The following is a 57,047-nucleotide window of genomic DNA, read 5'->3' as shown; positions in this document are numbered from 1 at the left end:
TTTCATAAGCCTAAAAAAGTTACTCATTTTGGACTTAGAGCTTGGGAAACTACTTCAAGAGAGAAGTAAGCCATGACTGGCTTTCGGGAGATTCGTAAGACTCCCAAGCTTTCCACATTAACTTAACTCCCATAATACATGAGAATCATTGGTTTAGATATTGGTCGAGCATCGGCGATCGCCTGTTGCCTCGATAGTTTTCCTGTGAACATCCAACAGCTTTACAAAAAGCTGAGACGGGACAAAGAATTCTATAAATTAACGACAGATGCCACGGGCTTAAAGAAGTTTCTCGAACTCAAACCTGAAGCTATCGTTTTAGAACCTTCGGGACATTGGTACTCTCACTTTTGGGTGAGTGTCGCTAACAAGAATGGCATCAAGATTCATTGGGTCGGTCATTCTGATCTAGACAAACAACGGGGTAGTTATGGATTCACCAACAAGCGGGATGAAGAAGATGCGCTTTGTCTAGCTGCTACTTACTTTGACGAGCGTTTTATTGATGAACAGGGGAACAAGAGATTTCTCAATTATTACTATGGTCAAAATTCCATTATCACAAGGGTTCGTGAGGTTTTCCTAGAAAAAGAGCAGCTCGCGAAACTGAGGACTGGTTTAGTGACACAGCTCAGACAGCGATTAGCCTATGAATTTCCTGAAATAGTTAAGCATCGTATGAAAATATCTGACCTTCGGGGATTTACTCCCATCGTTGGCTGGCTTGCTGGTTCTCATCAAGCTAACCGCTATGAATCTCAATACAAACAATCAGTAGTTCACGGTCTGGGAATTGAGATTTCTGACTACACGCGATCTCATTGTAAAGCTATTGTTGAAATCGAACTAAGAATAACTCAATGCTATGATTACCTTGAAAAAGCCTTAAACTTACCAGAGTTTGAGTCATACCTACGAGTTTTCGATAAATTTGGCTTTGGATTGGATAATAAAGCTTTGCTTCTTTATCAATGTTATCCCTTTGAGAAATTTCTAGTTAACGACAAAGCTTGGATTGAGTACGAGGAATCCAAGGGGAAGCTACAAAAACGAGATCGCAGTCTACGAAAATTTCAGGCTTTCATGGGAATGAGTTTTAGTTACAAACAGTCTGGAGACAAGAAAAGCCGTAGCTTTCACGGTTCAAAAATAACTCGTTCACATCTCTATGTTTGGGCTACTTGTATGGTTACGCCGTCGAAATATGGAGCCAAAATCAAAGGAGAAATTGGCAAGCAATTATGCGATCGCTATCAGGAATTATCCAAGAATAATAAGGGTAAAGACTCTCTGGTTAGAATACTTTTTAAAACTACTCGCATGTTGTTTTATGAATTACTCAATGAACTAAAAAGGGAATGATAATGTTTATGCGTTTGCGTTTAGGGAAACTACTTTGTCGATGGGTAGTTTCTTTTTTTTCGGGTATTGTATTGCCTGTTACTACTCAAGTAGAGAGATTAGAGAGAAAATTTATCTTGGTTCATTCGCCATACTTCTCGGACAAATAAATTCAAATCGCAGCAGGTCGATTCTCGGCTTGCAAGAGAATTCAATTGATTTAGTTGCGTGAAAAGAGGCAGGATCTCAGTATCAAAACAGGGTCGAAACAGACAAAGAGGCAAAATTAAATCTGAGCTAGAACGAAGATCCCAAACAAGATCCTCTTGTTGAACCATTAAGATCGGTCTCACCCAGCAAGTTTGACGCTGTTCAATAGTCTGAATCACTTCTCCGTAAAGACACTTATCCTGAAATCCTAAACAAACGATCTGATTAGGCTTAAAAGTAACATCACTAATCACAGGGAAAATTTTGCTCACCTTATTTTTATTTGGCAAATTCAATATCTAGTTTTTTATCCAACAGAATAATACCGTATTTACGAAAAAACTGAGCTCAATTTAAGCATATCAAGAGAAACTTGACGACGATCTTAAAAAAGCCCAGCTTATCATTTGGATCAATGCTTCAAACTAAGTACACAATTACATTAGATAACCAAGATCTATTAGCTTATTCATTATTTTGGCGACACTTTCGTCCAATTCTTCTAGATCGGTACGGCATTCTATTTCAGGATTAGTTGGAGGTTCATAGGGGTCGCTAATCCCAGTAAACTGTCCAATTTCGCCTGCTCTGACTTTTTTGTACAGTCCTTTGACATCGCGTTTTTCACAAACCTCGATCGGTGCATTCACAAAAACTTCGACAAAAGAGCCAATTTGCTCTCTCATTTCTTCTCTGATTGCACGATAGGGAGAAATTACGGGAACTAATACTACAACGTTATTTCGAGCTAATAACTTAGCCACAAAACCAATACGACGAATATTGGTATCGCGATCCTCTTTAGAAAATCCTAATCCTTTAGTTAGATTCTCCCGAATCTCATCGCCATCCAAGACTTCTATAGCATAACCTTTATCTTTGAGTTCTTTGGTTAGGGCATCGGCGATCGTACTTTTCCCTGCACCACTAAATCCTGTAAACCAAACTGCTACTCCACGCTGCTTCATATGATTACCTTTTAATGAAATTTACACCTCTCATGTATTTTAATAGTTTTGCATTCAAATTTAATGAAGTAAGATGGGCTTATAATCTTTAATCCATCTCGCTTTGAGGTGAATTTTAGATGATTTTTTTTCAAGTATCTAGTCCCATTACGCGGAAGTCAAATTCGCATGTTCTCTATTTTCTAATCTACTATGAGAGATCCCAACGCAACAGAAACGCGAATCAACAAAGAATTTATCAAAAATAATAGAAAAAGTATCAAAAAATATGCTCTCAAGAGCCAGAAAAAATTTGGCCATGGGATCATTGTGATCAACTCAACCCTAGTCCAGAATAAATTCTTGACAGAAGGAGATTTAATAGTTGCCAGTATTAACGAAGATAATAATTCTAAAAATGAGGAAAACACTTTGATTCATCCAGTATCTTATATTGCAAAAAATAGTTTTTGGTTTAAGATATTACGAATTAAAATCAAAAAAAAATACAAAATCGATATTAAAACTGATTATGATTTGACCCAAAAGTTTTTACTCGTATTCGTAAAAGATTCTTCTTTAGAGTCTTTTTCTATATACTCTATAAGAATAGATAAAAGTAATTCCTGATTGGTTAAACTCTGCTACTCTCTGTAAATATTATTTAACTTTATATAAGAAAAATTGAGAGTCTAGAAGATAGAGGCTAGTAGCCTGAGAAATGGCAAATAATCAAGTTAGAAAAATTTTTAGTAAACTTCGGTGTTTATACTAATGTTTCGAGAATTAATTAGTAGTAGCATAAGTATATTGTAGAAGAGAAGAAAGCAATTCTTATTCTTCCTATAAATAATTTTTATCAGATTCCTCTTGCTCCATTAGCCCTGCTCCCTCCCAACGGTGAGTGGGGTGTTTTGTTTGAGCTATTATCAACAATTAGATAAATATTGATAGACAACCAAATTTTTTGTTCTCCCTGAGAAAAATTTTCCAGAAGTCGATTGATTTTTCAGCCACTGAGCAAAATTGCCACAATATTTTTCAGAAATGGGCTATACTCTACTATTGATTAAATTGAGCTAGGTTGAGGAGGAAAAAATTCCTGAACAACTAAATCTAACAGTGAGTTTAAGAGGGACTCGCGAAGTTAGAGAAAATTATCAAATTTTCCGTCTTACTGGGCTACTAGATGCCTTTTCTGAGCCTGCATTTCGTAAAGTTATCGGTGATTGCATTGACAATGGCCCGAAAAACTTAATTTTAGTGCTTGCTCAAATTGATTTTATCGATAGTTCGGGTTTAGGGGCTTTAGTTCAACTTGTAAAAAAAGCTCAGAATGCGGGTGGAAGCTTACAAATTGTTACCAACCCTCGGGTCACTCAGACTGTAAAATTGGTACGTCTAGAGAAATTCTTGTCTCTTCAGCCGACCGTGGAAATAGCACTGGAGAAACTGAAGAAGAAATAGCATATTTGCTCGGATGTGAATTTGCCAAACCCAAACCAAGATCAGATAGAATCGATTGACACTCCCCTTGGAGTGGATGTTACAGCCCTGGCTTCTTCGATAACTGTAGTTGGTGATAGCCAACTCAAACGGTTATCGCCTGTGGCTTTAGCTTATATTGGTGATGCAGTGTATGAGCTAATTGTTCGTGCAAAACTGCTGCTTCCGCCAAAGCGAATTGCAGACTATCATAGTCAAGTTGTTGCTCAGGTTCGAGCAGAAGCCCAGGCTACTCATCTTCAAGATTTAGAACCATATCTAACTCCTGCGGAAAAGGAAATACTCCGTCGAGGACGCAATGCGGTTACGAATAAACCTCGTCGTCTTTCGATGAAGATTTACCAGCAAGCAAGTAGTTTTGAAACTTTGATTGGTTATCTATATCTTGAGGATTCGCAACGCTTACAAGATTTATTTACAAAGCTTAATTTATAAAAAACTTGATGGCAGATCTGAAATCTCGAAGAAGTAAATCACGGAAAACATCACCGCAAATAGAGGATAATGCTCGTGATTTTCTAGAAAATCAGTCTCCTGATCTTATTTATGGTCGCCATACAGTGCTCACGATTCTGAACAATGATCGCCAAATCAATAAAATATGGATTACTACTAAGTTACGACAAGACGGTAGATTTTATAAGTTATTAAAGGAAGCTAAATCCAACGGGACAATAATAGATGAAGTGTCAACGCAACGCCTGGACTCTCTAGTCAAAGGTGCCAATCATCAAGGAGTTGCAGCTCAGGTCGCCCCCTATCATTATTGGGAATTAAAGGACTTGATTAGCCAGGCTAAGCAAAATAGCCAGTCACCGCTAATTGCGATCGCCGATGGGATTGAAGATCCTCAGAATTTGGGGGCGATCATTCGTACTGCTGAGGCGATGGGAGTTCAAGGGTTAGTCATACCCCAAAGAAGGGCAGCAGGCATAACTTCTACGGTAATGAAAGTTTCAGCTGGTGCTTTGGAGCATTTACCCATTGCCAGAGTAGTCAATCTATCCCAAGCGATTGAAAAGTTAAAGGAGGCAGAATTTTGGATTTATGGCGCGACTGGGGAAAGTGGTAAATTTTTACACACAATTGATTTTTCCGGTGCGGTAGGATTAGTCATCGGCGCAGAAGGGAAAGGTTTGAGTACGCTAACCAGACGTTGTTGTGACGAATTAGTAGCAATCCCCTTGGTTGGCAAAACTCCTAGCTTAAATGCTTCTGTAGCTGCTGCGATCGCAATCTACGAAGTTTGCCGTCAAAAATGGTCAGATTCTAAATAATTTTTAAAACATTTTATTTAATCAAAAACAAATTAAATCTAGTCTATAATCAATAGTTTGAATGCAGTCAAATTGTTGTTTCATTTAGCGAAGTGCCTTCGGGTGGAGATTCGCCAGCGCAAGTAAAAATCCCCAGGATAGCTCATCACAATGAAAGCAATTGTCCTAAATTCTTATCTAGCTTTAGAGCTAGTTTATTTGACCATGAAAGAAATTTTACTGAGTATCTCCCTTGCTTTGGGTCTAGCTTATTGGGTTAAGATTGACACTGAGCGGCCTTGTTGTACCTATTATTTTGGGCCTTTTCTGAAAATCAAAGAAGCTGAAGCTGCTACAAATGGCTACATAGAAGATCTTAAGGAAGAAGGGGCATTAGGAATCACCGTTACGATAGATCATTTCAAGCCCCAGGAGTTAACGATTTGTGACGATTTAATAGAAATGTTTGACCCTAAAGTCTTACCGATTTTTGGTTCTTGAACAAGAGCAATAGAAAATAGTAATTTCTATCCATTAACCAATACTCCTCGCTTAGGGAAATAGATATGTAGGGAGCTAGGGAAGTCTAACTACTATTATTTTCCCCAAACCCCTAAAACCCCAAATCCTAACTCGTTAAATTTTTAAATTCAATCTTTAAACGAGAAGTATTGACCCATCACCCAATTTCCTATTGGTTTAAATTAGGACAGAACAACTCTGGTTTCTGTCTAACTTTTGGCAGACTGAGAACTGTTAGCAGCATCAGAGTTCGGCTACAGGAAACGGCAGTAAACATGCTTACTAGTACTCCAATAGCTAAAGTCAGGGCAAAACCCTTAACTAATCCTGAACCGAGCCAAAATAAAGCTCCGCAGGCAATAAGCGTAGTGACATTACTATCTAGAATACTAGAAAAAGCTCGGTAAAATCCCGACTCGACAGAACGATATAAAGTTTTGCCACTGCGCAATTCTTCTCTAGTTCGCTCAAAAATTAAGACATTGGCATCTACCGCCATCCCAATACTTAAAATAAACCCAGCAATTCCTGGAAGAGTTAGGGTCACTCCAGCAATGGAATAACAAGCTAGAGTCAATATCGTGTAGATTACTAAACTAACATCAGCAATCAAACCTGGTAAACGATAGTAAACTCCCATAAATACCAGTACCAAAAATAATCCTGCCAGACCAGCAATTTTACTGCGATTGATGCTATCTTGTCCCAAAGTCGCACCAACAGTTCGATTTTCCACAATTTCTACCGGAAAAGGTAAAGAACCACCGCGAATTTGAATTGCCAAATCATTAGCACCTTCGAGATCAAAATTTCCTGTAATAACAGCTCTGCCACCGGTGATTCCCAAATCGGCAAATTGCACCCCTACCGTTGGTGCGCTGATTAATTCGTCGTCTAAAAATATACCCAAACTGCGTCCGGTTCCCGCCAGATTTTTGGTAAGTTCAGCGAATTTTTGACCTCCATCTTCATCAAAGTTGATCGCAACTTCCCAAGCATTACCTGTTTGATTGGGTTGAGCTCGGGCATCTTGAAGATTGGCACCAGTTAAGTCTATCGGATCGAAGAAACTAAGGATTGCTGTATTAGATCCTGCCAAGGATTCTTTAAGCTGGGCAATTTCTTCTACATTCGCAGCTGTGGCTTCTGCTTGAGTCAAAGTGGTTAACTGCAATTGCAACAGTTGCCGATTTTGTTGCTCGGCGGCGAAATCACCTTCTGTTCCCTGTCTTTGCTGACGAAATTCTAGTTTTGCTGTTCCTTGTAACCTTCTTTCCGCGGTTTCTGGTTCACTTTCCCCTGGTAATTGGACAACTATTTTGTCATTGCCGACAGTTTGCACTGTGGTCTCAGAAACCCCGAATTCATTAACCCGATTTTCGATTACTCTTTTGACTGCTGCTAGATCATCGGCAGCAATTTCTGTAATTTCTTCTGTGGGTTTCACTTGAATTGTTAACTGAGAACCTCCAATTAAATCTAATCCCTGTTGAGGAGGAATCGTGGTTAAAATTGCGATCGCGCCTACTAATAATCCTAAAATCAGGACAATATATGCTCTTTGTTTCTGCATCGACAGCTCTCTAAATACTATTTATTCATACATTTTTTACTAACTTATAGCTTATAGCTAATCGCGGAGTGATTTTAAAGACAAATAACAATCGATATGCGAAAATTAATGAAATTTGCTTTTTTAATTAGTCTTTAACTGTTAACTTACTGACCCTCATGATCTCACTTGATAGGATGAGAAAGGTGAGGGTAACTATTTATTGATAACTGATTTCGAGCTTTATGATTGTTAAAAATCAAAATAATCTGTTTTCTTTTTCGATCTTAAAAGAATTAATTGTAAAAAATAAATCTCACTGGTTGCTGTCCTTGTTACTCTGGGTCTGTTTGATTCTTCCTGCGCAAGCCGTAGACCTTCGAATAGCCATTAGAAAAAATACCCAGAACATCAAGGTTGGCAGCTCTACTTCTGCGATTATTAAAGATCAAGCAGGACGGACAATTGGCGAACTAAGTCCTATGTCAGCTATTTCTGCCCAGTCCAGTAGCGGTCAAGTGAGTTTGGAAAAACTTCAGGCGGGTGCTCTTACTATTGAACCAACAGGGGATGGTTATGTTTGGATTGGCGATCGCTGGTACCGAGGGAAGGTTCAATTAGTCAATAACGGCAATCAAATCACCGCCATTAACCATGTTGATTTAGAGGATTATCTATATAGTGTTGTTGGGGCAGAAGCAGTTTCTAGTTGGCCGATTGAAGCTTTAAAAGCCCAGGCTGTGGCAGCTCGCTCCTATGCTCTTTATAAACTAAAGACGGGAAAAAATGGGCTCTACGATTTAGACACAACTCAACGTACTCAAGTATATAAAGGTCTGGATACAGAATATCTAACTACTCATGAAGCAGTAAATAGTACCGCAGGGCAAATCATGACCTATCAGGGGAATGTGATTCTGGCCGCTTTTCACTCATCTTCTGGTGGTCATACCGAAAATGTCGAGGATATCTGGACTTCACCCTTGCCCTATTTGCGAGGTGTGGTTGATTATGATCATCAATCTCCTGTTTTTGAATGGAATAAAACTTTTTCTGTTGGACAATTAGGTAATCTAATCACAGGTGTGGGACAAGTTCAAACCATGATCCCCCAAAAGACTACCCCCCAGGGAAGAGTTGTGACCATGAAAGTCGTTGGCGATCGCGGAACCCAACAAATTAGTGGCAAAAAATTACGCAAAATATTGGATTTACGCAGTACTCTATTTCGAGTTAGTACCAAAGGCAGTCAAGTACAAGTTTATGGTCGGGGTTTTGGCCATGGCCTGGGCTTAAGCCAATGGGGTGCTTATTATCTAGCGAAACAAGGTATTAATTATCATCAAATACTAGTTCATTACTATCAAAATACAACCTTGTCCCGATTGAATTAGAGCGCTACGCGCTAGGGAATAGGCAATCGGGAACAGGCAACAGTAAAGATAAAGCCTTAAAAAAAGGCAATTCAACCGTACCTACAATAACGTTGCTGCCCGTTCGGATAACAAAGAACGTTCCCCTTTATAAAGAGTAATATGACCTGCTAATGGCTCGTTTTTAAATCGTTCGGCAACAAAAGTCAGACCGTTACTTGCTGCGTCGACATAGGGGTTATCGATCTGTTCTGGATCACCAGTCAGCACAATTTTCGTCCCTTCTCCAGCACGAGTAAGAATGGTCTTGACTTCATGAGGGGTCAAGTTTTGGGCTTCGTCAACAATTAAAAACTGCCGAGGAATAGTTCGCCCTCGAATATAAGTTAGAGGCTCAATTTGCAGTAGACCCTGTTCCAATAGTTCTTCATGTCCTCGTCGCCAATGGGCAGGTTTTCCTTTAGGATCTTGAGTTCCTAAAATTAAGTCTAAATTGTCGTAGATCGGTTGCATCCAAGGAGTTAATTTTTCCTCAACATCTCCTGGTAAATAGCCAATATCTTTTCCCATAGCAATTATGGGGCGAGAAATTAGTAATCGACTATAAGTTTTTTCGTCCGCTACTTTTTGCAAGCCTGCTGCGATCGCAAGTAGAGTTTTTCCTGTCCCAGCTTGACCAATGAGAGTAACCAACTGAATTGAGTCTGTCAGTAATAAATTTAAGGCAAATTGTTGTTCACGGTTGCGAGGATGAATGCGCGAAATCCCTGAATGAGGTATTTTTGCTAAGGGTACTAGGCGATCGCCATTACCTTCTACCATTGCTAAAGCAGTATGAGAAGGACGAGATGAATCAATTAAGGTGACTGCTTGATTGACCAATAAAGGAGTGTCCAGAGGCAAAAAACCCTGGTGAAAGAATTGATTAATCTCATCAGTGCTAACGACTATCTCAGAAATATCATTGTAGATTTGTTCTATATTGACTTTATCCGTTTCATAGTCTTCCGCTTTAAGACCCAAGACATCAGCTTTGATCCTGAGATTTGTATCTTTGCTCACTACAATAACAGGGCATTGGCATTCCTGCTGTGATTCTAAGGCCACGGCCAAAACAACATTATCAGCTAAATGTCCTCCCAACTCTTGGGGAATGGTTTTTAATGTCTTACTATTGCTGATTTTGACAGACAAGGTACCACCACTATTGAGGAGAATCCCTTCGGTAAGATTTCCCAACTGGCGTGATTGATCGATAATACGGGACACTTCTCTAGCGCTTCTGCCAATACTATCTGGCTTTTTTTTAAATTGGTCTAATTCCTCGATTACAGCCATTGGTAAAATAATATCGTTATCCTCAAAACGAAAAATTGCTTGGGAATCATGGAGCAAGACATTAGTGTCGAGGACAAAAATTTTTTTCATGGCTGAGAGGACAATTAGGTTAATCCCCTACTATAGCAATCGGAGATCATTTTCCAAATACTCCAGAGGCTAGAATTTAATCCCTAAATTTAATCAGAATTTTTTGTCACTAAATTTAAAAGCATCTCCGCATCATGGGCTTCTAAAATTAGAGATCGCAGTTTCTCAGTTAAAAATCCTTCTGTAACCAATTTATCGAACAATTCTAAGAGGGATTTATAATAATTATCAACATTAAGAATCCCGATGGGTTTATCATGTAAACCTAATTGGGCCCAAGTCGTAATTTCTGCTAATTCTTCTAGGGTTCCATAACCACCTGGCAAGGCAATAAAAGCATCAGATAATTTTGCCATTAAAGCTTTGCGCTCATGCATCGATTTAACAATATGAAGTTTTGTAAGATTTTGGTGGGCTACTTCATAGCTAAGAAAAAAATCTGGGATGACACCTATTACCTCACCCCCATTTTCGAGAACTGTATCAGCTACAACTTTCATTAATCCAATATCTGCACCGCCATAGACTAAATTGAAGCCGTTTGTTGCGATCGCCTTTCCCATAGCTTGAGCTGCTAGTCGATAGATATCGCGGTTACCCATTTTAGAGCCGCAAAATACACAAATATATTTCATTACTGGTTTTGTTTAGGATCTAGTTTGTAACTGGTAAATATTTGACAAATTATTTTGAATGTCTTGCCATTGTTGGGGAAAATCTGACTCCTTGTAAACTACTAAAGCTTTTTGCAAACAGTCAAGAGCTTGCTGCAAATTGTCCTGATGCTTTTGGTTTGATTTCCCACTTAGATCTTCGGTACAAGCTAGATTATAATATGCTCCTGCTAAGTTATTTTGTAACATTGCCCAATTATAGGGAGATTTTTCTAAAGTTTGGACGGACAGAGCTTTTCGATAATAGGTGATCGCCTTAGTTAAATTATCTCTTTTCTCTCCTTTTATTCTAAGCTTAAAAGCATTTCCCAAATTGTTATTTACCATTGACCAAGGATAGGCAAAATTGACACAATTATAAATCGTTAAACTTTGCCGAAAATGTTCAACTGCCAGTTCAATATTGCTAGATTTACTCCCTACTTCCAATCTAAAATATGCTTCTCCTAAATTATTATGATTTGCTGCCCAATCTTCAGGAAAATCATCTGCCTTATGGACAGATAAGGCCCTTCTGTAATGAGTAATTGCCGCTATCAGCTTATGATCTTGTCCTGGTTGCAGATTATAAGCATGAAGCATTCCTAAATCTCTTTGGATTATTCCCCAACGGTAAGGATATTGATCTTTCGTCAAGACTTCTAGGGCCATACGGTAATGAAAAATAGCCTGTTTAAAATTTTTTGTAGGATCATCAAAAGCGCGATCACGATACATATTTCCCAAATAGCTCTGTAACATAGCCCAATTTTGGGGATATTTGACTGGAGTATAAACCTCTAATGTTACCTGATATATTATTAAAGCAATTTCAATGGCATCTACTCGATTATTGCTTAATTTTTTTAAAATTAGTTCAGCAAATATTATCATATCTCTTGCAATAAAAAAAACTTTTTGAGACTCAACCTTCCTGAAAGCATTGGGAGCCCAATATTGAATAAATTTAGCTAATTTTAAATTGATTTTATCTTGATTTTTAAAGAGAAAGTTTGTAATTTCGTTCGAGGATTTACGAGATGATATTTTCTGCAAAATTGTCATCAAGAATTGAAAATACTCATTATTCCGCTCTGGAGGAAAGTTCTTATTTGCCAAGAGAATTAATAATTAACCGAATACTTATACAAGTTTACTACATCTTGCAGTCCTAAATTGAATTAGGAAAAATAGCAGTCAATTCCAAATCTAACTCTAAAAAACCAGGAATAGCAATTTTTTCATTAGGCAACACAATATTTTTGGTCCGATAATCAAATATTCCCTGACCATCAGAAAAAGGATAAGTATAAACCTCTAAATGATTAACTACTAAGTTAAAGATCCAATAATCCCTTATTCCTGCCTCGGCATACAAGGATAATTTGGTTTCGCGATCGTAATTAAGAGTAGAATCGGAAATCTCAATGACTAAGATAATTTCTTCAGCGGTAGGATGAGCAGTTAGATAATCATCAGATTTTTTCTTAGCAATTACAATATCCGGTTCGGGCTCACTATTTGACAAGAGCATAATTGGCTCTTGTACTCTGATTTCAGCTTGTTGGCCAATAAGTTCATAAAGTTGTTTCCAGAGGCGGGAATTGCAAACCGAATGGGGCGTTCTCTTGGGTGCCATTTCAATGATTTCTCCCCTAATAAGCTCTATTTTGGCATTTTCCGTGAAAAATCCCCAATCGGCGAGTTGGTGATATTCCTCAATTGTGAATTTTCTGCGTGTAGCAATAACCATAAGACCAAGAGGAAAAAACTTTAATATTGCAGTACTATTCTATTCTGATAAGATGTAGAACTACTAATTACTATTTAAGAAAATCGAGATCGCACCTTGGAGGATAAGATACTTTGTCTGGTGGAATTAATGTCGCTATCTTAGGCGCAACAGGAGCAGTCGGGCAAGAACTGCTAGCATTGCTGGAAAGTCGTAATTTTCCGCTCAAAAATTTGAAATTGTTGGCCTCTCCTCGTTCTGCGGGCAGCAAGATCCCATTCTGCGGTCAAGAATTAACAGTAGAAGCTGTTAGTGATGAATCTTTCGCCGGAATTGATATTGTCTTGGCCTCGGCTGGGGGTTCGACCTCTAAGAAATATGCTGCTGCCGCCGTCTCAGCAGGTGCAGTTGTCATAGATAATTCTAGTGCTTTCCGCATGGATGAGGATGTACCTTTGATTGTTCCTGAAATTAACCCCGAAGCCATAGCAGAACACCAAGGAATTATTGCCAATCCCAATTGCACCACGATTTTAATGGGAGTCGCTATTTATCCTCTCCATCAGGTACAACCCATTAAGCGAATAGTTGTCTCAACTTATCAATCAGCCTCTGGCGCTGGAGCTCGGGCCATGGCAGAAGTGGAAACTCAAGCTCAGGACATCCTTAACGGGGAAACTCCCAAGCCAGAAGTTCTACCTTATCCTTTGGCCTTTAACCTTTTTCCTCACAATTCACCTTTAGGCTCTAATGGGTATTGCCAAGAAGAGATGAAAATGGTCAACGAAACCAGGAAAATTTTTGCAGATCCCCAATTGCGAGTCACAGCAACCTGTGTACGGGTTCCTGTATTAAGAGCCCATTCTGAAGCAATTAACCTAGAATTTGACCAACCTTTTCCCATCGAAAAAGCCCAAGAACTTATGAAAGGAGCTGAGGGGGTCAAATTAGTCGAGGATTGGGAGCAGAACTACTTCCCGATGCCAATAGATGCGACGGGAGAAGATGATGTGTTAGTCGGTCGCATTCGTCAGGATATTTCCCATGCCAATGGTTTAGAACTATGGCTTTGTGGCGATCAGATCCGCAAAGGAGCAGCTTTGAACGCGGTTCAGATTGCCGAATTACTGTTAGAAAAAGATTTGCTGAAAGTAACTGAAGTTACCGCAGCAATTTAGAATAAACTTCAAGAGATAGCTCATGAGCAACGAACCTTTTGGTAAAGTATTAGCAGCAATGGTCACCCCTTTTGCTGCTGATGGGAGTGTTGACTATGCAGTAGCTGAAAAATTAGCTGTGCATTTGTTGGAAAATGGGAATGATGGCCTAGTTATCTGTGGTACCACAGGGGAATCTCCGAGTTTGACTTGGGAAGAAGAGTTTAAATTATTTCAAGTAGTCAAACAAGCTATTGGCAATCAGGGCAAAATCATTGCGGGAACGGGTTCTAACTCCACTCAAGAAGCGATCTCCGCAACGCAGAAAGCTTCTATGCTGGGCCTGGATGGTTCTTTACAAGTCGTCCCTTATTATAATAAGCCGCCTCAAGAAGGTCTTTATCAACATTTTAAAGCGATCGCACAAGCTTGTCCCGATTTGCCAATTATGCTTTACAATGTCCCAGGCAGAACTAGTCGTAATCTGGAAGCTTCCACAGTTGCAAGACTGTCAGAAATTGATAATATTATTGCCATTAAAGAAGCCAGTGGCGATCTAGAGCAGGTTTGTCAAATCCGCCGTTCAACTTCATCGTCATTTGCCATCTATTCAGGAGAGGATTCCCTCACTTTGCCCATGTTGACCGTAGGAGCGGTGGGGGTTGTTAGCGTGGCATCCCATATAGTGGGGAAACAAATACAGCAAATGATCCAAGCTTTTAATGAGGGAAACAATCAATTGGCAACGAAAATTCAATTACAATTGTTTTCTTTGTTTAAAATTTTATTTGCCACTACTAATCCGATTCCTATTAAGGCAGCCCTTAATTTACAAGGTTGGCAAGTCGGAAGTTTGCGTTCTCCTCTTTGTGCGTTACAATTAGATTTATTGGAAAAACTGAAAGTAGAACTTAAAGAACAGAATTTACTTTAATTGTTTTGTCATCCATAAGTGACGGCATTTGTTAAATTGTTTTGGTTGTCAGATGACTGAGAAAATAAGACTTTTGCGAAATCATAATTTAAGTTGAGAATGCGAAATTTATTAAATTGACTATAATTGCTGAAAACATCAAATTACACTATACAAAAGATAGTTTTGTTGGCTGCAAAGAAATAATTTGAGATAAAAAGCTTATGTGTAACAAACCATCAAACTCACGGGAGGAGTGCTATTGAGTCAAGATAAAACCGCCTTGGACTATATTGAGACCAGTTGTGTTTTTCGGAAGAAAACATGATTGTCTCTAGGAAATTATATAAGATATATTGATTTGACGGCTCGAGTTTAGGGACAGCTATTTCGTCGTGGATACTGAACAATGTTTTAACAAAAATCAACTGTTGAGTGGGCGGGATTGCCGATGAAAAAAATAGACTAATAGTCTAATCGGAAATCAAATGAAGCAGTATATCAACAATACTTAAAGCACCAGTTTTTAAGAAGCAAGAGACCGGGAAAAAACTTATTTCTATTCACTATTCTGCCGACTTATAAAACTCACTATTTAAGCAAATAAAATAAGCAACTATTCACAATTACCTTCTTAGTAAATGAAAGCAAAACCTCAAATCAACACCAAACCAATGACTCAAAAAACAAATAATAACGCGATTAAAATCATTCCCCTTGGTGGACTCCATGAAATCGGCAAAAACACCTGTGTCTTCGAATATGGGGACGAAATTATTCTTCTCGATGCAGGCTTAGCATTTCCCACAGACGAGATGCATGGCATCAATATTGTTTTGCCTGATATGACCTATTTGAGAGAGAATAGTCACCGTATTAAGGGCATGATTGTGACTCATGGTCATGAAGATCATATTGGCGGCATCGCTTATCACCTCAAGCAATTTGATATTCCAGTAATTTATGGCCCAAGATTAGCCATGACCTTATTGCGAGATAAATTGGAAGAAGCCGGAGTTAGCGATCGCACAACCCTCAAAAGCGTAACCCCCCGAGAAATAGTTCGCTTAGGTCAACATTTTGCTGCTGAATTTATTCGCAATACCCATTCGATCGCCGATAGCTTTAGTGTGGCGATTCATACGCCATTAGGTGTGATTATCCATACCGGGGACTTTAAAATTGACCATACTCCTGTAGATGGAGAGCATTACGACCTCCAAAAATTAGCCGAGCACGGCGAAAAAGGCGTATTATGCCTCCTCAGTGACTCCACAAATGCTGAAGTGCCAGGGCATACTCCCTCAGAAAGTAGTGTCGCTCCCAATTTAGAGAGGATCTTTTCCCAAGCCCAGGGAAGAATCATGGTGACGACCTTTGCCTCCTCAGTGCATCGGGTAAATATTATTCTCAACATAGCTCAGAAACTACAACGGAAAGTCGTAGTAGTCGGGCGCTCGATGCTAAATGTCATTGCCCATGCTCGTAAATTAGGATATATCAAATGTCCAGATAATCTCTTTGAACCCTTAAGATCTTTGAATCGGCTGCCCGAAGATAAAACCCTCATTCTGACCACAGGTTCTCAAGGAGAACCTTTAGCGGCCTTGACTCGAATTTCCAAAGGGGAACATCGGCATATCAAAGTCCAACAAGGAGATACTATCGTCTTTTCTGCCAACCCAATTCCTGGTAATACCATTGGGGTAGTAAATACAATTGATCGCCTGATGATGCAGGGCGCGAATGTTATTTACGGTAGAGGTCATGGAATTCACGTTTCAGGTCATGGTGCCCAGGAAGACCATAAACTGATGCTAAATTTAACCAGACCAAAATTCTTTGTACCTGTTCATGGAGAACATCGGATGTTAGTTAAGCATTCTCTGATGGCTCAGAACATGGGGATTCCTAAGGAAAATATGGTCTTAATCGATAACGGTGATATCATCGAGCTCACTCAAGAAAGCATTCAAATTGTCGGTCAAGTAACTTCTGGAATTGAATTGGTAGATAGAGCTGGCATAGTTCATGACGCCGTCTTAAAAGAAAGACAACAGCTAGCAGAAGATGGTGTTGTCACTGTCGCAACAGCAATTGGTTGGGATGGCAAACTGGTCGCTGAGCCAGGGGTTCATTTACGGGGTGTCGTTACAGTCGTTGAGCAAACTCTGCTACAGCAATTGATATCTAGAACCTTGGAAAATCTTTTACGCGATCGCTGGGGTAGTTTTAGTACCACAGTTGATAATGAGTTGGAAGTAGATTGGGCAGGTCTGCGAGTTGAAATCGAAGGTGCCTTACAAAGGTTAATTAGAAGAGAATTCCAGAGTCGCCCTTTGGTGGTTTTCTTAATGCAAACCCCAGAAAAGCCTCCAGCGATTCGGACAACACGCAAAAGAAGACGTTCTGCCGCTGCTTCAGTAGCGTCATAAAAAGCAACGAGGAGTTCCATCGTTAACCAATAAAATAAAAAGCCTGATCCGTTATGTGGATCAGGCTTGTTTTTATGAATGATCGAACAAATCAAAACCAATTATTAACAAAAATAAATTTGTTTGCGTTAACAAAACTTAAGCTTCACTTTCAACATAGAAGAAGAAAAGAGCCATCGAAACTGCAAAACAAACCATGCCAATAAAAGGAACCATAACCACGGGAATCCAAGAAGCTGCGAAATCTCCAATCATATGCTGTTATCCTATACTTTATGAAAACTCTAACAATTTGGATATTACTGCGAAGTTTGCACAATTTGCTTAGTTATAAAGATTCTTAACAAAAAGTGAACTTGAACCAGGTTAGAGTGATGCTATTTCAAGGACTTGTCAAATATTTCAATTAAGGAGAAATTCAATTCCTATGGACGCGATTCAACATGGAGGAGATCCTCAAGTAGGTAATCTCGCTACTCCCCTCAACTCTTCTGACATCAGCAAAGCATTCATCCAAAACTTACCCGCTTACCGCGAAGGTATGTCGCCACTAGGTCGGGGACTTGAAGTCGGCATGGCTCATGGATATTTCCTCTATGGTCCTTTCGCTCTACTTGGTCCTTTAAGAGACACTGACCTCTCTGCAACTGCTGGGGTTTTAGCTGCTATTGGCTTGATTGCCATTTTAACGATTGCGCTATCGCTTTATGCTAGTGCGATGGGTGGAGCTCCTGTTTCTATTGTAACGGCTCCTAATACACCCAAGGAATTGGGTACTAAAGCAGGTTGGAGCGAATTTGCCACTGGATTTTTCCTTGGTGGCTCTGGTGGAGCAGCTTTTGCTTATGCGCTTTCTCTGACTCCTTATGCGGACGTTATACAAGAAGTCCTTAAGGGAGTTGGCTCTTAATCAATAAGTGATAAGTAATAAGTAATAAGTAATAAGTTTTGATTTCTCAGTTTGTTACTTAAATTGCTTGGTCTTAGCTTATATATAATTCAAGCCCAGAGTAACTTCTGGGTTTTTTCTTGAGTATAACTACAGTAATTGTTCTTCATCCTTCATCCTTCATCTTTCATCCCTCATCCCTCATCCCTCATCCCTTATCCCCCATCTTTCCTCCACTTCTTGTTTAATAGCGACTAAGGTTTTTTCTAGAGTATTTTCGTAGATATTGTAAAAAAAACTACGACTGGGAATAGCATTGGGTTCAACATTGACTTGATGGGTAATTAAAACCTGATTTGGTGCCGCACTGGGATAGGGCGAGACAGGTTCTAATAACCAGGTTCCATCTAGAGTGTCTAAATCTCCATCAAGAAAGTTGAAGGCAATTTTTTGCGGATAAGATTCGGTGATAGCCATGCGAACTCTGGCCTTGGTGCTAAAAATCAAAGTTTTAATTCGATTAAATTGCTCAAATACTTTGCGATCGCCATTAATCTCCAACAATTGACTGTCAGTTACTCCTGGGAGGAATAGCTCAAAGTTATTGTAGTCCGTCAAGACTTGCCAGACAGTATCAATAGAACTAGTAACCAAAATACGGCAAACATATTCGCCTTTCTGACCTGTGATAATTACCTTGCCCTCTCGCAGAGCAACTCTTTCTAAGACAGGAAGTTGGTCAACTGGGCCGTCAAATAGTTTGGCATGAGCAGATGTTATTGAAATATTAATGGCGATCGCCAAAATACAGCTTCCCAGAAAGAGATTAAATTTCAATTTATTCAGGATCCCAGACATAAATCAGTTATCAGTTATCAGTTATTCCCATTCGTCCCGTCAAGCGGGATAATAAGGACGTGGTCAGTTATCAACTTTAACAGTGATTTTGAGTGAATAGCTAGTTAGATAATGAAGAATTGAGGGGAGAGATTGGTGATAGGATTACAATATGCCTTCAATAACAATATCTGGAACAGATTATTCCTACCAAATAACTAAACCTGTTGCCAATTCACGACTTCCTGTCTTAGTGTTTGTTCATGGCTGGCTTCTTAGTCATCACTATTGGCAACCTGTCGTTGACATTCTTCAAGCCGATTATCAATGTTTACGATACGACCTCCGAGGATTTGGCACTTCACGAAATATTCAGAATTCGGTTAAGCGCGATTATAGTCTTGCAGCTTATGCTCAGGATCTCTGTGATTTTCTGGCTCGCTTGAAAGTCGAAAATGCCTGGTTAATTGGACATTCTTTGGGAGGTAGCATTGCTCTGTGGTCAGCAGATTTAGCGCCTCAAGTCATTCAAGGAGTTATTGGAGTCAATTCTGGGGGAGGGATTTATGTGAGGGAGGAATTTGCCAAGTTTCGTAATGCAGGACAACAGATAGTCAAATTTCGCCCGACCTGGTTACCTTATATCCCCGGACTAAGTTTGATTTTTTCTCGGATGATGGTCTACCGTCCCATTTCTCTTAATTGGGCTCGTCAAAGGATTATTGATTTAATCAATGCCGATTCCGAAGCGGCATTAGGTTCGTTATTGCAAACAACAACAGAAGAAGAAGTTCATTATTTGCCAAGACTAGTTTCCCGTTTGGCACAACCTGTATACTTTATTGCCGGACAAAAGGATCGGATTATGGAGCCGAAATATGTTCATCACTTAGCTAGCTTTCATCGGCTATTCGACTCTGGGCATGGTAATGTTTTAGAATTGCCTGAATGTGGTCATTTAGCTCCTTTGGAAGTCCCGGTCGCCCTTGCTGAAATGACGCTGTCAATCATCAATAAACATTTATGAAATTGTTGCTGATAACTGATTACTATTAACTGAAATTATGTACGGTAGCTTTGCTCCTATTTGGGGTTCTTTAGTTATTTTTCTTTTTTGTCCTTTTTTGGGAGGATTGCCCTTAATTGATTGGATCACCTATCTCATTACAGGTCGTCAACTCAAACAATTGGGAACCGGCAATATCTCAGTTTCGGCAGCTTTTTATCATGGTGGCAAGTTAGTAGGGATTCTGGCTGTGCTTTCAGAAGCAGCCAAGGGTATTTTGGCGGTCTTGTTAACCAGAATGTTTTTCCCCAATGGCTCGGTATGGGAAATTCTGGCTTTGATTGCTTTGGTGATGGGTCGTTACTGGATCGGCAAAGGCGCTGGCACTACCAATGCCACTTGGGGGATTTTTGTCCATGATCCCATTGCTGCAAGTTTAGTTCTGTTTATCGGCCTGATTAGTTTTACAATCAATCGTGATCGCAAATTGGGAAAGTTGGGAGTGTTAGGATTACTAGCACTGATTATTGGGTTGCGTCATCTGAACAATCTAGAATATTTAGTTGCGGCGATCGCACTAGGATGTTTATTGGCTTGGATCTATGAACAAATACCCGATGATTTGAATTTACCTGCTTCGGAAGTTAATCCCCAATCACAAAGAATGTTTCGTTTTTTTCGTCCCGACAAGACTATTATTTCCCTAGATCAAAAGTTGTCTGCCCAGCAAGCAGGGAGCAAGTCTGCAAATCTTTCGCTGGTCAAAAGCTTAGGTTATACCGTTGCTGAGGGTTGGGTATTACTTCCAGGAGACGATTTTCGACCTTTGTTGGCATATTTGAACCCTTCGGCTCAAGAGCCATTGGTGGTGAGATCCTCAGCAATTGGTGAAGATTCAGTCTCAGCCTCGGCTGCGGGACAATATTTGAGCATTCTTAATATTACAAGTCGAGAAGAACTACAAATTGCGATCGCAGATTGTCAGGCATCCTATTTAGAAAAATCCGCTGCCCAATATCGCAAAACTCATCAGCAAGCAACAGCAGGGATGGCAGTACTCATTCAGAAGCAGATTACTGGAGTTTATAGCGGAGTAGCTTTCAGTCGCGATCCGGTGAATGCTTTTTCCGATGGCGTTGCGATCGAAGCTTTAGCTGGACAAGCAAGTCAAGTCGTCTCCGGGAAGGTAACTCCTTGGCGCTATCAAGTTAAGTTGGGACAAGGAGACAACAGTAATAATAGTGTGACTTGTTTAAATGGGGGTGAGGATGGGATTCCCCAAAATATTTTAGAATCGGTGGCAGTAGTTGCTAGGGAAATGGAGACTCTCTTTCAGGGAATTCCCCAAGATATTGAATGGAGTCATGATGGAGAAAAGCTTTGGTTATTGCAAGTTCGCCCGATCACGAATCTACAACCAATTTGGACGAGGAAAATCGCAGCAGAAGTAATCCCTGGACAAATTCCCCCGTTAACCTGGTCACTCAACCGACCTCTAACCTGCGGAGTTTGGGGGCAAATTTTTACTTTAGTTTTAGGCAAAAAAGCCTCAGATTTAGATTTTGGGCAAACCGCCAGCCTACATTATGGACGGGCTTATTTTAATGCCACTTTATTGGGCAGCATTTTTTTACGCATGGGACTGCCGCCAGAAAGTTTAGAATTTCTTACCAGAGGCGAAAAATTTAGTAAACCGCCTCTGGGTTCTACTGTTAAAAATATTCCTGGTTTGTGGCGTTTATTGCGTCGAGAATGGCATCTCGAAACTGATTTTGAACAGGACAAGCAAAAAATATTTGCGCCTCTATTTACAGAGATAGAATCTTACGAAGATTTAAGTCTGTCTAGCTCAGCAATTATAGAGCGCATTCATCAGGTCTTAGAGACCCTAGAGATTGCCACCTATTATAATATTCTAGCTCCTCTCAGTTTTGCCATTCGTCAAGCGATTTTAAAAGTACCTCTTGAGGAGTTGGATACAAGCTGCGCCCCAGAAATTGCCTCAATGCGATCGCTTGCCAAGCTAGCCACAGATGCTTGGAAGTTACTCGCAAAAGAACAAATAACGATGGGGTCTTGTGCTTCCTTATTTGCTTATCTAGCAGATATTCCCGAGGGGCAATCCATAATTCAAAGATTTGATAATTGGTTAGAAACCTATGGTTATTTGGGGGAAGTTGTCACAGATATTTCGGTGCCTCGTTGGCGGGATAATCCCCGTCCTGCCAGAGAAATGTTGACCCAGTTATTTTTCAATGCCGAATCAAGAAGACAAGTATTAGTTCAAAAACAAGAATTTAACTTTTCTCTCAAACAAAAGTTAGTCCAAACTCGCTTTAATCTTAAAGGTCAGGTTAGTGAAGTCTACAACAAACTATTGGCTTATCTGCGATGGAGTTTTCTGGATTTAGAAGCTATTTGGTTGCAAGAAAATATTTTAAGTCAGCCAGGAGATATCTTCTTTCTTGAATTTGCCGAAATTGTCAATATTCATCAGCAAAAAACTGATCTCAATACCATCGAAAATTTAATTGCTCGTCGCAGGCAAGAATGGCAGGCAGAATCAAATTTACCGTTAGTTCCCTATTTAATTTATGGCAATCAAAGTGATTTTGAATTCTCTTTCTCTAATTCTGATTTAGCAAGCTCTAAAAAACTTACTGGCATTGGTGCTAGCTCTGGGCAAATAGAAGGCCGAATTAAGGTGCTACTCAATTACCAAGAGATCGCCAATGAGATTAACAAGGATATAATTTTGGTTGTACCCTACACTGATGCTGGTTGGTCACCTATATTAGCTCGTGCGGGAGGATTAATTGCCGAGTCTGGGGGCAGTCTTTCTCATGGGGCGATTATTGCTCGTGAATATAAGATTCCTGCGGTGATGGATGTGACTTATGCTACTCAATTATTACGTGATGGCGATCGCGTTAAACTTAATGGTAAAGCTGGAATAGTAGAAATTTTAGATTGATATGCTCATTGCTCATTGTTTATTGTTTAAATGTTTCCACTTATTCTGACGGTAATTATTGTTATTTTGGGTTCGGCAGTTTGTTCTGGTTCAGAAACCGCTTTATTATCAGTTTCTTTTATTAGAGTAAGACAATTAGCTCAATCAAAAAAACCCCGTGCTTTGGCACTTCTGGCGATCAGAAATAAAATTAATCGACCGATCGCAACTATTGTAATTTTAAATAACATTTTTAATATTGTTGGCAGCATTCTGATTGGTAGTTTAGCAACTCAGGTTTTGGGTCATGCTCTACTGGGTGTTTTTTCTGGGTTTTTAACTTTTTTGGTTATTATTTTTGGCGAGATTTTCCCGAAGACTTTATGCGAGCGTTATGCTGAGCCAGTGGCTTTGGCGATCGCAATACCGATTAGATTTCTCACAATCATTTTTACTCCTTTAGTTGTACTGGTAGAATTTGTAACTTCTCCTGTGACTAAAGGCCGTACAATCAAAACGACCAACGAGGCAGAAATTAAATTTCTCACCGCGATCGGCGAGCAAGAAGGGGTCATTGAAAATGATGAAGCGGCGATGATTCAAAGGGTTTTTAAACTTAATGACATTACAGCTTCTGATCTTATGACTCCTAGAGTGATTGTGACTTATCTCAAGGGTGATAAGACTTTAGAAGAATGCCAACGCGAAGTTATTAATTCTCAACATTCGCGAATTATTGTGATTGATGAAAATATTGATAATGTGATTGGCTTAGCCCTCAAGGATAAGTTATTAGCCGAGCTAATCCAAAATAATGGTCAGAAAAAAGTTAATCAAATAATGCGATCGGTCAAATTTGTCCCCGAATATATTAGAGCCGATAAGCTATTACAAGCTTTTCAAGAAACCAGAGAACATTTAGCTGTTGTTTTAGATGAATATGGTGGCGTAGCTGGAGTTGTGACCTTAGAAGATGTCCTAGAAGTTCTGACTGGGGAGATTGTTGATGAAACTGATCGCATTGTCGATTTACAGGAGATTGCCAGAAATAAGAGGAAAAAGCTTTTAGATTCTAAGGGAATTATTGAGAATTAGGTGAAGTTAGAAGATAGAGATTATAGCGATCTCTGATAATCTTGTTTTCCTAATGCTTCATAATAGAAGTGGTAACTATTACTAATTATAGTTTTTCCAGGAGTTAAGTTTATGTCAGATGAAGATTTAAAAAAACTAATTTCTTCCAATGCTAAAGCAATAGAAGCACTAACAGCAGAAATTAGTGAATTCAGAGTTGGTATTGATGAAATGAAACAGGAATGGCAAAAAGATAGGCGAGGTATCTATGAGCTTTTATCCCGGTTGGCTCGTTCTCAAGCAGATTTTTATGAAACCCAGTCTGATTTTTATCGTCGTTTTGATGAGATAGACGAACGTCAAACTCGCGCGTTCCCAAACGGAGGAAACCTCCGTGGGGTCGCTCGTCAAGCGAGAATGCTGGAAATTTTGGATCGATATCTTCCGCCCACGTAAACTAGGTTGTGCTTCATTATGATGGTCTTATGCTTCAAACAGAACGTCTAATCTTGCGAGACTGGCGATCGTCTGATTTAGATCCGTTTGCCCAAATGAATGCGGATGCTGAAGTGATGCAATATTTCCCAGCGCCCCTGTCACGCCAGGAGTCAGATCAACTAGTTGAGCGGATTCAAAATCACCATCAAATTCACGGTTTTGGGTTATGGGCAGTAGAAGAACGCTCCACAGGAAATTTTATCGGATTTGTCGGCCTGAATGTGACATCTTTTCAGGCACATTTTACTCCAGCTGTTGAGGTTGGGTGGCGGTTGGCAAGCTCATTTTGGGGTCAGGGATATGCCACGGAAGGAGCCAAAAAAGCGCTTATCCATGGCCTTAAAACTATAGGGTTGCCGGAGATTGTCTCCTTTACGTCACGGTTGAATTTACGATCAATTGCTGTCATGAAACGACTTGGCATGACCTATCAGGCAGCCGACGACTTCGATCATCCTAGATTACCCTTAGGTCATCCTCTTCAAAGACATGTATTGTACCGCTTGAATTTTTAATTTCCAACAAATCAAAATTATTGTTCGGTAAATATCTTTCAATACTTCATCCCTGGTTCATAATTCCTAGCCATTCGATTAAATTATCTAATTGTTTTTGAGGCTTCACAATTCCCAGACCACGAACAATTACTTTATTCGGAGCGTAGATAAAACGCGATCGCAAATGTTTAGGCAGCTTTTCAAGCAAACTATTCCAAGCAGGCTCCGCCATGGGAGTTTCTAAAACAATATGCTGTTTGCCTTCGGGCTTAACCCGAGAAAATCCTAAAGGTTTAGCGATTTGCTTCAGCTCCATTACCTGGATTAATTGAACTACTGGAGTGGGTAATTCACCATAGCGATCACACCAATCAACTGCAATTTGAGTTAGTTCTTTCTTCGAGGATACTGTCGCAACTGAGCGATAAGCATCCATTTTTTGATCCATGTCCGATATGTAATCAGCAGGAATAAAAGCTGTAACTTTCAAATCTACTTGAGTATCTTCAACCTGGGGAATTTCTTGTCCTTGGATTTCTTGAATCGCTTCTTGCAACATTTCCATATAAAGATCAAAGCCAATAGAGATCATTTGTCCCGATTGTTCAGCCCCCAAAAGATTACCGACACCGCGAATTTCCATATCTCTCGTTGCCAATTGATAGCCCGAACCCAGTTGACTAAATTCCTGCAAAGCTCGTAACCGCTTGCGGGCCGTCTCGGTTAAACTCTGCTGATTAGGATATAGTAACCAGGCATGGGCTTGAATTCCCGATCGCCCAACCCTGCCTCGTAGCTGATACAGTTGGGATAAGCCAAATCTTTGAGCATCTTCGATAATAATGGTGTTAACCCGAGGAATATCCAGGCCAGACTCGATAATAGTGGTACAGATTAAAATATCAGCTTCACCATTACTAAATGTCAGCATAGTCGCTTCCAATTCTGATTCTGGCATTTGCCCATGAGCGATCGCAATTCGGGCACTGGGGATCATTTCCCGCAATTGTCCCCCCAACTCTTCGATCCCCTCAACTCGGGGAACCACATAAAAAATCTGCCCACCACGATCCAACTCATTACGAATTGCACTGCGTACCACTTCGGGATTATAGGGAGAAAGATGGGTTTTAATGGGACGACGAGATGGTGGAGGAGTTGTAATCAGGCTCATTTCCCGAATACCGGAGAGGGACATATAAAGAGTCCGCGGAATTGGCGTTGCCGAAAGAGTCAGAACATCGACCTGACTTTTATAAGCTTTGATTTTTTCCTTTTGATTAACGCCAAATCTTTGTTCTTCATCAATTACTAACATCCCCAAATCTTTAAATTTGACATCTTTCCCCAATAGCTGATGAGTACCCACCACAATATCGAGTTCTCCTGTGGCCAGCCGCTGCATAATTTCCTTCTTCTCAGCATTAGTGCGAAAGCGATTTAAGAGGCCCACATTTATCGGATAGGGGGCGAATCTTTCTTTGATAGTATGGTAATGCTGCTGGGTTAAAATTGTCGTGGGAGCAAGTAATGCTACTTGTTTATTAGCACTAGTTATTACTTTAAAAATAGAGCGGACAGCGACTTCAGTTTTACCAAAACCGACATCACCACAAACTAGCCGATCCATTGGGCGATCGCTTTCTAAATCTAGTTTGACATCTTGAACAGCTTTGAGTTGATCTGTTGTCGGTTGATAGGGAAAAGAATCTTCTAGCTCTTTTTGCCAAGGATTATCTTGAGGATAGGCAAAACCAGATCTTTTAGATCTTTTAGCATAAAGTTTTACCAAATCAACCGCTAACTTCTTAATATTTTTCCGAACTTTAGTCTTAGTTTTTGACCAAGACTTATCAGACATTTTATTTAATACTGGTTTACTCTTACCTGTACGGCGATAACGAGAAATTGTATCCAAAGAATCGGCAGGAACTCGTAGCAAACCATCAGCATATTTAATCGCTAGATATTCACGACTGTAGAGAGTTTCTAACTCGATAAATTTTCCTATGCCATGACTGCGATGCACTACATAATCCCCAGGTCGCAATTTGTTTAAATCGACTTTCTGAGAACTGGCCCTTCTGCGTTTGCGAACATAACCCCCAGAAGATAAGCTATGTTGACCAAAAAATTCCTTATCGGTAACAAAAACTAAACGATAAGGCGGTAAAACAAAACCTTCCAACTCTGCCAAACCTGAATATTTAACTGCCACCACAATATCTTGAACATGATTTTTCTCAATGGCATTAAAATCTTGGGGATTAGGAATAAACTGCACGGGACAATCATGTTCTTGTAATAAAGATGCCGAACGAGTTGGTTGGGCAGAAAAGACCCAAGTCTTATAGCTTTCGAGATTAATGCTGTTATAAATTTCCTTTTTGCCCCGCAAAACTGCTGCGAGTTTACCGAATTGATGGGGGGAAGTCGGTAGTGGTTTACTATAGAGATTATAGACGTTTATATTGCTAGAATTAGCGATCGGTAAACGGGGCTTTTCTTCGGCTATTTCTGATAGATAAATAAAGTTGAATTCCTTGTCGGTAAAGAGAGCCTCTTCAAAAATAGTGTGGATTTTGGGTAAATGGGGCTTAATATTTTTCCATTGTTCTTCGGCATTAGCGCACCAGCGATCGCATCTCATCTGACATTGTTCCACCTCATCGATTGCGATTACACTATCTCCTGGCAAATAATCTAATAAAGAAGCAGGCTGATCAAAAGCAAGACCCAAAAAGCGCCGCATTCCTTCAGGGATATTGCCCTCCAATAAACCTTCTAGTGCTTCCTCGGACAAATATTCTTCTAAGTTAGAATCTTTTTCTAAAATTGCATTAGCAATAATCGTCGAAAAACTAGTAGGAGTTAACAATAAATCACTGATCGAATCTAGAGAACGTTGTGTCGCAGGATCGAACTCTTTGATTTGTTCTAATTCATCACCAAAAAGCTCTAATCTGACAGGTAATTCTGCGGCTACAGGAAAAATGTCAACAATATCTCCCCGGCGACTCCATTGTCCTTCCATCTCTACTAAAGAGACGCGATCGTACCCCAATCTCACGAAAGAACGCTCCAAATCCTTAGAATCCCAAGTCATTCCTTGAGTTAGAAATAAACAATAAGAAGCAAAAACTTCTGGGGGCGGCAAATGGGGCTGTAATGCTCGCTCTGTCGTAACAATTGCTGTAGGGGAAGATTTTGATTTTGCATCCTCACTGATCACTGAAAGAGCTTGCATCTGTCCCCAGATAGTTTCGGATTCTGGATCAAAGGGATCATAGGGTGAGCCTTCGGAGGTTGGATAAAAATTCACAGTCTGCCATCCCATAGCCTCCAATTGGCTAGCCCAGCGTCCAGCTTCTTCTAGGTAAGGGCAAATTACCACTAGATTTTGATCTGCTGTTTTTGCTAAACCCGATGTCACAATTCCTTTCGGCAGACGAGCAATTCCATTTAGGAGCAGTGAATTATTGTTTTGGAGTTTGGTAACTAATTCTCTAGTAAGAGGTGATTTCTCAACAGCGCGAACAACAGATGCAAATGCCATATTGGTCAATAGTTAATCTAAATTAATGAGTAACCTTTTCGTCTGTGACGAGTAAGGGACGAAAAATCTTGATGAATCTTGAGCTAATTCTAATAAATTATGACTAGCTTAAACTGGAAAACCTATTGAATATAGGTGATGGGACTGAGAACTCACTTCTCGCGGCAAACCTTTTCAGATTAAAGCGATGATGATTTGATACTGATATGAACTGAATAGTTCTAATTGTTAATTTTAAATTTTGAATTGGGAACTCTTTGAATAGTTAGCTTTAGAATTTGCTATATTTCTGATTTAGCATTTGTAAGCTACTGCACAAATCAGTTTGTTTTTTCTAAAGTTCAATTCAATAAATCAAATTAACTAAGATGGAAAGATCTAAAGTTTTTAATAAAATATTACTCAGTTCTTTAGCTTTTGGCGTAAGTTTTGGTATCGGAATGCTATTCACTGATAGCAACGTGAAAAAAGCTTTAGCTGTTGGGGGAATAGGTGGAGTTAGCATTCTTGCAGGTACTGTTATTGCTGACAAAAAACCAAATGAGTCATTAGAACAAGATAATTCCATTAATGAACTTCAAGAAAAATCCAAACTCGAATCGACAAATGATAATTTATCGGCTCCATTAGAGGAGATTTCTCAATTAGCAGAAAAACAAGAATCAATCGAATCACCAATTATCACAGAAGAGTTATCAGAGGAAACGGCTGCTCCTACTAACTCTTCAAGTGAAGAAGAATTATCTCAATTAGAAACGGGGGCCAACGAATCGGGCGAAATGCCTGAGATGATGGCAGAAGCAGATCCCTTCTTAGAAGCAGACTCAGAATCCCTTGAAGAAGCCTCAGAAGAAATGCCTGAGATGATGGCAGAAGCAGACCCCTTCTTAGAACCAGAATCAGAGTCTCTTGAAGAAGCTTCGGAAGAAATGCCTGAGATGATGGCCGAATCAGAAGATTTCTTAGAACCAGAATCAGAATCCCTTGAAGAAGCTTCAGAAGAAATGCCCGAGATGATGGCCGAATCAGAAGATTTCTCCGAGATCGAGTCTCTTGAAGAAGCTTCAGAAGAAATGCCTGAGATGATGGCCGAATCAGAAGATTTCTCCGGAATAGAATCTCTTGAAGAAGAACCAGAAGAAATGCCTGAGATGATGGCAGAATCAGAAGACTTCTCCGGGATAGAATCTCTTGAAGAAGAACCAGAAGAAATGCCTGAGATGATGGCCGAATCAGAAGATTTCTCCGGGATAGAATCTCTTGAAGAAGAACCAGAAGAAATGCCTGAGATGATGGCAGAAGCAGATCCCTTCTTAGAGTTAGAATCTCCTGATGAAGCTTCAGAAGAAATGCCTGAAATTATGGCAGAATCAGAAGATTTCTCCGGGATAGAGTCTCTTGAAGAGGAAACAGAAGGAATGGACCCCTTCTTAGAACCAGAATCCGAATCTCCTGATGAAGCTCCAGAAGAAATGCCTGAGATGATGGCCGAATCAGAAGATTTCTCCGGGATAGAGTCTCTTGAAGAGGAAACAGAAGAAATGCCTGAGATGATGGCCGAATCAGATCCTTTCTTAGAATTGAAATCCCCTGATGAAGCTTCAGAAGAAATGCCTGAGATGATGGCAGAAGCAGATCCTTTCTTAGAGCTAGAATCTCCTGATGAAGAATCAGAAGAAATGCCTGAGATGATGGCAGAAGAGAATACAATCTTAGAATTGGGTGCTCCTGATGAATTGTCAGAAGAATTACCTGATGTGATGGATGAAGAAGACCTTTTCTCAGAATTAGGAGCTTTCGACGAATCGACTGGAGAAATACCTAATTTAATGTCAGAAGAGAATACAATCTTAGAATTGGGAGCTCCTGATAAATTGTCAGAAGAATTACCTGATGTGATGGCAGAAGAAGACCTTTTCTCAGAATTAGGAGCTTTCGAAGAATCGACCGAGGAAATGCCCAATTTGGCGTCCCAAGACAATGCGATCGCAGACCTGGAAGAATTCACATTATCTAATGACGAATCAGACAATTTAGACGATTTAATAGAAGATGATGCCAATGACTTAAATAGTTTCTTAGATGCGATGACTGAATCGCCAATTGATGAAAATGAAGAGCTAGAATCTATTGATCATAAACTGGATACTTTAGACAAAATATCAGAACAATCATTAGAAGCACTAGACAATTTAATGGAAATGGTTCAAGAGTCAGATGTGGAACTTGAGGAGAAAACTGTGGATTGAAACAAAGAAATAAAACTGATCAAGACAACAAATAATACTTTTGAAGATAGACTAACTATTCTGAGGAAGTATTATTTGGAATTTTGTGCCTTCATTAATAATAGTTTCCACAGTTATGTTTCCTTGATGGTTGTCGACGATCGCTTTAGCAATTGCTAATCCTAAACCGGCACCGGTTCCAAAAGCAAGGTCTACTTGCCGAGAACGAGCAGGATCAGCCCGATAAAAACGATCAAAGATATAGGGTAAATCTGATTCGGCTATACCCTTTCCTGTGTCTTTAATCGTCACTTGAAAGTAATTTTGACGATTATATTCTCGAACTTTTCTTGAGCTTATATTCTTCTTTATTTGTTTTAGTTCGATTGCTATTGCTAATGGTAATTTGCGATCGCGGGAGCTATTTTCATCAGCTGTATACTTAATTGCGTTAGCTAATAAATTGGTAAATAAACGAGCTAAACTATCCCAATCACCTAATATAGTAAATAATGCTTCGTGAGCTGAATCTATGCTTGCGGTGGTTTTTCTGTTGGATTCCAATTCAATAATATCTAAAGATAAAACAATCCCTTTTCTCTCTGCAATGGTTCTTTGTTCTTCGATAACCTCTATTAATAAGGCATCTAATTGTACTGGTTGAAAGTTCATTTCCACCATGCCACTATCAGAACGAGCTAGAAACAATAAATCATTAACCAGGCGACCTAATCTTTTTGTGATTCTCTCAATAACCCGAAGTTGCTGCTGCTGAAGTTCTAATTCTGTTTCAGGATAAGCTAATGCCATCTGGACATTGGTTTGAATTGTCGCAATAGGGTTACGCAGTTCATGGGAAGCATCCGCTGTAAATTGTTTCAGACTAAAGTATGATTGCCTCACAGGTTCGATCGCGATCCCTGAAAGCCACCAACCAATAGTCCCCACAGCTAAAATCATCAGACTGATCCCAATGATTAAATCCCTGGTGAATTGATGAATGGGTTTAGTCACCTCAAACCAAGGATGGCTAACCCTCAGGTAACCCAACATTTGACTATGAAATTTAATCGGGTCTGTAACTTGCCGAAAAGTTTTTTTTCTCGATAAGGAAACCGTCTCTTTTTTATGATTCAAATTTAGCGGAACATTCAGGGGAGAACTAAAAGTCGACCATAACAATCTTCCTTGAGGATTAAACCATTCGAGATCAATACGATCATCCCCTACAACATCTACATTGTACCGAAAACTTGCTGCCAAATTCACTTTGTAAGCTGTTTTACTAGCTGCTATGGGTTGAATGACGATGGATCTTTCTACGACTTCGACCACATGTTTTAAAGTGTCATCAATCCTATCAATCAAAGTATGACGCACATATAGATAAACACCTGTAGCAAGCAAAAGTAATAAGATTGCGGTGACAGCAGTGTACCAAAAAGCTAAACGCAGACGAGTAGAACGAAAAAGTAAATCCATTGCCAACTGCTAACTGCTCACTGATTTAGTCGTCCCAATCTTCAACTAGCAGGAGTTCTTCGATAGTATCTTTCAAAGAGAAATCGAATGCTTGCAGTTCTTCTTTCCAATAACCCCATTTATCACCAAACAGCAAAGCTATTTTGCCAATATGATCTTCCGGCTTGATGATATTGGATTCTACTAGGGAAGATACCCTGCGCTGCAACTTAAGCATGGGATGTGCAACTTGTTTTGTCATAAGTCGATCTAGATATTTAGTAATTAGTTATTTCTGAATTATTAGGATATAAAAATTAAACTGACAGTATTGATTGAAACTGTTTGTCGAACTCATGTGCTCCCTCTTTACCTGAAAACGGTTTAGGACAGCAATCTAACCTTGGCTAAATAAACAACCTAATGATTGATAGGATTTTCGTCAGAGGTTTAGTGTAGAGTCGGATGATAGTCTACTGCATTATTTATGATCTTCGTCTTGAGAGCATTCGGCTAGAATCAATGTAGCTCACTGCTATTAGCAGATGCCTTTCACTTTTAACTCATTTCCTAGTATTAGTGCAAGTTTTTTTTTGCCAATAGCAGGGTGCCCAGAAAAAAAATCGACAAATAAAGTTTTATTCTCCCAAAATCAAGCAAAAATGGTCAAAAAAATATTTTGGTCGATTAGTGGATTGGCAATTTTAGTAAGCTCTTATTATGCCACTCTTGCTAGCATATCCCCTGTTGTGGCTCTCAATTTTTCCGTTGGCGAACCAGGAATTAATGCTCGACGCCTTCACGAACCACCATACAATCTTCTCGGACGCAAAATTGCTATAGGTCAAGTGGAGATTGGCAGACCTGGGAAGTTTGGGTTAGATAAAGCAGGCTCCTTAAATCAAGCGATCGCCCCAAGAGCAGTATTTTTTCGCGATCGCCCAGCAGCATCAGAAGAAAATCTAGACAATCATGCAATTCAGGTTGCAGGTGTGATGATTGGGGAGGATAAAAAGTTACGAGGGGTTGCGCCCAAAGCTAATTTGTATGCTTCTGCGGTGGGTTCTTTTGCCTCAGGAGGACAAGCTCAAGAATGTCTTGCTAGTCAGCATGTTGCACTACAAAATAGTGGGGATCTTCGGGCAATCAATTTTAGTTTCGGAGAATCTTTGGAACGGGATTCTCGTGATGAGGCCAAGCTAGATGGCAAGGCTTTGCTAACAGAATGTATCGATTGGTCGGCTAGGGTTCATGATACTCTTTATGTGATTGCGGGCAATCAGGGTCGCGGCGGAATTCCGATCCCGACCGATCATTTTAATGGTATTACCACTGCCTATTCGACGAAGAGACAAGGCAAGTTTATTAAAGTCGATTTTGCCAATCTAAGCTCTTTTCCCCAGGGAATTGGTCGCAGTACTATTGCGAGGGAAATTAATTTTGGCGATCGCCGAGCCATTAGTTTAGTAGCTCCGGGAAGCCAAATTGAAGTTTATAACCAAAAAGGGAAGAGCGAAAGAACTAGTGGGACAAGCTTTGCTGCGCCACATATTACAGCTTCTGTAGCCTTGTTACAAGAGCATGGAGATCGCAACATTAGTCAATCTCTCCCCAACTGGAGTTTAGATGCTCGTCGCCATGAAGTTATGAAAGCGGTGCTGTTAAATTCTGCGGATAAGATTCAGGAGCAAGGCGATGGTTTGCTATTGGACATGGAACGCACTGTCTTAAGTGAGAAAAACCAAACTTGGTTGGATTCTGATGCCTATAAAAATCCCCGAGTGCCATTAGATATTGAAATGGGCACTGGTCATCTCAATGTGTTTCGCGGTTACCAACAGTTTAGCGGGGGACAATATGCTCCTGAATTCCTGGCTCCTGCGATCGCTTGGGATTATAATCAGGTGAAAGTCGGCAATTATCAAGATTATTATTTAAAACAGCCTTTAGAAGCAGGAAGTTATGCCGCTATTTCTTTAGCTTGGGATCGCTTAGTTTTGCTTAATGATCGCAATCGTAATGATAAATACGATGTCGAAGAAACTTTTCTAGATCGAGGTTTAAATAATCTTGATCTTTATTTGTTGCCAGCAAATGAATCTAGCGACTTGCGAAATATTTGTTCTTCTAATAGTTTTGAAGATAGTGTTGAGCATATTTTTTGCAAAATTCCCGAGACAGGACGCTATAAAATTCGGGTTTACTATCGTCATCAATTAAATGATCCGATTCAATTCTATGGACTTGCTTGGTGGACAAAGAGTAAGGAATGAGGGATGAGGGATGAGGGATGAGGGATAAGGGATGAGGAATGGATTACTGATAACTTTAACTGGCTCAGACCTGACTAAAATTTGAAATTCCCGACTATATCCGACTGACAATAAAATTGCTTTTCTGTAATCTTCTAAATGAGCTGCAAAATCATTTTGAATTCATCAGGAGCAAGTAGATAAATGAATAGTTATCGTCCCATTATGGACTTAGCAGGAGAAGTTTGCTTTAAGCCAACATTTTGGCAAATTAAAGCCCGTGTTAATCATCTAATCACCAAGTATTTAAGTTACCAAATCATATGCGATCGCCTAGAAGATTTACCAGTACAATTTAATAATCCCCAACCCCGTTCTTGGCCATCAATAGATTGGTCAACTATCACCTCAGAACAAATTATTGGCATTGAGTTAGAAGTCTTTTTGAAAATTCTTCAAGGTACCTTTGATACCGAAGCTCCTATTCGAGGCTATACCCAAACTAGTAGACAGTATCTAGAGCCAATTCATCCGACCATGGCCCGTTTTGTTGGTGGTACGGTAGACGAACAGGACAAAATGCTAGAACTAGGTTTGTGGGAAAAAGAAGAAAGAAGACATGCTCCTGCACTCATGAAAATATACCAACAATTGACCCGGCAAAAAGCAAATCCGAATCTTCGTAAACCCAAAATTTATCAACCCTCAGCAAATCCTCAACTAGATTTATACCATCACGGACTCCATCGCATTGCCACAGAATATAGCGCAGTCTGCTTATATCTTTGGCTAATGAGTCGAACCACAGGAACCATACAACAAGTCATCGGAGAATTGCTAGAAGATGAAATTAATCATATGAGTAAATTTTGGGGCTTTGGCCAATGGTTATACCCCATTCCTCCAAAATCGAAGAGTCGGATGAGAGGACTAAAACATTTAGCCACCACCATGAATCGCATGACGAGAGTATTACATTGGGACTCTTGGGCCATGACGCATAAAATTGAATTAATTTATTCTTTTAGTTTTGTTTTCAAGCAAATGCAGGGTTGGAGTAATTGTCTGACTCGGGATTATTTACAATCAATTTTTGCTTCACCATCGATTTCAGAGAAAAAATGAATAACGTAATTAACTTGATTTATTATTAAACAATTGTTTACAAAAATTTATCATCCACCCACCGATAAATCGAAGTAATCTAAAATCTCATAATGTTAGATTTGGAGCTTCTATATTCCCTTATTTAGCCCACAGTGGTACCAATGACTGCACAATTATTCTCTACTGATAAATTACTTAATCTAGATCCGCAAAAACTTCCTCAACATGTTGCGGTGATTATGGATGGGAATGGTCGCTGGGCAAAACAGCGAGGACTCCCCAGGATTGAAGGACATCGTAGAGGAGCTAATATTCTTAAGGAAATACTGACAAATTGTAAAGACTGGGGCATCAATACCCTAACTGCCTATGCCTTTTCCACAGAAAATTGGGGTCGTCCTCTGACGGAAGTTAGCTTTTTAATGACATTATTTGAAAAGCTTTTAATAAAAGAGTTAAAAGAGATGAACGAAGAGGGGGTGCGAATTCGTTTTATTGGTGATTTGTCTCCTCTCCCCGAATCGCTACAGCAAGAGATCGCTCATTCTATGGCGATAACGAAAAATAATAATGCCGTGAATTTTAATGTCGCGATTAATTATGGTAGCCGTTTAGAAATTGTGAAAGCCTGCCAAGCGATCGCTGAAAAGGTATCCACAGGAGAACTAGCACCCGACACTATCGACGAAAATACGATTTCTCAGTATCTTTACACTTCTGCTAGTCCCGATCCCGATCTGTTGATTCGCACCAGTGGAGAAATGCGCCTGAGTAATTTTTTGTTATGGCAATTAGCCTATACAGAGATGTACATCACTGACACTTTATGGCCTGATTTCAACTGTTCCGAGTTTAGGGCTGCTTTAGCTCATTATCAAAAACGCGATCGCCGTTTTGGCAAAGTCAAAGGCAGTTAACATTGACCATTAGCCATTTGCAAATTCTTTTAAGTTGTTGATTAATTGATCAAAATAAGGTTCCAAGTCATGGTCATTGTCGTTGGTAGTTTCTTGCAGGCTATAGAATTTCAACTGCTCTAATCCTAAGATCATGGCATCGAGAGGTACTTGTAACTCCTGATATAGTTGCTCCATATAACCTAATCCTTGCTCACTAAGATAGTCAACCGAGGCTCCCCCAACGGCATAACTAATGCAGCGCAGAAAATGCCAAAAGTCTCGCCAGCAGGCTTCTGCCCGAATAGGGGGATAAAGCCCTCCTCCTGGTTCTGTAATATTTGGATAGGCAGCTAAAACCTCCTTTCTAGCTTGATCCACAAGATTAGAGGCTTGATCCCTGAGCAATCTGGCTTGGGCTAAATAGTCTTCCAATTCCGGAACTAAATCCTTGAGTCGTTGTAGATCCTCATCACTTAAATAGCGCCCTTCATCATCTGCTCTTTGAAAAATATCAATTACTTGAGCCGAATATTTCCCTTGCCAAGTAGCAAAGCTGACAATTCGAGCCTTTTTAATCAATTCTTTGACTTTATCACTTAACATAATTCGCGATCGCTTATTTATTTCTATGACCCTAAATAAATTTTTACCACTTATTAAGCTCAGTAACTAATCGGCAAGAATGTAAAGTAAAGTAAAGACAACTAATTTTTATCATTTTTATTAATCTTCCATGGATATAGATCAAATTAAAACAGATTTACAAGATACAAATCCTCAAAAACGCATGAAAGCCGTCTTAGAGTTGAGAAATCAAGATGCAGAAGTTGCGGTTCCTTTGCTAATAGTAAGCATGAAAGATAAAGAATTTTTAGTCCGCTCTTTTTCTGCTATGGCGTTGGGGAAAAAGCAAAATGCCGAATCCTTTGCCGCACTGCTAGAAATGATGAAATTTGACCGAGATCCTAATGTTCGTGCTGAGGCATCCAACTCGATTTCTTTATTTGGGGCAATTGCCGCACCCCATTTAACCTTAACTTTTGAGCAGGATGATCATTGGTTAGTGCGTCGTAGTATTTTGGCTGCGGTAACGGAATTAGATTGTGCCGAAGAACTCTGGCAAATATCTGTTTTGGGCATTGCCGGGGAAGATCAAACCGTTACTGAATCTTCAATTGATTGTTTAGGAAATTTAGTTCACACAGAAAAAAAAGCTCAAGCTCTGACAAAACTTTTATCTCTAGTGGATCATGAAAATTGGCGCGTGAGATGGCGTACAGCTAAGGCTCTTGGCAAATTTAAGGATGCCGAAGCTAAAGACGCTTTAATGAAACTAAAAAGTGATGAGAACCACCGAGTAGTGAGTGCGGTCCTCGAAAGTATTATCTAGTAATCAATCCCTTGGAGGTATATGATTTTCAAGTTTATGAGGGCGGAGGGCAGAGGGCAGAAGGATTGAAACGGGTTTTAGGCAAGATGGCTTTTTTAACCTAAAACCTAAAACCCAAAACCTAACACCTAAAACCTAACGACCAATTCCTAAATAATGGAAGCCAGCTTCCTGCAACATTTTGGGATCTAAGCAATTACGACCATCGATCATCACAGGATTGGCCATTAATTTTGCCATTTTGTGATAGTCAAGTTTCACAAATTCTTGCCAATCAGTAACCAAAACCAAGGCATCACAACCGTCAGCAAGCATTTCTGCATTGCCTTCGATGATCACTCCCGATAGGCCATGACTTAAACCCGATTGCGATACGATGGGATCATAGGCTTTTACCTTAGCGCCCAAACGGTTTAGCTGCTTTATTAGCTGTAAGGAAGGAGCATCCCGCATATCATCAGTATCTGGTTTAAAGGTTAAGCCTAGTAACCCAATAGTTTTCCCTTTGAGTATTTTGAGTTCATGTTGTAATTTTTCGAGAATAATGAGACGTTGACGAATATTGACATTAACCGCAGCTTTAAGTAGTTCTGGTTCATAGCCATAATCATCAGCTGTGTGAATGAGAGCTGAAACGTCTTTGGGGAAACAAGAGCCACCCCAACCAAGACCTGCATTGAGGAATTTACCCCCAATTCGAGAATCTAAGCCAATGCCTTTGGCTACTTGAGTCACATCTGCACCTACGCGATCGCAGATATTGGCAACTTCATTGATAAAGCTGATTTTGGTGGCCAAAAAAGAATTAGCAGCATATTTAATCATTTCTGCCGAGCTTAGATCTGTGACGACTACAGGAACATTCGGCAAAGACTGATCTTCGGCAACTGTCCTCTCAACTAGAGGTTGATAGAGTTGCTTCATCATGGCGATCGCTTTTTGACTGTTACTCCCCAGAACAATGCGATCGGGATTGAACGTGTCGTAGACAGCAGAACCTTCTCTGAGAAATTCGGGATTACTAACCACATCAAAATTGGCCTGTTCTTGCTTACTTTGGCGAGGTAAATTACCTGCTCCAACCAAAGACTTTTGTTGTTCAGCTAGTCCTTCTAGAACAATCATTCTGACCCAGTCTCCAGAACCAATGGGGACAGTAGATTTATTGACAATTACTTTATAGTCATCTTGCAGATTAGCGCCAATACCTCTGGCTACAGCTTCAACATAACGAGTATCACTTTCTCCTGTGGGCAAAGGAGGAGTTCCTACCGCAATGAACAAAATTTCGCCATGACTAACACCTTGAGTGAGATCACTGGTAAATTTGAGGTTTCCTGATTCTGCCGAAGATTGCATCAATTCAGACAATCCAGGTTCATAGATAGGGGATTGACCTGACTGCATCAATTTGACTTTTTCTTCATTATTATCGACGCAGATCACATCATGCCCGATGTGCGATAGGCACACACCAGTCACTAACCCAACATACCCCGTACCAATCACACAAACTCGCATAGACTTTACCTTTGAGAATAATTTATTGTTTTTATTTTTGTTCTTATGAGAGATCCCTTCTGCCCTCTTTCTTGGTGAGCGTCTCTTGGTAGACATTCCCTTGCGCCACCTACCCCTAACCCCTTCCTACAGGAAAGGGAACAATATAGTCTCTCCTTTCAGGAGAGATTTAGAGAGGTTCGGCGCGGGGTCTCACCGCTGCCTTCTGCCTTCACTTAAGGCGATCGCGAAAATCTTTGATCGTTAATTCCAATCCCTTCCCTAGAGGAACATGTGGTTCCCAATCCAGTAAATTTTTAGCTTTCGTAATATCAGGTTGTCTCTGTTTAGGATCATCTTCGGGTAAAGGCTTAAAGGTTAATTCGGCCTCTGGGTTGACCATTTCCTGAATCGTTTTGGCCAACTCAAGAATTGTATATTCTCCAGGATTGCCGATATTAATTGGGCCAATATAGTCCCCATTCATCAACCGCATCATGCCTTCGACCAAATCTGAGACGTAGCAGAAACTTCGGGTTTGAGTTCCATCACCATAGACAGTTAAAGGATTGCCGCGTAAAGCTTGAGCAATAAAATTGCTAACGACTCGGCCATCATTTTCCAACATTCTTGGACCATAGGTATTGAAAATTCGCATTACCCGAATATCAACATTGTTTTGTCGATGATAATCAAAAGCTAATGTTTCGGCAACTCTTTTTCCTTCGTCATAGCAACTACGAATGCCAATGCAGTTCACATTTCCTCGATATTCTTCTGGTTGAGGATGAACATCAGGATCACCATAAACTTCTGAAGTAGAAGCCAGTAAAAATCTTGCTTTAACTCTTTTCGCCAGCCCCAGCATATTCAAAGTTCCCATGACATTAGTTTTAATGGTTTTCACGGGATTGTATTGATAATGAATTGGCGAAGCCGGGCAAGCCAAATGGTATATTTGATCTGCTTCTAAGCGAATTGGTTCGGTAATGTCGTGACGAATTAGTTCAAAATAGGGATTATTGATCCATTGAAGAATGTTTCTTTTATGACCTGTGTAAAAGTTATCCAAACATAAAACTTCGTTGCCGAGATCCATCAGGCGATCGATTAAGTGAGAACCGATAAAACCTGCGCCACCAGTAACTAATATTCTCATCTAAAAATTTCTTGGGTAACTTAAAAAATCACTTTTCAGGGTAACCTTTAACAGAGTGGATGTCTAACTTATAAACTAAAGAAGTTTTGAAGCAAATCAAATTAATCACAAATATTGCGATCGCGTTGAGCAACGTTACTATTGTATTTGAGATAATTGGCAATGCGATCGCATCCTTGAGCTAAAAGATTATCTAATTCTAAATTCCAGATTAGTAACCCTTGCTGCTCATCCGCACTAATAATAGTTTTGCCATCATTAATTAGGGAGACACTAGTAACTTTCGAGCTATGACCCTGCAAGGTCTTCAGCAAAGTTCCCTCTTGGGTTCGCCATAATTTAACAGTGCGGTCTCCGCCACCAGAGACTAGTAAATTACCATTTTTACTGAAAACTAAACTAGTAATTCCGTTTTGATGTCCTGACAATATTTGCAGAGGTTGGGGGTCAATGTTTCCTGATGATTTTACCTGCCAGAGCTTAATCGTATTATCCGAACTAGCCGAGGCCAAAACTGTACCATCATTGCTAAATTGTAATGAGTTAATTGCTAAATTGTGAGCCTCAATAGTTTGTAATAAGTCACCTTGAATATTCCAAATTTTAATTGTCTGATCATCTCCAGCAGACACAATAAACTTATTATCAGGACTGAGAATAATTGTTTTAATGCGATCGCTATGCTCTTCTAGGTTAGCAATAATCTCATTAGTAGTTAAATCCCAGATCGTAATAGTTTGATCTTCGTTGCCAGATATTAATAAATTGCGATCTTGACTAAAAACAATACTATTAACCCCTAATTGAGAAATGGATTGTTCCCTTGATACTTGAAGAGTAGTAATTAATTCCCGACTTGCAGTGTCCCATATTTTGACAGTATTGTCAGCACTAGCAGAGGCCAGCATTTTACCATCTTGACTATAGGCTAATTGATTGATGGTCTCTTCCTGCTCAGATAAAATATCGATTAGTTCTTGCTGGTTATTTTCCGGATTTATACGCCATATTTTAATGTTGCCTACGGTATCAGCAGTTGCCAGTGTAGCAGAATCGACAGGAGAGTTGACAATGCTAGATATTCCCTGATCTTCTAGAGAAGCACCGCTAGAAAATCTCCATAACCTGACAGTTTTATCGGTGCTAGCAGAAGCCACCAAATAATTTTGATTATCAGATTCAGCCAAAGGCCGAAATGCTAGATCTAAAACTGCGCCACCATGCCCAATTAAGGTTTGCTGTAAACTTCCCTGACTATTGTAAACATTAATTTTTCCCTCAAGAGTCCCATTAGCCAAGAATTGATCATCCGGACTCAAAACAATATCATTAATAGATTCTCGATTTGCGGAGAAGTTCTGAGACTCACTTTGCTCTCCATCATTAACATTCCATGATATAACTTCCCAATAATCAATAACTGAGATAATTGTTTTTTGGTCGTTAGTGATAGCAATACTGGTAATTTCTTTGTCTGACGCTTGAATAGTTCTGATTTTTCTCGCCCTATTATTATTAATTTGCCAGACAATAATTATGCCGTCTTTCCCTCCAGATAACAAGTAGTCAGCAGAGGTTTCAATCGTATTTACCGGGCCTCGGTGCCCCAACAAAGTAGTAATTAAATTACCATTTTCCTGCCATAGTTTAATCGTCCCGTCGTGACTTGCTGTGGCAATTATATTATTCTTAAAGGCAATATCTGTAATCTGATCGCTATGCCCTTGTAATTGCTGGATTTGTTGGGCTTGATTATTGGTAATGCGCCAAATAATTGCTGTTGTGTCGGCACTACCAGAAGCGAGGATGTAGGACTTATTGGTTGGGGATTCCGCACTTTGTTGGTCAAGATTAGGCTTAAAGGCAATATTGCTTACTTTGTTTTTATGTCCTGATAAAGTATCTAATAACTCACCATTTTTGTTCCAAATTTTAATGGTTTCATCATCACTAGCCGTCGCGATTAAATTGCCATCAGAACTATGAGCGATCGCATTAACCTTCTGACTATGACCTTGTAATAAATTTAACTCCTGTGTGCCATAAATAGCTTGCTGCAAAACTGCAGCAGTTCTGGTTTCGATGCCATCCCAACGCTGTTTACCCAAAAGCTTGCGTTGAAACTTTCCCATCTGATTGAGTTGCTCGCTAGCTTTTACTCCGGCCAAGATAGATTGTAATTGCTGATTGGACAATAATAGGGCTTCAGAAGAAGCATTTTTCGCATCGACATTCTCCAGTTGGGAAATGAGTTTCTGACGATAAGAACTCCAGGTAAAAGTTGGCAAAATAATGCCACATAGCACCAACCCTGCCACGGTGATTTTGCTGTTTCTCGATCTGCTAGCCTGTTCTTTTTTTTCTTGGTCTCTCTGTTCTAGACAAGCCTGAATAAAATTTTGGGAAACTTTCATCAACTCGTCACGATATTCATGAAACATTTCCTCGGCTTCGGTTAATCGAATACCCCTCAAGAGAAAATCAGGTTGTTCATTTTTATTTTTCCATAAAATAGCAGCTTGCTCGATTTGTCTTTGTAGCTTTAAACGAGAACGATTTTCTTCTAACCACCAGCGCAAAGTTGACCAATTGCGAATTAAAACTTCATGAACTACTTCGACTGTTGGCTCCTGTTGGATTGCCTCTTGCAGCATTTTTTCATAGTCGGGAAATTGGCTATCACCACGGCTCGCTCCTGTGACGATACTTCGAGGTAAATTGGTGACAATTAATTTGGCATCAGTTAGTTTTTTGAGGGTTTTTTCAATTAATGGGGCGGGATATTTGGGGACGATTAAGTCTGATTTGCGAACCCGACGGCGAGTATCTTCTGTCCCATCACCAATTTTGGTCAAATTGAGAAATATCCATCGAGCAGCTTCCTGCATTTCTTCGTCTAAACTTTCATACAATTCTTGAGCTTGCTGCTCTAATGCTCCTTTAATGCCACCTAATTTTCGGTAAGCACCCAAAGTCAATCTGCCAATCTGACGATTTTCCCAGAGTTTTTGCAGCACAAATTGCAGTAAGGGTAAATCTCCACTGCCTCCGCTCAAGTCCTGCAATAAAATGTCTTCTAATCCTGGCTCGACCTTTAATCCAACCTGGGTGGCTGGTTTAACTATGGCCTCACGATATTCTGATTCTGTGAGATATGGTGGGACTAAAATACTATATTGTTGGAGAATTTGCGATAATTTGGAAATTTCGAGGCAAGAAGCGATAAAATCGGCTCTCAGGGTCAAAATTAATTTGAAGCGATCGCTAGCATAGGCAAGAGTTTCTAACAGCAGATTAATAAAATAGGTTCTTTCTGATTCTGAGGTTAAAGTGAACAATTCTTCAAACTGATCGACAACCAAGACCACCATTGGTTCGGGGCGAGTTCTGAGCCATTGGACAAAACCTTCTACTCCCTGGGAGAGCAATTCTTCTATGGGTGCTCGCAATTGGGTTGTTCCCTGTTGTCCAGGCTCATTACTTAGGCATTGAGCTAAAGCTAGAAAAGGATTCGTTCCGGGTCTAAAACATTTGAGCAACCAGCGATCGCTTTGGGGAATTCGTTTGCCCTGACTGAGTTGGTGAAATAATCCCGCTCGGACAATTGAGGATTTTCCGCTACCCGAAGCGCCAATCACTGCTAAGGTGGTTTCGTGATTTATGTGATTGACTAATCTTTGCACCAAGGCATCCCGGCCATAGAAATATTGGGCGTTTTCTTCTGTAAAAGCTTGTAAGCCCATATAGGGACAAACATTAATGTCTAATATGGTTGTCCCTGCCTGATTCTTGCGATTTTTGCTTTTTTCGGGTAGTACTTCGATGACCCCTCTGGTGCCGGACAACCAGATTTCAGGAATCAGCTCACTCCCAGCCAACTCTATTTGTAACTGAGAGATCCAAGCGGCAACGGATAATCCTGTTTCGGGATTGCCCTTATTTAGAGTAGAGACTAAGGTTTGGGTAAATTGTTGTATGCGATCGCGAAGATTAATGTCTTTTTGGAGTGGGTTTCCTGGTTTTCGACTATAGGAGATAATACATTGCCCGCGATCGTATTCCAAGCGCAATTCTTCGAGCCATTCTTTAATCCCTTCACTATTTAGTAAATCTAGAACAATAATTTGTTGGGTCACTCGGGACTGATAAATTATTTTCCGTAACCATTCACGAGAAATATGAGCGCCATCTTTAAAGCTTAACCAAGCCTCTCCCGCTTTGCTATATTTAACTTTTCCTCGCAGATATAAAAAAGTGGTCGTGGCCTCAGCATTTACAGAACTATTAAGACAAGAAGCAATAGTTTCCTGAATATCCGACCATTTTTTACCTTTAGAGGGGAAATACTCGACATTAAACCCACCTTTTCCCCGTAAAACCTTGCTCAAATCTAATGTTGTTTGATTGCTACCGCAGCCATCTACGACCAAGGCTTGGCGAGAGACAGTTGTACTTTCGCTGACTCCCCATTGACCGATAATAACTTTCCCAAAACCTTCTACAATGCGCTTGGGAGTTTGTAACGTATATTCTGATTGGAGCTGCCTTTCCCCACGACTGCTTTTTTGTTGATTGATTAAGCGGATCTGCTGATTAGAGCGATCTATATAACGCAGGGTCTGATGATAAACATATTGATATAACGTATCGGCGTCGATGATACCTTGAGAATCTACAGCCTCGCCCCGCAATCCCCGCATCAGATAGTAGGTGAAGACGCCATGTCCTAATTCGGGAAATTCCCAAGATTGCTGAGAATGATCACAAGAGAGCAAAGCATAGAAGCCCTGACTTTTTTCAGCTTTGCGCCGCAATACTTTGACTAATTGAGATGTAGGGTTGGGTAAAGTTATGTTGGTTGTTCTGCGTAGGCTCATACCCCCACTATGACAAGCATCCAACCAAATTAATTGTTGATCTGCCTGACAATTACCTAACAAGCGTAAAATTTCATTTAAAGATAAACCTGTATTCGTTAATTGTTTTTTCTGGGTATCTGCCAAGCAAAGATATACTTTTTGGCTGGCAGCATCTAAAATGCCATGACCAGAAAAGTAAAATAAAATTGTGTCCCCAGAGCGGGCAGAGGTTACGATTTCTTTGAGACTGGTGCGAACGGTTTCTAATTCTGGTTTGCGATCAGCAAAATCATGGTGTAGAACAAGCTCCCGACTCTTGTCTGTTGCTTCGCTGATAGCTTCTCCTAATCCTTGGCAATCTAAGGCAGAATAACTTAGAGATGGTAACTCCACATCGTTATAGTGATTTATTCCGACTAACAAGACCCATAGTTTGCCTAGCTGAGTTGGTGGATTTATCGGTTGGGTCGGTTGAACAGCGCGAGGACACATGGGAATTAGAATGAAGGATGCCAATATCTATACTTTAGGGGATCTGTTGACTATTCATGCAAATTTTAATCAAACGAACGAAGTAATAGGCTTTTCCCTAAATCCCCAAATCCCCAAATCCCTAAATCCCCAAATTCTTATTCACAACTAGCAAATTTTGTACTCATCGAACCCAGGTTATTCACTCCGATAAAGTGAGGGTGAATGCTAAATTTTCTTGAGCTTGTACAGCATGAGGTGCATTTGCTGCCATAAAGACAAATACGCCTGGTTTCAGAACAATATCTTTTCCTTCTAAGTTCAGATTGCCTGTACCTGCAATCACATTGACTAGAGCATTACGAGTAGATGTATGTTCGGCGATTTCTGTCCCTGCCGCCAGACAAAATAAACTGTATTGACTATTCTTGTCTTTGAGTAAAACTTTACTGAGAATGCCACTAGTAGGATATTCAATTAAGTCCTGTAAGTTAGCGACAAAAGAACTATTAGATGATGCAACTGTGCTATTCATAATTTTTCCTTTAGGAATTACTTAACTTGGCATAAAAGGCGATGTAGCCGATATTATGGCGCTGCTGTTGGAAACTACGACGCATTCGTAAGATTCTGTGACGTAAATTGGGATGAGTTAGGACATTCCACGCAATTTTGACTGTTCCCCAAAGACCTTCATCCTGGAGCATTTGCCCTAAATTGAGTAAGTTCATGTCTCCTGTTTGTTGCTGCTGTATATTCAAACCGGCTTCCTGACAAGCTTGTGCCCATTCTGCGATCGCAAGAGGACTGGCATTAACCCGAATCGACTGAGATAAACTTTTTCTCACTTCGGATTCATCACTGCGCACAAACATTTCCTGAGCAAGAAATTTGCCTTCTGGTTGTAAATGATTTTTGATTGCCGACAATATCTTGGCTTTGCCGCCATCTGATTGCATAGTGAGAATTGCTTCGGCTAAGACATAATCAAATTTGTCGGTAATTTTGTCTAACTGAAAGATATCTCCTTCAATGATAGTTATACGGTCGGATAAGCCGGCAGCCTGAATGTTCTCTCTGGCTTTCGCTACGCTATCGGGGTTTTTCTCAACTCCTACAACATGAACATTAAATCTTTTGGCCAATGCGATCGCACTAGTACCAAAGCTAGCAGCTAATTCTAATACTGTGTCTTCTGGTTGAAAATTAGCCCAAGCAAATAGTTGTTCTGTGGCGGCTTTTCCTCCGGGGCGTAATATTGTTTTTCCTGCGGCAGCTAATACTTGATGACCTGGTGCAGTATCAAAATTAAGAGTAGTTGTCATGAGCTATATCCAAACTCGATACTCTTACTCTGACATTAAGTTTCAGTCTCGTCTCTGAGGTAGCTCATGTTGGAGAGAAAAGTTTCATCTTATTTGCATTCATACTAAGTCGTATTCTAAAGTGTAATTTTGCATCTCGCGCAAAGACGCAAAGACGCAAAGGGAATTAAAAATTATCTTACGTCTATGAACGCAGGTTCGTATTAGATGAATTGGCTCGACATTAATGGCATGATGCTAAATGCATCTGAAGTTTATGTTGTGAATATTATCCTTGCAATAGCTTCAAATCAAATATCGCAGGAGCAATTAAATTAATCGCACAAAGCAAAATTAAAGATAATAATCCTAAAATCAAAGTAAAAATGCTTGTCAAAGGTTGCGCTTCAATCGCCGAATTACAACAAATCTCGATCTTTCAAGGTTTAGAAACCACGGAACTCGAAAATCTTGTTCCCAATAGCTCCATTCGGGAATATCAAAAAGATGAAATAGTAATGCAGGAAGGCGATCGCATACCCCAAAAACTTCATGCCCTAATCACAGGCAGACTAGAAATCAAAAAGACCTCAGCTAATGGCAAAGAAACTTTAGTTCGTCTGATTCCCCCAGGAGAACTATTTGCGGCACCAGCGATTTTTGGGAATGGGATTGCTCCTGCGATGGTGCAATGCCAAGTAGCATCACAAGTATTAAACATCGATCGCCAAGCTTTGTTGACAGCGATTTCCCATGCTCCAGAAATTAGCTTAAGAATATTAGAAGTATTTAATCAACGTTTGCAACAACTCCATAATACAGTGCATGGATTGATTTCTGAACGGGCAATAGTGCGTTTACTTAAATTGATTCAATATTATCGCGATCGCGATGGGACTTATGCTACTCCAGAAGGAGAACGACTAAATATTAAATTGCCTCATTATCAAATCGCGCGCAGTATTGGCATTACCTATGAAGAAGCGGTGCGTTTGTTTAAAAAACTCCAAGGAATCTTAATTTATAAAAGAGGTGGCATCATTATTGTGAAAGATTGGTCGGCATTAGAATCGGCCATTCAAAATATAAATAATTGAGTTAGCGATCGCGATGCGAGATTTAATCGACAAGAAAATAACTAATAATTGATTCAAAGTCTTTCAGTACAAGATCTGTATTTTCTGAATTAAAAACTGGAACATGGACAAAAATGCAGGGTAAATCGGGTTTGGCACTTTGGAGATAACTTAAAATATCAAAATATAAGCTTTCACAAACAAATTTTCCCGCATCGTGACTAATCGAAGTACCAGCCAAATTACCCATCAAATCCACTAAATTCACAGTAGTAGATAAGCATTTTGTATCTTTGTTAGCACAAGACTCTATAGTCAAATTTTGTCGAGATTCTGCCATGCCGCAGCAAATAACACCTTGTGGGTTAATCCGCTTGATGGTTGCGATCGCCTTTTGACTAGCGAGGACTCGGTCTACAGGAAGTTGTCGCAAGAAATAACCAGAAGCAGATAACAAATTCCGCTTCTGGATCATAGCTAAAAGCTCATCAGATGAATTGGATTTTTGATGAGGCAACCAAGTTTGAAACGAGGTGAATAATAACAATGTTTGACTTTTAACTAACTAACTAATTGTTTGAAAAATCGTTCCATAATTGATTGGGGTATTTTCCCGACCAAAGTATCCACAGTGCCTTGGGACTCATCCAAAAAAGTATATTGAGGAATTCCGGTAACGCGATATCTCTGAACCAATTTATCCCATTGCGGATCATCAATATCTAGCATTACTAAGTTAACGCGATCGCCATACTTGGCCTCTAAAGTTTGAATTGTTCCAGACATTCCCTGACAAGTAGTGCACCAATCAGCATAGAATTCTAGGAGAGTCGGTTTGCCATTTGTGATCGCAGTAGGATAGGGAACTGCATCTTGAGCCAAAGCTTTAAGAGTGATTAACCCAGATAGTGGAGATGTCCCAAAAGCCAGAGCAGGACTGGCAAAAGATAGACTGAGAGTACAAATAATTGCAATTAGCACAAGCTGACACTTCACAGCCTCCGCAACAAGAGAAATACTTTTTCTTATCATTTTCATTCGTAATATTAAGCTAAAAGATTCCGAAACCCAGAATCACCAAAAATTAATATCATGATAGCGAGATTATGAAGTCCCCAGGGAAAAATTGGCAATTGAACTTATTTATAAAAGCAGCAGCAAAAGAACTCCAATTGCCCCAGCAACCCCACCACCAATCAATAGACCTTTCTTAGACTGACTAGTTTGACTTTCGGGCTGATATTGTTCCTCGCCAGCAACAGGTCTAGTTGCCGTCGCAGTTGCAGTTGCAGTTGAAGTTGACTCTGATTGTGATTGTGATTGTGATTCTGGACTAAAGATCTGGGTAAAATGGGGCTCAACTGACGCCGATTTTAGTTTCTCGGATAAATCGGCTAGAGACTCTTCAGCCTGATTCAGTTTGTTATCCTCTTCGGGAATATTTTGGTTTGATTTATCTGATTCTGACATAGTTGTTTCAAGAGTGAGTTTTTCTGGAGAGTCTTCCGTATTCTCCACTATAATAACTTGTTCTTCCACAATATTTACCGATTCTGATAAAGAATCTGCTAATGCCTCTTCTACTAGGGAATCATCAATACTGGGAATGACATCAACTTCTTCTGATAGGCGATTTTCTTCTAGCTCAAGAATAGGGGTTTCTTGGATATCTTGGGTCGGGAAATCATCAGCATTAGCAATCATTCCAACTTCTGGTTCGCTATCACCTTCTAAGTCGGAAACAATAGTCGGCAGGAATTCTTCAGGAAGATAATTATTAGAATTAGCAACGCTTACTTGTTCTGCAAGGTTATCTTCTAATTCTGGAGGGGCATTATCCAACAAATCTTTAAGAGGATCATTATCAGTGGTTGCGGCAAATTCAACTTTTTCTTCAAGATTCTCTTCTAATTCGGGAATAGATGCGTCCAGGAATTCTGCTAGCGGATCATCTTTATCACTAGTGACAGTGTTGACTATATCGTTTATATCGTCCACTTCAGGGTTGTCCGTAAGTTCAGAAATAGGATTGACTAACAACTCTTCTCTTGCGGATTCATGAGCAGTCTCAACGCTCATAATTTCCGCTGCAAGATTCTCTTCTAATTCGGGAATAGGTGTATCCAGGAATTCTGCGAGGGGATCATCTTTATCGCTTTCAAGATTATCTGCTAATTCGGGAATAGGAGCGGCTAGGAATTCTTCGAGAGGTGCATTATCAGCTGTAGTGACAACTTCAACCTGTTCTTCAATATTGTCTGAAAATGCGGGAATAGGGGTTGGCAACAACTCTTCTATTGCGGAATAATCGGGATTCTCGACTGCCATGTTGTCGGCTTCAGAATTGTCTGAAAATGCAGGAATAGGAGTTGGCAACAACTCTTCTGTCGTCAGAGAATCATCAGAACTTTCAAATTCTATAGTTTCTTCTTGAAAAGTCTCGTCTAATTTGGGAATGGAATTTATGTCAGTCATTTGTTTGCGAGTCTGCTCAGCTCCATCTAGCATCAATTTCCGAAAATTAATATAAGCAATATTCCATGCTTCTGCAAATTCAGCTGTCCATCCATCCCCCAAAAATTGTTCAAAAGTATTGAATAAAGAATTTTTCGCCATAGGATAATGTTCTGGCAATATTCCATAAGTAAAAAGTCTAGCCCCAAACCCTTGAAATGTATTTTCTAATATTGGGGGCTGACGTAGATTTTCGATCACGAAAACTAGATCATGCCAAAGCTGATGTTGGGAAGTTTCTGGATCGATTTTGGCTAATAGAAATTGTATTTCTGGATGAGACTCAAATAGATTCTCGTAAAACTCACTAATGAATTCAGTTCCATAAGGCTTAATATATTTAAAACTTTGCTCTAACAATTCAACTTGTAAAGACATGTTGTTTGCGCTCCTCTTATTTTTATGGTTTGCGGTGCAATAAATTTTTGGGATGCGATATCTGGCTTTTCTCAAATAAATAAGAGCCAACAATAAAACTAAATGTCTTGATAAATCTTGATTGTGCAGTATCTCATAAGTTTAAGAACAGCGATGTGCGATCCTTCATGAAGTTCAATAATTCTACCTGAGCTTAGTGTGGTGCTTGGTAACTTTTATCAAGAAATAATATTTGTATCTCAAAAATAAATTATCTTTGTTGTGTAAACTGGCTCTCAGTCCCGTCATAATCGTATCTTTGTTCTTGAAAGCAAGAATAGTTCTCAAAAATGGAATTGCTCGAATATCTAGAACATCATTTAGAATTTGTGATTGCTCTTATGCAGTTTGTCCTTGAGGCTGCCGCGGCATTATGTATTTTGCTTGGATTTTTACAAGTTACCAAAATAGCGATCGCCGTAAATCGCAAATCCCACAGAGATCTCTTTATCCAAATTCGACTAGGTTTCGGCAAGTGGCTAGTGTTGGCTCTGGAGTTACAACTAGGAGCCGATATCCTGGCGACAACCGGCAATCCAAATTTCGCTGATTTGGGCAAACTAGCGGCGATCGCAGCAATCCGGACTTTCCTGAACTACTTTCTCTATCAAGAACTCAATGAGGAGTCAAAACGCAGAGAACAGTCTCTCCAGGAACAATCTTTCAAACAACCTTAATTTCATGATCTTTTTTGTAAAATTGCCTTCATGACAGCTTTTGATTGTTCAATTTGTTCTGGTGTGGGGGCAGTTTGTTGCCAGCTAGCTCTTTGTTGCAGATTATCCAACCATTTACTCACTTTGATGTAAGGATCTAAACTAATTCCTAAGAAAGGAATAGAAGCAACTGCGGTGCCGGCAACGATATCAGCATAGGTAAACTTATCACCGATAAAATAAGGGCTATTGTCATCCAAATTAGCTTCAAAATAGTGCAAAGCTGTGGCCATAGTTGCCTTGGCTTTTTCTATTTGTGGTGATGGGACTTCAAATTCCAACATATCTTTCATCAAGACAATTGAGGCTGGGGGTAATTCATTGACGGTAATCAATTCAATTGTCCGAATTTTCGCAATTTCTTGAGCATTGCTAGACATGAAACTAGGTTGAGGATATTTGGCTTCCAGGTAATCGAGAATTGCCAGGGATTCAAAGACAGAAAAACCGACATCAACTAAGACGGGAATATGGTGAAAAGGATTTAATTTCAAAAATTCTGGCTGAAATTGATCACCACTTAGTTTCATGAGTATTGGTTCAAATTCGAGGTTCTTTTCCAGTAAAGTCACCCAAACTCGGCGAGCATTGACCGAAAGACGAGAATAGTAAAATTTCAACATGATGATAACTCCTAATTGCTTAACTGGACTTAGACTCAATATATAATGACGAAGATTAAGTCAAACAAAAAAAAGACCAGAAACTATTTTGCGTTCCCTAGTCTTTTCGAGAAGTATCAATCTAAAGATTTTTGAAATAAAAGAGGACAAATTAAAAAAGTAGAAGAAGCCACAAAATAATGAGAAGACACTTATTTATATTTCCTCATCCCTTATCCTTTATCCCTCATCCCTCAAATTACATCCCCAATCCTGGAAGATTCAAGCCGCTAGTCAACTCTTCCATGCGTTCTCGCATTGTTTCAGTAGACTTGGTATAAGCATCAGTCATTGCTTCAGTTACCATTGCCGAAACAGCCTCTGCTCCCTGGGCGATCGCATCAGGAGAGATTTCCACACCCCGAGGCTCTTGATTGCCACTCATCATTACTTTAACTAAACCATTGCCACTAGCACCCTCAATTACTAATTGTTCTAATTCTTCTTGAAGTGCTTGCGCTCCTTGTTGAACCTCTTGCGCTTTTTGGAACGCATTAGCAAGTTCTTTCATTTTTCCAAAAGGATTTGGTGCCATATTCTGTAATTAATTATTGAAACTATAAAATAAATAGAGCTACTTATTTAAGATAATATTGTCAGGTTAAATGAAAGCTGAAGCAATATAGCTGATGAAAAAAGTTTACTTTTCCTTCTGCCATCTGCCATCTGCCTTCAGTGGGCAACGCCCATTAAAATTCCCCTACCAATTTAACTTCTGGCTCTAAGGATACTGACCAATGATATTCTACTTTCTCTTGAACATAACGAATTAGATTAAAAATATCACTAGCCGTTGCCTGACCACAATTGAGAATAAAATTGGCATGACGATGGGCGACTTGAGCATCACCTATTTTATAACCTTTGAGATCTAGCTGTTCAATTAACCATCCTGCTGCTCGGGGTTCAGGATTGCGAAAAACACTACCACAACTTGGCAAATGATAAGGCTGAGTCGTTTTGCGCTGAGTCCAATTATCATTGGAAATTTGCATGATTTGGTCTTTAGTAAAACCAGGTTGCAGTTGCATAACAGCACGCACTACAAATTTGTCACTCCCTTGAAGATTGGAAGTTCGATAACTATATTCCAAATCTTCTGCGGTAAGTTCTTCTAAAGTTCCGTCGGCAGATAGGACAGTCGCACTAACCAAAATATCTCCCAAACATTGTCGGTGTGCCCCAGCATTCATTACAACAGCTCCGCCAACCGTTCCAGGAATCCCGACAGCCCATTCCAGACCTTTCCATCCCCTTTTAGCTGCCTTCCAAGCCAACCTGGCGATCGGCTCTCCTGCATCGGCAATTAATCGGCCATTTGGTTCTTCAAATTGATAATCACGAAAATGACGAGTGCTCAGAACCAATCCGGGAATACCGCGATCGCTTATTAGCAAATTAGAGCCAGCGCCCAATAGAGTGAGAGGAATATCTTGGTCTTGATACCAAGAGAAACAAGTCTCTAGCTCCGACCAATTTCTGGGGGAAGCATACCATTGTGCATTGCCTCCCACTCGATAAGAGGTCTGATTTGCTAAATTAATATTAGGTTTAATTAGACTAGCAGTTAGGGAACTCATAATTAATCATTATTAAAGCAGGGGCAGGTATTTATGCTCAAGAGTTTATACTTACTAACATATCATTTGAGTCATCTTATCTATAAGAAAACAAAATTGCCTAGGATCGTCAACCAGGAAAATAGGGAAGTTGCATCAATAATTCAAACCAAGCAGCTCCAATACAGAAAAGAAAATTGCGAGCAGCAGTCTAGGAAACATTTCTTCGCTTAAGATTTCCCGTATAATTGTTTTTCAGCTAGTTTGAAATCCCTGATGGCCAAAAAATATTTATATGCTCTTCTGATTTGCCTTACTATCTTAGCGGTAATTTTTCCCAGAATTTTAAAGTCTAATGAACCCATCTGTAGCTATCATTCTGAAGTCTATCAGGGGTTGGAGCTACAAGCCTTGTCTGAGGAGTTAGGCAATACAGGATTAATCGGCAGAATTCATGGTGCAGCGAGGGCCTCAAACATGTTTGTCATGTCTGTGCGCGAGCCGAATAATTTTTTTAGTCATCGCGAATTTTCTTTGCTAGCTCGCGATCGCGAAAGCCTGAAGATTTTAGAACAAGTCAATCGTCACGACCTACTTTGTGTCCAAGGCAATTTTATTGCCAATCCCAGTCCACAACAACATATCGCGATTAGTTCCATACAAGTTTTAAACTCTTGGGCTCAACCAGAAGGCTTTGCCCCTTATCAAAGACAACTAATTGCCGAATTAACTCAGCAGGGTAGCTTGATGGTAGAAGTTCATGCGATCGCAGCAAAGGGTGCAGTGTTAGTTGTGGAATATCAAGACCTGATTCTACCAATCTATGTCACGGCAACCGAATATACTCAGGATTTATATCGGGGAGATATTGTGAAGCTAGCCTATCAAATTCAAGGGAAGCCGCAAAACCCCACTCACCTCAAACTAGATACACAAGCCGAAAAACCTCTTGAAGTTATCGATGCCATCTCATCATGGCAAAATCAAGAACAAACTCTAACTGGTAATCTAGTGAAATTCCCCCAAAGTCCGCAACTAAAATTTGATGTCTATGCCATGGCAGTAGATACTAAAGGAATCGAACGTTTCTTTACTCTGGTTAACTTTAAGGATATTGAAGCATTTCAGCAAATCCGAGACAAATTAGCCAATATTTGGGATGCTAACCTTGCCACAGCAGTATCTGGAAGAAACATGCTGATCAATCCAGAGGTTACAATTCAAGCTCAGGGTTTAATCAACATCGTGTCACCAGAACAAGCCAACCCACAGATATTACTGGACAGTGCTGAGGACGTAGTTAGGTTTTAGGTTTTAGGTGGTAGGTGGTAGGTTTTAGGTTAAATATTAATTAAAAGTTTAAACAAACTCAAAATCAGAATAGAGATCAACATCGTTTGTATTGACAACAAAAGCAACTACATCTCCTTGGTAAGAAATATTTGCTCCTCCCTCAAACTGACTAATTGTATAGTCTTCCGCTGTGCCAAAGGCAACTAAGCGATCGCCTTCTGACGAGTCAAAATCTGTGATTCTAGCAAAACCATCACCTTGATAAAAAGCCTCTGTATAATCACCTAAAACAAACTTATCCGCCCCATCTCCTCCTGTCACAATATCAATTTCAGCTGCGTAATAATTTTGACTAGAACCGCTCAAGATATCGTTGCCGCCATTTCCTTCAAGAATATTGCTATGGGAATCACCAATAATTGTATCTGCTTGATTTGTCCCTGAAACATTCAGGAAATTTACTACCTGAAAATCTTGCTCTCCAATGACAGGAATATCTTTGACAAGAAGCTGTTCCAAGGATAAATCTACATAGAGGTTAACCGTATCAGCTGGAGCAGAACTAGCATCAATTTTATTAGATTGTCCTGTAGCACCAACAATTTTCTCGACATTAATTAAAAGATCACTGTGACCATTGGCCTTCTTAACAATCCCAGTGGGAGTAACTGTTACAGCCTGACCAAACTCCGTATAATCGACTGTGTCATAACCGGCTCCACCATCGAGCGTGTCACTACCATCATAACCTTCGAAAATATTGTTACTATCATTTCCAATCATTTTATCTGATTGATTTGTTCCCGATAGATGACGAAAATTTACCACCTCAAAGTTAAGATCTCCCAGTTCAGCGATCCCTTTAACCGTAAGTCTATTAGCAGACAAATCTGCATCAAGATAAACCGCATCTCCAAAAACTGAAATCGCATCAATCTTATTTTCTTGAGCAACTGCCCCGACAATCTTTTCGACATTAATTAAAAGATCATTTTGACCATTAGCCTTCTCAACAACTCCAGTCGGAGTAATAGTTATAGCCTGACCATAGTTTCTATAATCAACAGTATCGAAATATCCACCACCGTCTAGAGTGTCATTTCCCAAACCTGCATACATAATGTCATTGCCATCATGACCTTCAAGAATATTGTTATCATCATTGCCACTCATGATGTCTGATTGATTGGTCCCCGACAGATTACGGAAGTGCAACACCTCAAAGTTAAGATCTCCTAGTCCAGAAATACCTTTTACAGTCAGTCGGTTAGTCGATAGATCTGCATCAAGATAAACCGAATCCCCAGAGGCTGAAAGCGCATCGAGTTTATTATCTTGCCCAACTGCACCAACAATTTTCTCGACATTAATCAAAAGATCGCTGTGGCCATTCGCCTTCTCAACAATTCCGCTGGGAGTGAGGGTTACAGCTTGACCAAAATCTGTGTAATCGACAGTGTCATAGCCTGCCCCACCATCGAGTGTATCACTGCCGTCATAACCTTCAAGAATATTGTTATCATCATTGCCAATCATCCTATCTGACTGATTGGTCCCGGATATGTGGCGAAAGTTTTCAACTTCAAAGTTAAGATCTCCTAGCCCGGCAATACCTTTTACTGTCAGTCTATTAGCTGATAGATCTGCATCAAGATAAACCGAATCCCCAGAGGCTGAAAGCGCATCGATTTTATTATCTTGTCCTACTGCACCGACAATTTTCTCGACATTAATCAAAAGATCACTGTGGCCATTGGCCTTCTCGACAATTCCGCTGGGAGTGAGGGTTACAGCTTGACCAAAATCTGTGTAATCGACAGTGTCATAGCCGGCGCCACCATCGAG

49 protein-coding genes, 1 pseudogene and 1 CRISPR repeat array are annotated in these 57,047 nt (G+C 39.9%); of the genes and pseudogenes, 24 read left to right on the top strand and 26 right to left on the bottom strand.

Annotation, left to right across the window (positions count from 1 at the left end):
* The first annotated feature begins 138 nt into the window (after window positions 1-138).
* Window positions 139-1,362 (top strand): hypothetical protein, encoded by a 1,224-nt coding sequence (locus XEN7305_RS17535; RefSeq protein ID WP_006510824.1) that lies wholly within the window; start codon window positions 139-141, stop codon window positions 1,360-1,362.
* 98 nt (window positions 1,363-1,460) lie between these two features.
* Here XEN7305_RS17535 and XEN7305_RS17530 read toward each other — a convergent pair whose 3' ends face one another.
* Both XEN7305_RS17530 and cysC read right to left on the bottom strand, forming a co-directional pair.
* Window positions 1,461-1,823 (bottom strand): hypothetical protein, encoded by a 363-nt coding sequence (locus XEN7305_RS17530; RefSeq protein ID WP_144053311.1) that lies wholly within the window; start codon window positions 1,821-1,823, stop codon window positions 1,461-1,463.
* 165 nt (window positions 1,824-1,988) lie between these two features.
* Window positions 1,989-2,519 carry an adenylyl-sulfate kinase gene (gene cysC / locus XEN7305_RS17525; protein WP_006510822.1) on the bottom strand — a complete coding sequence of 177 codons (531 nt, stop codon included), beginning with the start codon at window positions 2,517-2,519 and terminating at the stop codon, window positions 1,989-1,991.
* A gap of 192 nt (window positions 2,520-2,711) precedes the next feature.
* Between cysC and XEN7305_RS17520 the strand changes: the two genes are divergently transcribed.
* The 5 genes from XEN7305_RS17520 to XEN7305_RS17500 all read left to right on the top strand — a co-directional run bounded on the left by XEN7305_RS17520 (window position 2,712) and on the right by XEN7305_RS17500 (window position 5,761).
* A complete protein-coding gene (locus XEN7305_RS17520; RefSeq protein WP_006510821.1) occupies window positions 2,712-3,128 on the top strand; it encodes a hypothetical protein in 417 nt (138 codons plus the stop codon).
* Between the two features lie 492 nt (window positions 3,129-3,620).
* The gene (locus XEN7305_RS17515) at window positions 3,621-3,965 is read left to right on the top strand and encodes an STAS domain-containing protein (RefSeq protein ID WP_006510820.1); all 345 of its coding nucleotides are present in this window, start codon (window positions 3,621-3,623) and stop codon (window positions 3,963-3,965) included.
* 72 nt (window positions 3,966-4,037) lie between these two features.
* Complete coding sequence (locus tag XEN7305_RS17510; RefSeq protein WP_369792516.1) at window positions 4,038-4,439, top strand: Mini-ribonuclease 3; 402 nt, start codon at window positions 4,038-4,040, stop codon at window positions 4,437-4,439.
* Window positions 4,440-4,447: 8 nt separating this feature from the next.
* Window positions 4,448-5,281 (top strand): 23S rRNA (guanosine(2251)-2'-O)-methyltransferase RlmB, encoded by an 834-nt coding sequence (gene rlmB / locus XEN7305_RS17505; protein ID WP_006510818.1) that lies wholly within the window; start codon window positions 4,448-4,450, stop codon window positions 5,279-5,281.
* 150 nt (window positions 5,282-5,431) lie between these two features.
* The gene (locus XEN7305_RS17500) at window positions 5,432-5,761 is read left to right on the top strand and encodes a DUF1816 domain-containing protein (RefSeq protein ID WP_006510817.1); all 330 of its coding nucleotides are present in this window, start codon (window positions 5,432-5,434) and stop codon (window positions 5,759-5,761) included.
* Window positions 5,762-5,951: 190 nt separating this feature from the next.
* Here the strand turns inward: XEN7305_RS17500 and secD are convergent, their stop codons facing one another.
* Window positions 5,952-7,355 carry a protein translocase subunit SecD gene (gene secD / locus XEN7305_RS17495; protein ID WP_006510816.1) on the bottom strand — a complete coding sequence of 468 codons (1,404 nt, stop codon included), beginning with the start codon at window positions 7,353-7,355 and terminating at the stop codon, window positions 5,952-5,954.
* A gap of 224 nt (window positions 7,356-7,579) precedes the next feature.
* Between secD and XEN7305_RS17490 the strand changes: the two genes are divergently transcribed.
* A complete protein-coding gene (locus XEN7305_RS17490) occupies window positions 7,580-8,728 on the top strand; it encodes a SpoIID/LytB domain-containing protein (RefSeq protein ID WP_006510815.1) in 1,149 nt (382 codons plus the stop codon).
* A gap of 81 nt (window positions 8,729-8,809) precedes the next feature.
* Here the strand turns inward: XEN7305_RS17490 and XEN7305_RS17485 are convergent, their stop codons facing one another.
* The 4 genes from XEN7305_RS17485 to XEN7305_RS17470 form a co-directional block, all read right to left on the bottom strand.
* Window positions 8,810-10,135, bottom strand: coding sequence for a PhoH family protein (locus XEN7305_RS17485; protein WP_006510814.1), 1,326 nt, complete (start codon window positions 10,133-10,135; stop codon window positions 8,810-8,812).
* 89 nt (window positions 10,136-10,224) lie between these two features.
* Window positions 10,225-10,770, bottom strand: coding sequence for a TIGR00730 family Rossman fold protein (locus XEN7305_RS17480; RefSeq protein WP_006510813.1), 546 nt, complete (start codon window positions 10,768-10,770; stop codon window positions 10,225-10,227).
* A gap of 12 nt (window positions 10,771-10,782) precedes the next feature.
* Window positions 10,783-11,682 carry an SEL1-like repeat protein gene (locus XEN7305_RS17475; protein WP_158500419.1) on the bottom strand — a complete coding sequence of 300 codons (900 nt, stop codon included), beginning with the start codon at window positions 11,680-11,682 and terminating at the stop codon, window positions 10,783-10,785.
* A 277-nt stretch (window positions 11,683-11,959) separates the two neighbouring features.
* Window positions 11,960-12,541 (bottom strand): Uma2 family endonuclease, encoded by a 582-nt coding sequence (locus tag XEN7305_RS17470; RefSeq protein WP_006510811.1) that lies wholly within the window; start codon window positions 12,539-12,541, stop codon window positions 11,960-11,962.
* A gap of 113 nt (window positions 12,542-12,654) precedes the next feature.
* On the opposite strand from XEN7305_RS17470, the gene XEN7305_RS17465 reads away from it, so the two are divergent.
* From XEN7305_RS17465 to XEN7305_RS17455, 3 genes are all read left to right on the top strand, one after another.
* Window positions 12,655-13,698 (top strand): aspartate-semialdehyde dehydrogenase, encoded by a 1,044-nt coding sequence (locus XEN7305_RS17465; RefSeq protein ID WP_006510810.1) that lies wholly within the window; start codon window positions 12,655-12,657, stop codon window positions 13,696-13,698.
* 22 nt (window positions 13,699-13,720) lie between these two features.
* Window positions 13,721-14,611 (top strand): 4-hydroxy-tetrahydrodipicolinate synthase, encoded by an 891-nt coding sequence (dapA, locus tag XEN7305_RS17460; protein WP_006510809.1) that lies wholly within the window; start codon window positions 13,721-13,723, stop codon window positions 14,609-14,611.
* 620 nt (window positions 14,612-15,231) lie between these two features.
* Window positions 15,232-17,025 (top strand): ribonuclease J, encoded by a 1,794-nt coding sequence (locus tag XEN7305_RS17455; RefSeq protein ID WP_006510808.1) that lies wholly within the window; start codon window positions 15,232-15,234, stop codon window positions 17,023-17,025.
* 138 nt (window positions 17,026-17,163) lie between these two features.
* Here XEN7305_RS17455 and XEN7305_RS17450 read toward each other — a convergent pair whose 3' ends face one another.
* Entirely contained in the window at window positions 17,164-17,280 is a 117-nt protein-coding gene (locus XEN7305_RS17450; protein WP_006510807.1) for a hypothetical protein, read from the bottom strand.
* 172 nt (window positions 17,281-17,452) lie between these two features.
* Between XEN7305_RS17450 and XEN7305_RS17445 the strand changes: the two genes are divergently transcribed.
* Window positions 17,453-17,935 carry a photosystem I reaction center subunit XI gene (locus XEN7305_RS17445; RefSeq protein ID WP_006510806.1) on the top strand — a complete coding sequence of 161 codons (483 nt, stop codon included), beginning with the start codon at window positions 17,453-17,455 and terminating at the stop codon, window positions 17,933-17,935.
* Window positions 17,936-18,115: 180 nt separating this feature from the next.
* Here the strand turns inward: XEN7305_RS17445 and XEN7305_RS17440 are convergent, their stop codons facing one another.
* Window positions 18,116-18,751 (bottom strand): SRPBCC family protein, encoded by a 636-nt coding sequence (locus tag XEN7305_RS17440; RefSeq protein WP_238569002.1) that lies wholly within the window; start codon window positions 18,749-18,751, stop codon window positions 18,116-18,118.
* A gap of 172 nt (window positions 18,752-18,923) precedes the next feature.
* Here XEN7305_RS17440 and XEN7305_RS17435 point away from each other — a divergent pair, with 172 nt between their 5' ends.
* From XEN7305_RS17435 to XEN7305_RS17415, 5 genes are all read left to right on the top strand, one after another.
* Entirely contained in the window at window positions 18,924-19,778 is an 855-nt protein-coding gene (locus XEN7305_RS17435) for an alpha/beta fold hydrolase (protein ID WP_006510804.1), read from the top strand.
* Window positions 19,779-19,815: 37 nt separating this feature from the next.
* Window positions 19,816-22,731 carry a glycerol-3-phosphate acyltransferase gene (locus XEN7305_RS17430; RefSeq protein WP_006510803.1) on the top strand — a complete coding sequence of 972 codons (2,916 nt, stop codon included), beginning with the start codon at window positions 19,816-19,818 and terminating at the stop codon, window positions 22,729-22,731.
* A 30-nt stretch (window positions 22,732-22,761) separates the two neighbouring features.
* Window positions 22,762-23,805, top strand: a complete 1,044-nt coding sequence (locus XEN7305_RS17425; RefSeq protein WP_006510802.1) for a hemolysin family protein — start codon at window positions 22,762-22,764, stop codon at window positions 23,803-23,805.
* 111 nt (window positions 23,806-23,916) lie between these two features.
* Window positions 23,917-24,240, top strand: coding sequence for a hypothetical protein (locus XEN7305_RS27800; RefSeq protein WP_006510801.1), 324 nt, complete (start codon window positions 23,917-23,919; stop codon window positions 24,238-24,240).
* Between the two features lie 29 nt (window positions 24,241-24,269).
* On the top strand, window positions 24,270-24,797 hold the full coding sequence (locus XEN7305_RS17415) for a GNAT family N-acetyltransferase (RefSeq protein ID WP_006510800.1): 528 nt from the start codon (window positions 24,270-24,272) through the stop codon (window positions 24,795-24,797).
* Between the two features lie 46 nt (window positions 24,798-24,843).
* Here the strand turns inward: XEN7305_RS17415 and mfd are convergent, their stop codons facing one another.
* Both mfd and XEN7305_RS29115 read right to left on the bottom strand, forming a co-directional pair.
* A complete protein-coding gene (gene mfd / locus XEN7305_RS17410) occupies window positions 24,844-28,335 on the bottom strand; it encodes a transcription-repair coupling factor (RefSeq protein ID WP_006510799.1) in 3,492 nt (1,163 codons plus the stop codon).
* Window positions 28,336-28,681: 346 nt separating this feature from the next.
* On the bottom strand, window positions 28,682-28,840 hold the full coding sequence (locus tag XEN7305_RS29115) for a hypothetical protein (protein WP_158500418.1): 159 nt from the start codon (window positions 28,838-28,840) through the stop codon (window positions 28,682-28,684).
* A gap of 959 nt (window positions 28,841-29,799) precedes the next feature.
* A CRISPR array of direct repeats spans window positions 29,800-30,100; the repeat unit is 25 nt; unit sequence CAGAAGAAATGCCTGAGATGATGGC.
* Window positions 30,101-30,164: 64 nt separating this feature from the next.
* Here XEN7305_RS29115 and XEN7305_RS28720 point away from each other — a divergent pair.
* Entirely contained in the window at window positions 30,165-30,584 is a 420-nt protein-coding gene (locus XEN7305_RS28720; RefSeq protein ID WP_144053309.1) for a hypothetical protein, read from the top strand.
* A gap of 51 nt (window positions 30,585-30,635) precedes the next feature.
* Here the strand turns inward: XEN7305_RS28720 and XEN7305_RS17395 are convergent, their stop codons facing one another.
* Both XEN7305_RS17395 and XEN7305_RS17390 read right to left on the bottom strand, forming a co-directional pair.
* Entirely contained in the window at window positions 30,636-32,045 is a 1,410-nt protein-coding gene (locus XEN7305_RS17395; RefSeq protein WP_006510797.1) for a cell wall metabolism sensor histidine kinase WalK, read from the bottom strand.
* A 25-nt stretch (window positions 32,046-32,070) separates the two neighbouring features.
* Window positions 32,071-32,286, bottom strand: a complete 216-nt coding sequence (locus tag XEN7305_RS17390) for a DUF4327 family protein (protein ID WP_006510796.1) — start codon at window positions 32,284-32,286, stop codon at window positions 32,071-32,073.
* 283 nt (window positions 32,287-32,569) lie between these two features.
* On the opposite strand from XEN7305_RS17390, the pseudogene XEN7305_RS30390 reads away from it, so the two are divergent.
* From XEN7305_RS30390 to XEN7305_RS17375, 3 genes and pseudogenes are all read left to right on the top strand, one after another.
* Window positions 32,570-33,703: pseudogene (locus tag XEN7305_RS30390) on the top strand (S8 family serine peptidase); the annotation flags it as partial.
* A 777-nt stretch (window positions 33,704-34,480) separates the two neighbouring features.
* Window positions 34,481-35,401, top strand: coding sequence for a hypothetical protein (locus XEN7305_RS17380; RefSeq protein ID WP_006510794.1), 921 nt, complete (start codon window positions 34,481-34,483; stop codon window positions 35,399-35,401).
* Between the two features lie 143 nt (window positions 35,402-35,544).
* Complete coding sequence (locus XEN7305_RS17375) at window positions 35,545-36,300, top strand: isoprenyl transferase (RefSeq protein ID WP_006510793.1); 756 nt, start codon at window positions 35,545-35,547, stop codon at window positions 36,298-36,300.
* Window positions 36,301-36,309: 9 nt separating this feature from the next.
* On the opposite strand, the gene XEN7305_RS17370 is transcribed toward XEN7305_RS17375, so the two are convergent.
* The gene (locus XEN7305_RS17370; RefSeq protein ID WP_006510792.1) at window positions 36,310-36,885 is read right to left on the bottom strand and encodes a phycobilisome protein; all 576 of its coding nucleotides are present in this window, start codon (window positions 36,883-36,885) and stop codon (window positions 36,310-36,312) included.
* A gap of 130 nt (window positions 36,886-37,015) precedes the next feature.
* Between XEN7305_RS17370 and XEN7305_RS17365 the strand changes: the two genes are divergently transcribed.
* A complete protein-coding gene (locus XEN7305_RS17365; RefSeq protein ID WP_006510791.1) occupies window positions 37,016-37,672 on the top strand; it encodes a HEAT repeat domain-containing protein in 657 nt (218 codons plus the stop codon).
* A 135-nt stretch (window positions 37,673-37,807) separates the two neighbouring features.
* Here the strand turns inward: XEN7305_RS17365 and XEN7305_RS17360 are convergent, their stop codons facing one another.
* The 5 genes from XEN7305_RS17360 to XEN7305_RS17340 form a co-directional block, all read right to left on the bottom strand.
* A complete protein-coding gene (locus tag XEN7305_RS17360) occupies window positions 37,808-39,193 on the bottom strand; it encodes a UDP-glucose/GDP-mannose dehydrogenase family protein (RefSeq protein WP_006510790.1) in 1,386 nt (461 codons plus the stop codon).
* 211 nt (window positions 39,194-39,404) lie between these two features.
* Entirely contained in the window at window positions 39,405-40,331 is a 927-nt protein-coding gene (locus tag XEN7305_RS17355) for a UDP-glucuronic acid decarboxylase family protein (protein ID WP_006510789.1), read from the bottom strand.
* Between the two features lie 101 nt (window positions 40,332-40,432).
* Window positions 40,433-45,706, bottom strand: a complete 5,274-nt coding sequence (locus tag XEN7305_RS17350) for a caspase family protein (protein ID WP_238569001.1) — start codon at window positions 45,704-45,706, stop codon at window positions 40,433-40,435.
* Window positions 45,707-45,863: 157 nt separating this feature from the next.
* On the bottom strand, window positions 45,864-46,196 hold the full coding sequence (locus tag XEN7305_RS17345) for a cupin domain-containing protein (protein WP_006510787.1): 333 nt from the start codon (window positions 46,194-46,196) through the stop codon (window positions 45,864-45,866).
* 10 nt (window positions 46,197-46,206) lie between these two features.
* Window positions 46,207-46,986 carry a cyclopropane-fatty-acyl-phospholipid synthase family protein gene (locus XEN7305_RS17340; RefSeq protein WP_006510786.1) on the bottom strand — a complete coding sequence of 260 codons (780 nt, stop codon included), beginning with the start codon at window positions 46,984-46,986 and terminating at the stop codon, window positions 46,207-46,209.
* 365 nt (window positions 46,987-47,351) lie between these two features.
* Here XEN7305_RS17340 and XEN7305_RS17335 point away from each other — a divergent pair, with 365 nt between their 5' ends.
* The gene (locus tag XEN7305_RS17335; RefSeq protein ID WP_006510785.1) at window positions 47,352-48,062 is read left to right on the top strand and encodes a Crp/Fnr family transcriptional regulator; all 711 of its coding nucleotides are present in this window, start codon (window positions 47,352-47,354) and stop codon (window positions 48,060-48,062) included.
* Window positions 48,063-48,084: 22 nt separating this feature from the next.
* Here the strand turns inward: XEN7305_RS17335 and XEN7305_RS17330 are convergent, their stop codons facing one another.
* The 3 genes from XEN7305_RS17330 to XEN7305_RS29435 form a co-directional block, all read right to left on the bottom strand.
* Window positions 48,085-48,588 carry a peptidase C15 gene (locus tag XEN7305_RS17330; protein ID WP_040898419.1) on the bottom strand — a complete coding sequence of 168 codons (504 nt, stop codon included), beginning with the start codon at window positions 48,586-48,588 and terminating at the stop codon, window positions 48,085-48,087.
* 14 nt (window positions 48,589-48,602) lie between these two features.
* A complete protein-coding gene (locus XEN7305_RS17325) occupies window positions 48,603-49,022 on the bottom strand; it encodes a thioredoxin domain-containing protein (RefSeq protein WP_158500417.1) in 420 nt (139 codons plus the stop codon).
* 162 nt (window positions 49,023-49,184) lie between these two features.
* Window positions 49,185-50,933: a globin family protein gene (locus XEN7305_RS29435; protein ID WP_006510782.1), complete on the bottom strand. Its 1,749-nt coding sequence runs from the start codon at window positions 50,931-50,933 to the stop codon at window positions 49,185-49,187.
* A 329-nt stretch (window positions 50,934-51,262) separates the two neighbouring features.
* Between XEN7305_RS29435 and XEN7305_RS17315 the strand changes: the two genes are divergently transcribed.
* Entirely contained in the window at window positions 51,263-51,649 is a 387-nt protein-coding gene (locus tag XEN7305_RS17315; RefSeq protein WP_006510781.1) for a DUF1622 domain-containing protein, read from the top strand.
* A 2-nt stretch (window positions 51,650-51,651) separates the two neighbouring features.
* On the opposite strand, the gene XEN7305_RS17310 is transcribed toward XEN7305_RS17315, so the two are convergent.
* The 3 genes from XEN7305_RS17310 to murB all read right to left on the bottom strand — a co-directional run bounded on the left by XEN7305_RS17310 (window position 51,652) and on the right by murB (window position 53,930).
* Window positions 51,652-52,311, bottom strand: coding sequence for a glutathione S-transferase family protein (locus XEN7305_RS17310; RefSeq protein WP_006510780.1), 660 nt, complete (start codon window positions 52,309-52,311; stop codon window positions 51,652-51,654).
* A 238-nt stretch (window positions 52,312-52,549) separates the two neighbouring features.
* On the bottom strand, window positions 52,550-52,885 hold the full coding sequence (locus XEN7305_RS17305; RefSeq protein WP_006510779.1) for a YbaB/EbfC family nucleoid-associated protein: 336 nt from the start codon (window positions 52,883-52,885) through the stop codon (window positions 52,550-52,552).
* A gap of 154 nt (window positions 52,886-53,039) precedes the next feature.
* Window positions 53,040-53,930 (bottom strand): UDP-N-acetylmuramate dehydrogenase, encoded by an 891-nt coding sequence (murB, locus tag XEN7305_RS17300; protein WP_006510778.1) that lies wholly within the window; start codon window positions 53,928-53,930, stop codon window positions 53,040-53,042.
* 255 nt (window positions 53,931-54,185) lie between these two features.
* On the opposite strand from murB, the gene XEN7305_RS17295 reads away from it, so the two are divergent.
* Complete coding sequence (locus XEN7305_RS17295) at window positions 54,186-55,220, top strand: hypothetical protein (protein WP_006510777.1); 1,035 nt, start codon at window positions 54,186-54,188, stop codon at window positions 55,218-55,220.
* A gap of 48 nt (window positions 55,221-55,268) precedes the next feature.
* Here the strand turns inward: XEN7305_RS17295 and XEN7305_RS29110 are convergent.
* Window positions 55,269-57,047 (bottom strand): calcium-binding protein (locus tag XEN7305_RS29110; protein ID WP_006510776.1); only part of this gene is annotated, 1,779 nt, incomplete at its 5' end.

It is taken from the genome of Xenococcus sp. PCC 7305, assembly GCF_000332055.1.
Lineage (GTDB): Bacteria > Cyanobacteriota > Cyanobacteriia > Cyanobacteriales > Xenococcaceae > Xenococcus.
The sequence above is the reverse complement of the archived record's forward strand: the minus strand, read 5'-3'. Positions and strand labels throughout refer to the sequence as shown.

What these genes read in the sequence shown, in the direction of transcription:
- XEN7305_RS17535 (WP_006510824.1), top strand. Translation starts at nt 139, where the DNA reads ATGAGAATCATTGGTTTAGATATTGGTCGAGCATCGGCGATCGCCTGT.
- cysC (WP_006510822.1), bottom strand. Translation starts at nt 2,519, where the DNA reads ATGAAGCAGCGTGGAGTAGCAGTTTGGTTTACAGGATTTAGTGGTGCA.
- XEN7305_RS17520 (WP_006510821.1), top strand. Translation starts at nt 2,712, where the DNA reads ATGAGAGATCCCAACGCAACAGAAACGCGAATCAACAAAGAATTTATC.
- rlmB (WP_006510818.1), top strand. Translation starts at nt 4,448, where the DNA reads ATGGCAGATCTGAAATCTCGAAGAAGTAAATCACGGAAAACATCACCG.
- XEN7305_RS17500 (WP_006510817.1), top strand. Translation starts at nt 5,432, where the DNA reads ATGAAAGCAATTGTCCTAAATTCTTATCTAGCTTTAGAGCTAGTTTAT.
- secD (WP_006510816.1), bottom strand. Translation starts at nt 7,355, where the DNA reads ATGCAGAAACAAAGAGCATATATTGTCCTGATTTTAGGATTATTAGTA.
- XEN7305_RS17490 (WP_006510815.1), top strand. Translation starts at nt 7,580, where the DNA reads ATGATTGTTAAAAATCAAAATAATCTGTTTTCTTTTTCGATCTTAAAA.
- XEN7305_RS17485 (WP_006510814.1), bottom strand. Translation starts at nt 10,135, where the DNA reads ATGAAAAAAATTTTTGTCCTCGACACTAATGTCTTGCTCCATGATTCC.
- XEN7305_RS17480 (WP_006510813.1), bottom strand. Translation starts at nt 10,770, where the DNA reads ATGAAATATATTTGTGTATTTTGCGGCTCTAAAATGGGTAACCGCGAT.
- XEN7305_RS17475 (WP_158500419.1), bottom strand. Translation starts at nt 11,682, where the DNA reads ATGATAATATTTGCTGAACTAATTTTAAAAAAATTAAGCAATAATCGA.
- XEN7305_RS17470 (WP_006510811.1), bottom strand. Translation starts at nt 12,541, where the DNA reads ATGGTTATTGCTACACGCAGAAAATTCACAATTGAGGAATATCACCAA.
- dapA (WP_006510809.1), top strand. Translation starts at nt 13,721, where the DNA reads ATGAGCAACGAACCTTTTGGTAAAGTATTAGCAGCAATGGTCACCCCT.
- XEN7305_RS17455 (WP_006510808.1), top strand. Translation starts at nt 15,232, where the DNA reads ATGAAAGCAAAACCTCAAATCAACACCAAACCAATGACTCAAAAAACA.
- XEN7305_RS17450 (WP_006510807.1), bottom strand. Translation starts at nt 17,280, where the DNA reads ATGATTGGAGATTTCGCAGCTTCTTGGATTCCCGTGGTTATGGTTCCT.
- XEN7305_RS17445 (WP_006510806.1), top strand. Translation starts at nt 17,453, where the DNA reads ATGGACGCGATTCAACATGGAGGAGATCCTCAAGTAGGTAATCTCGCT.
- XEN7305_RS17435 (WP_006510804.1), top strand. Translation starts at nt 18,924, where the DNA reads ATGCCTTCAATAACAATATCTGGAACAGATTATTCCTACCAAATAACT.
- XEN7305_RS17430 (WP_006510803.1), top strand. Translation starts at nt 19,816, where the DNA reads ATGTACGGTAGCTTTGCTCCTATTTGGGGTTCTTTAGTTATTTTTCTT.
- XEN7305_RS17425 (WP_006510802.1), top strand. Translation starts at nt 22,762, where the DNA reads ATGTTTCCACTTATTCTGACGGTAATTATTGTTATTTTGGGTTCGGCA.
- XEN7305_RS27800 (WP_006510801.1), top strand. Translation starts at nt 23,917, where the DNA reads ATGTCAGATGAAGATTTAAAAAAACTAATTTCTTCCAATGCTAAAGCA.
- XEN7305_RS17415 (WP_006510800.1), top strand. Translation starts at nt 24,270, where the DNA reads ATGCTTCAAACAGAACGTCTAATCTTGCGAGACTGGCGATCGTCTGAT.
- mfd (WP_006510799.1), bottom strand. Translation starts at nt 28,335, where the DNA reads ATGGCATTTGCATCTGTTGTTCGCGCTGTTGAGAAATCACCTCTTACT.
- XEN7305_RS29115 (WP_158500418.1), bottom strand. Translation starts at nt 28,840, where the DNA reads ATGCTAACTCCACCTATTCCCCCAACAGCTAAAGCTTTTTTCACGTTG.
- XEN7305_RS28720 (WP_144053309.1), top strand. Translation starts at nt 30,165, where the DNA reads ATGTCAGAAGAGAATACAATCTTAGAATTGGGAGCTCCTGATAAATTG.
- XEN7305_RS17395 (WP_006510797.1), bottom strand. Translation starts at nt 32,045, where the DNA reads ATGGATTTACTTTTTCGTTCTACTCGTCTGCGTTTAGCTTTTTGGTAC.
- XEN7305_RS17390 (WP_006510796.1), bottom strand. Translation starts at nt 32,286, where the DNA reads ATGACAAAACAAGTTGCACATCCCATGCTTAAGTTGCAGCGCAGGGTA.
- XEN7305_RS17380 (WP_006510794.1), top strand. Translation starts at nt 34,481, where the DNA reads ATGAATAGTTATCGTCCCATTATGGACTTAGCAGGAGAAGTTTGCTTT.
- XEN7305_RS17375 (WP_006510793.1), top strand. Translation starts at nt 35,545, where the DNA reads ATGACTGCACAATTATTCTCTACTGATAAATTACTTAATCTAGATCCG.
- XEN7305_RS17370 (WP_006510792.1), bottom strand. Translation starts at nt 36,885, where the DNA reads ATGTTAAGTGATAAAGTCAAAGAATTGATTAAAAAGGCTCGAATTGTC.
- XEN7305_RS17365 (WP_006510791.1), top strand. Translation starts at nt 37,016, where the DNA reads ATGGATATAGATCAAATTAAAACAGATTTACAAGATACAAATCCTCAA.
- XEN7305_RS17360 (WP_006510790.1), bottom strand. Translation starts at nt 39,193, where the DNA reads ATGCGAGTTTGTGTGATTGGTACGGGGTATGTTGGGTTAGTGACTGGT.
- XEN7305_RS17355 (WP_006510789.1), bottom strand. Translation starts at nt 40,331, where the DNA reads ATGAGAATATTAGTTACTGGTGGCGCAGGTTTTATCGGTTCTCACTTA.
- XEN7305_RS17345 (WP_006510787.1), bottom strand. Translation starts at nt 46,196, where the DNA reads ATGAATAGCACAGTTGCATCATCTAATAGTTCTTTTGTCGCTAACTTA.
- XEN7305_RS17340 (WP_006510786.1), bottom strand. Translation starts at nt 46,986, where the DNA reads ATGACAACTACTCTTAATTTTGATACTGCACCAGGTCATCAAGTATTA.
- XEN7305_RS17335 (WP_006510785.1), top strand. Translation starts at nt 47,352, where the DNA reads ATGCTTGTCAAAGGTTGCGCTTCAATCGCCGAATTACAACAAATCTCG.
- XEN7305_RS29435 (WP_006510782.1), bottom strand. Translation starts at nt 50,933, where the DNA reads ATGTCTTTACAAGTTGAATTGTTAGAGCAAAGTTTTAAATATATTAAG.
- XEN7305_RS17315 (WP_006510781.1), top strand. Translation starts at nt 51,263, where the DNA reads ATGGAATTGCTCGAATATCTAGAACATCATTTAGAATTTGTGATTGCT.
- XEN7305_RS17310 (WP_006510780.1), bottom strand. Translation starts at nt 52,311, where the DNA reads ATGTTGAAATTTTACTATTCTCGTCTTTCGGTCAATGCTCGCCGAGTT.
- XEN7305_RS17305 (WP_006510779.1), bottom strand. Translation starts at nt 52,885, where the DNA reads ATGGCACCAAATCCTTTTGGAAAAATGAAAGAACTTGCTAATGCGTTC.
- murB (WP_006510778.1), bottom strand. Translation starts at nt 53,930, where the DNA reads ATGAGTTCCCTAACTGCTAGTCTAATTAAACCTAATATTAATTTAGCA.
- XEN7305_RS17295 (WP_006510777.1), top strand. Translation starts at nt 54,186, where the DNA reads ATGGCCAAAAAATATTTATATGCTCTTCTGATTTGCCTTACTATCTTA.